Origin of the sequence: Gemmata sp., assembly GCF_051859125.1 — a bacterium.
Taxonomy (GTDB): domain Bacteria; phylum Planctomycetota; class Planctomycetia; order Gemmatales; family Gemmataceae; genus Gemmata.
Genome location: NZ_JBHYGG010000079.1, coordinates 1 through 57,671, shown reverse-complemented (window position 1 = coordinate 57,671; position 57,671 = coordinate 1). Strand labels below are relative to the sequence as shown.

Annotated in this window: 41 protein-coding genes (1 of these 41 running past the window's edge); 19 read left to right on the top strand and 22 right to left on the bottom strand. The window is 70.8% G+C overall.

Annotated elements, in window-relative coordinates; all coding sequences use genetic code 11:
- On the bottom strand, positions 1–1,059 hold the 5' portion of the coding sequence (locus ACTIGN_RS09265) for a SpoIIE family protein phosphatase (RefSeq protein WP_439623073.1). Its footprint begins 114 nt before the window's first position; only the first 1,059 of its 1,173 coding nucleotides appear in the window; its start codon is at positions 1,057–1,059; its stop codon lies off the left edge, out of view.
- A gap of 117 nt (positions 1,060–1,176) precedes the next feature.
- Here ACTIGN_RS09265 and ACTIGN_RS09260 point away from each other — a divergent pair, with 117 nt between their 5' ends.
- Positions 1,177–2,085 carry a 3-methyladenine DNA glycosylase gene (locus ACTIGN_RS09260; RefSeq protein ID WP_439623071.1) on the top strand — a complete coding sequence of 303 codons (909 nt, stop codon included), beginning with the start codon at positions 1,177–1,179 and terminating at the stop codon, positions 2,083–2,085.
- Between the two features lie 17 nt (positions 2,086–2,102).
- Here ACTIGN_RS09260 and ACTIGN_RS09255 read toward each other — a convergent pair whose 3' ends face one another.
- The 10 genes from ACTIGN_RS09255 to ACTIGN_RS09210 form a co-directional block, all read right to left on the bottom strand.
- Complete coding sequence (locus ACTIGN_RS09255; RefSeq protein WP_439623069.1) at positions 2,103–2,594, bottom strand: hypothetical protein; 492 nt, start codon at positions 2,592–2,594, stop codon at positions 2,103–2,105.
- Entirely contained in the window at positions 2,594–5,911 is a 3,318-nt protein-coding gene (locus ACTIGN_RS09250) for an efflux RND transporter permease subunit (protein ID WP_439623067.1), read from the bottom strand. The genes ACTIGN_RS09255 and ACTIGN_RS09250 overlap by 1 nt, the downstream gene beginning before the upstream one ends.
- A 9-nt stretch (positions 5,912–5,920) precedes the next feature.
- Positions 5,921–7,306, bottom strand: coding sequence for an efflux RND transporter periplasmic adaptor subunit (locus ACTIGN_RS09245; RefSeq protein WP_439623065.1), 1,386 nt, complete (start codon positions 7,304–7,306; stop codon positions 5,921–5,923).
- 123 nt (positions 7,307–7,429) lie between these two features.
- A complete protein-coding gene (locus ACTIGN_RS09240; protein WP_439623063.1) occupies positions 7,430–7,831 on the bottom strand; it encodes a hypothetical protein in 402 nt (133 codons plus the stop codon).
- Between the two features lie 72 nt (positions 7,832–7,903).
- On the bottom strand, positions 7,904–9,040 hold the full coding sequence (locus ACTIGN_RS09235) for a prenyltransferase/squalene oxidase repeat-containing protein (protein ID WP_439623061.1): 1,137 nt from the start codon (positions 9,038–9,040) through the stop codon (positions 7,904–7,906).
- A gap of 32 nt (positions 9,041–9,072) precedes the next feature.
- Positions 9,073–9,915, bottom strand: a complete 843-nt coding sequence (locus ACTIGN_RS09230; RefSeq protein ID WP_439623059.1) for a hypothetical protein — start codon at positions 9,913–9,915, stop codon at positions 9,073–9,075.
- A complete protein-coding gene (locus ACTIGN_RS09225; RefSeq protein WP_439623057.1) occupies positions 9,912–13,901 on the bottom strand; it encodes a hypothetical protein in 3,990 nt (1,329 codons plus the stop codon). Before ACTIGN_RS09225 ends, ACTIGN_RS09230 begins: the two co-directional genes overlap by 4 nt.
- A 260-nt stretch (positions 13,902–14,161) precedes the next feature.
- Positions 14,162–19,198 carry a VWA domain-containing protein gene (locus ACTIGN_RS09220; protein WP_439623055.1) on the bottom strand — a complete coding sequence of 1,679 codons (5,037 nt, stop codon included), beginning with the start codon at positions 19,196–19,198 and terminating at the stop codon, positions 14,162–14,164.
- 155 nt (positions 19,199–19,353) lie between these two features.
- A complete protein-coding gene (locus ACTIGN_RS09215; protein WP_439623053.1) occupies positions 19,354–20,442 on the bottom strand; it encodes a zinc-binding metallopeptidase family protein in 1,089 nt (362 codons plus the stop codon).
- 108 nt (positions 20,443–20,550) lie between these two features.
- Entirely contained in the window at positions 20,551–22,875 is a 2,325-nt protein-coding gene (locus ACTIGN_RS09210; RefSeq protein ID WP_439623051.1) for a serine/threonine-protein kinase, read from the bottom strand.
- Between the two features lie 100 nt (positions 22,876–22,975).
- Between ACTIGN_RS09210 and ACTIGN_RS09205 the strand changes: the two genes are divergently transcribed.
- The 6 genes from ACTIGN_RS09205 to ACTIGN_RS09180 all read left to right on the top strand — a co-directional run bounded on the left by ACTIGN_RS09205 (position 22,976) and on the right by ACTIGN_RS09180 (position 28,875).
- The gene (locus tag ACTIGN_RS09205; RefSeq protein WP_439623049.1) at positions 22,976–24,469 is read left to right on the top strand and encodes an alpha/beta hydrolase-fold protein; all 1,494 of its coding nucleotides are present in this window, start codon (positions 22,976–22,978) and stop codon (positions 24,467–24,469) included.
- Positions 24,470–24,615: 146 nt separating this feature from the next.
- Entirely contained in the window at positions 24,616–25,695 is a 1,080-nt protein-coding gene (gcvT, locus tag ACTIGN_RS09200) for a glycine cleavage system aminomethyltransferase GcvT (protein WP_439623047.1), read from the top strand.
- An 18-nt stretch (positions 25,696–25,713) separates the two neighbouring features.
- Positions 25,714–26,127 carry a glycine cleavage system protein GcvH gene (gene gcvH / locus ACTIGN_RS09195; RefSeq protein WP_439623045.1) on the top strand — a complete coding sequence of 138 codons (414 nt, stop codon included), beginning with the start codon at positions 25,714–25,716 and terminating at the stop codon, positions 26,125–26,127.
- Between the two features lie 16 nt (positions 26,128–26,143).
- Positions 26,144–26,860, top strand: a complete 717-nt coding sequence (locus ACTIGN_RS09190; RefSeq protein WP_439623043.1) for a Uma2 family endonuclease — start codon at positions 26,144–26,146, stop codon at positions 26,858–26,860.
- Positions 26,861–26,883: 23 nt separating this feature from the next.
- The gene (gene gcvPA / locus ACTIGN_RS09185) at positions 26,884–28,233 is read left to right on the top strand and encodes an aminomethyl-transferring glycine dehydrogenase subunit GcvPA (RefSeq protein WP_439623041.1); all 1,350 of its coding nucleotides are present in this window, start codon (positions 26,884–26,886) and stop codon (positions 28,231–28,233) included.
- 12 nt (positions 28,234–28,245) lie between these two features.
- Positions 28,246–28,875, top strand: coding sequence for a hypothetical protein (locus tag ACTIGN_RS09180; protein ID WP_439623039.1), 630 nt, complete (start codon positions 28,246–28,248; stop codon positions 28,873–28,875).
- 7 nt (positions 28,876–28,882) lie between these two features.
- On the opposite strand, the gene ACTIGN_RS09175 is transcribed toward ACTIGN_RS09180, so the two are convergent.
- From ACTIGN_RS09175 to ACTIGN_RS09165, 3 genes are read right to left on the bottom strand one after another with little or no spacing between them, the layout of a single operon-like run.
- Positions 28,883–29,788, bottom strand: a complete 906-nt coding sequence (locus ACTIGN_RS09175; RefSeq protein WP_439623037.1) for a Gfo/Idh/MocA family protein — start codon at positions 29,786–29,788, stop codon at positions 28,883–28,885.
- Positions 29,789–29,793: 5 nt separating this feature from the next.
- Positions 29,794–33,285: an FtsX-like permease family protein gene (locus ACTIGN_RS09170; RefSeq protein WP_439623035.1), complete on the bottom strand. Its 3,492-nt coding sequence runs from the start codon at positions 33,283–33,285 to the stop codon at positions 29,794–29,796.
- A gap of 47 nt (positions 33,286–33,332) precedes the next feature.
- A complete protein-coding gene (locus ACTIGN_RS09165) occupies positions 33,333–34,001 on the bottom strand; it encodes an ABC transporter ATP-binding protein (RefSeq protein ID WP_439623033.1) in 669 nt (222 codons plus the stop codon).
- Between the two features lie 238 nt (positions 34,002–34,239).
- Between ACTIGN_RS09165 and ACTIGN_RS09160 the strand changes: the two genes are divergently transcribed.
- Positions 34,240–36,126: a B12-binding domain-containing radical SAM protein gene (locus tag ACTIGN_RS09160; RefSeq protein WP_439623031.1), complete on the top strand. Its 1,887-nt coding sequence runs from the start codon at positions 34,240–34,242 to the stop codon at positions 36,124–36,126.
- Positions 36,127–36,347: 221 nt separating this feature from the next.
- On the top strand, positions 36,348–36,923 hold the full coding sequence (locus tag ACTIGN_RS09155) for a PEGA domain-containing protein (RefSeq protein ID WP_439623029.1): 576 nt from the start codon (positions 36,348–36,350) through the stop codon (positions 36,921–36,923).
- A 122-nt stretch (positions 36,924–37,045) separates the two neighbouring features.
- Here ACTIGN_RS09155 and ilvC read toward each other — a convergent pair whose 3' ends face one another.
- A complete protein-coding gene (gene ilvC / locus ACTIGN_RS09150) occupies positions 37,046–38,098 on the bottom strand; it encodes a ketol-acid reductoisomerase (RefSeq protein WP_439623027.1) in 1,053 nt (350 codons plus the stop codon).
- A gap of 123 nt (positions 38,099–38,221) precedes the next feature.
- Here ilvC and ACTIGN_RS09145 point away from each other — a divergent pair, with 123 nt between their 5' ends.
- Complete coding sequence (locus ACTIGN_RS09145; protein WP_439623025.1) at positions 38,222–38,734, top strand: MarR family winged helix-turn-helix transcriptional regulator; 513 nt, start codon at positions 38,222–38,224, stop codon at positions 38,732–38,734.
- Between the two features lie 184 nt (positions 38,735–38,918).
- Here ACTIGN_RS09145 and ACTIGN_RS09140 read toward each other — a convergent pair whose 3' ends face one another.
- Positions 38,919–39,182, bottom strand: coding sequence for a hypothetical protein (locus ACTIGN_RS09140; protein WP_439623023.1), 264 nt, complete (start codon positions 39,180–39,182; stop codon positions 38,919–38,921).
- Positions 39,183–39,301: 119 nt separating this feature from the next.
- Between ACTIGN_RS09140 and ACTIGN_RS09135 the strand changes: the two genes are divergently transcribed.
- From ACTIGN_RS09135 to ACTIGN_RS09100, 8 genes are all read left to right on the top strand, one after another.
- The gene (locus ACTIGN_RS09135) at positions 39,302–40,804 is read left to right on the top strand and encodes an ArnT family glycosyltransferase (RefSeq protein ID WP_439623021.1); all 1,503 of its coding nucleotides are present in this window, start codon (positions 39,302–39,304) and stop codon (positions 40,802–40,804) included.
- Between the two features lie 35 nt (positions 40,805–40,839).
- Positions 40,840–42,120: a ribonuclease D gene (locus ACTIGN_RS09130; RefSeq protein WP_439623019.1), complete on the top strand. Its 1,281-nt coding sequence runs from the start codon at positions 40,840–40,842 to the stop codon at positions 42,118–42,120.
- Between the two features lie 64 nt (positions 42,121–42,184).
- Positions 42,185–43,708 carry a BRcat domain-containing protein gene (locus ACTIGN_RS09125; RefSeq protein ID WP_439623017.1) on the top strand — a complete coding sequence of 508 codons (1,524 nt, stop codon included), beginning with the start codon at positions 42,185–42,187 and terminating at the stop codon, positions 43,706–43,708.
- A 32-nt stretch (positions 43,709–43,740) separates the two neighbouring features.
- On the top strand, positions 43,741–44,682 hold the full coding sequence (locus ACTIGN_RS09120; RefSeq protein WP_439623015.1) for a sigma-54 interaction domain-containing protein: 942 nt from the start codon (positions 43,741–43,743) through the stop codon (positions 44,680–44,682).
- A gap of 132 nt (positions 44,683–44,814) precedes the next feature.
- Complete coding sequence (locus ACTIGN_RS09115; protein WP_439623013.1) at positions 44,815–45,105, top strand: indolepyruvate ferredoxin oxidoreductase subunit alpha; 291 nt, start codon at positions 44,815–44,817, stop codon at positions 45,103–45,105.
- Positions 45,106–45,651: 546 nt separating this feature from the next.
- On the top strand, positions 45,652–46,026 hold the full coding sequence (locus tag ACTIGN_RS09110; protein WP_439623011.1) for a hypothetical protein: 375 nt from the start codon (positions 45,652–45,654) through the stop codon (positions 46,024–46,026).
- A 7-nt stretch (positions 46,027–46,033) separates the two neighbouring features.
- Positions 46,034–46,702 (top strand): class I SAM-dependent methyltransferase, encoded by a 669-nt coding sequence (locus tag ACTIGN_RS09105; protein WP_439623009.1) that lies wholly within the window; start codon positions 46,034–46,036, stop codon positions 46,700–46,702.
- A gap of 156 nt (positions 46,703–46,858) precedes the next feature.
- Complete coding sequence (locus tag ACTIGN_RS09100; RefSeq protein ID WP_439623007.1) at positions 46,859–47,002, top strand: hypothetical protein; 144 nt, start codon at positions 46,859–46,861, stop codon at positions 47,000–47,002.
- A 396-nt stretch (positions 47,003–47,398) separates the two neighbouring features.
- On the opposite strand, the gene ACTIGN_RS09095 is transcribed toward ACTIGN_RS09100, so the two are convergent.
- A complete protein-coding gene (locus ACTIGN_RS09095) occupies positions 47,399–48,628 on the bottom strand; it encodes a hypothetical protein (RefSeq protein ID WP_439623005.1) in 1,230 nt (409 codons plus the stop codon).
- A 140-nt stretch (positions 48,629–48,768) separates the two neighbouring features.
- On the opposite strand from ACTIGN_RS09095, the gene ACTIGN_RS09090 reads away from it, so the two are divergent.
- The gene (locus ACTIGN_RS09090; RefSeq protein ID WP_439623003.1) at positions 48,769–49,512 is read left to right on the top strand and encodes a class I SAM-dependent methyltransferase; all 744 of its coding nucleotides are present in this window, start codon (positions 48,769–48,771) and stop codon (positions 49,510–49,512) included.
- Positions 49,513–49,588: 76 nt separating this feature from the next.
- On the opposite strand, the gene ACTIGN_RS09085 is transcribed toward ACTIGN_RS09090, so the two are convergent.
- The 5 genes from ACTIGN_RS09085 to ACTIGN_RS09065 form a co-directional block, all read right to left on the bottom strand.
- A complete protein-coding gene (locus ACTIGN_RS09085) occupies positions 49,589–50,437 on the bottom strand; it encodes a DUF1559 family PulG-like putative transporter (RefSeq protein ID WP_439623001.1) in 849 nt (282 codons plus the stop codon).
- Between the two features lie 626 nt (positions 50,438–51,063).
- Positions 51,064–52,389, bottom strand: coding sequence for an outer membrane protein assembly factor BamB family protein (locus tag ACTIGN_RS09080; protein ID WP_439622999.1), 1,326 nt, complete (start codon positions 52,387–52,389; stop codon positions 51,064–51,066).
- Between the two features lie 352 nt (positions 52,390–52,741).
- Complete coding sequence (locus ACTIGN_RS09075; RefSeq protein ID WP_439622997.1) at positions 52,742–54,070, bottom strand: GDSL-type esterase/lipase family protein; 1,329 nt, start codon at positions 54,068–54,070, stop codon at positions 52,742–52,744.
- 146 nt (positions 54,071–54,216) lie between these two features.
- The gene (locus ACTIGN_RS09070; RefSeq protein ID WP_439622995.1) at positions 54,217–54,570 is read right to left on the bottom strand and encodes a P-II family nitrogen regulator; all 354 of its coding nucleotides are present in this window, start codon (positions 54,568–54,570) and stop codon (positions 54,217–54,219) included.
- A 125-nt stretch (positions 54,571–54,695) separates the two neighbouring features.
- Positions 54,696–57,221 (bottom strand): ammonium transporter, encoded by a 2,526-nt coding sequence (locus tag ACTIGN_RS09065; protein WP_439622993.1) that lies wholly within the window; start codon positions 57,219–57,221, stop codon positions 54,696–54,698.
- Positions 57,222–57,671 lie beyond the last annotated feature (450 nt).

Here is a 57,671-nt window from a genome sequence, read left to right as displayed (position 1 = left end):
GGTGATGTGCGCGACGAAGTCGGCGTACTGCCACATCGGGCCGCTGCCCCGCTCGATCTCGAACACGCCGTCGCTGTACACGAGCAGGGTGCCGCCCTCGGCCACGGCGACCTTGTGGGTGTCGTACGGGAGGTCCGGCACCATCCCGACCGCCGGGCCGTCCACCTCCAGTTCCGTGACCGCGCCCCCCGAGAGGAGCAGCGACGGCGGGTGGCCCGCGTTGCAGTACAGGAGCTGCCGGTCGGCCGGGCGGTACACGCCGTACCACATGGTGAAGTACTTCCCGTCCTGCCGGTCCATCTGGAACATCTCGTTGATCTTGGTCATCACCTGCCCGGGGGCGCGGAGGTCCACCCCGGGCAGGCCGCCCGTGGAGATGACGTTCGCCGCCGACACCGCGAGCAGTGCCGACCCGACCCCGTGGCCGCTCACGTCCAGCAGGTAGATCACCAGGTGCTCGGGGTCGAGCCAGTGGTAGCCGAACATGTCGCCGGCGAGGTGGGCCGACGGCACGAACTTCCACGCCGTGCGGACCGGGCCGGTCGTGAGCGGGGCCGGGAGCAGCGACTGGACGTAGCGGGCGGCGCGGTTGACCTCGGCGGCCAGCTCCCGCTGGCTCTCGGCGAGCCGCCGGTACGCCTCGTTCCGCTCCAGCAGCGCGATGTACCCCCGGGAGTGGTACTTCACCCGGGCGACGACCTCCAGCTTGTCCGGCAGCTTGACCATGTAGTCGCTCGCGCCGATCGCGAACGCCTTGGCCTTGATGGTCGGCTCCTCCTTGCTGGAGAGGACGACGAGCGGGATGTCCCGCGTCGCGGGGTTGGCCCGGAAGAACTTGACGAGCTGGAGCCCGTCGATGTCCGGCATCACGAGGTCCTGCAGGATGACGGTCGGCTGGAACTCGTTGGCCGCCTCGATCGCCTTGGTCGGGTCGGAGCAGAACCGGTACTCCAGGTTCGGCTCGTCGGCGAGCATCCGGCGGACGGACTCGCCGACGATGGCCTGGTCGTCGACGAGCAGCACCTTGATCGGGAACGACTCGGTCACGGGCTCGGGCATGGCGAAGGTCCGGGGCTGGCTGGGGCTGGCGGGTCCACTCCGATAACATGTTACCGGCGGCGGCGGACGGCCGCCCCCGCAGAAGTCGGGAATCGGGTTCCAGCGGGCGTGCGAGCGATGCGGATTGTACCTCGGGATGAGTGGGAACTAGAGCGGCGGGCGTACCTGGACCGGGTGCGGCCGTGGGCCGAGGCGCGCCTGCGGCGCGTCAGCCGCCAGGAGAAGCACCCGGTCTACGACTTCCTCTTCGAGTACTTCTCGTTCCGCCCCGCGCACTTGATGCGGTGGTCGCCCGGGTGCGGACGCGTGGTGGCCGACGCGACCCGCGACGACGTGCAGTGGGCCGAGTTCGCCGCCAGTGACGCCGGGCTGTCACTCGACGCGGCCGCGTTCCCGGCGCAGCGGCACGGCTACCTGAAGTGGGCGGCGGCCTACCTGGAAGCGGTGGGCACCCGCGAGCCGGCGTTCGGGTGCGCCGGGTTGCACGAGTGGGCGATGGTGTACCGCGAGCCGAACGTGCGGCACCCCTACGTACCGCTGCGGTTGTCGCACGCGGAGACCGACGCGGTCGTCGAGGGCCTGCCGCTGCGGTGCTCGCACTACGACGCCTACCGGTTCTTCACGCCGCCGGCCGTGCCGCGGAACCGCTGGGAGCTGACCCGCGAAGCGACCACCGACCACGACCAGGCCGGGTGCCTGCACGTGAACATGGACCTGTACCGTTTCGCGTACAAGATCGCACCGTTCTGCCCGGGGGAGGTCGTGGCGGGTGCGTTTGAGGTGGCACGGGCCGCCCGCGAGATCGACATGCGAGCGAGCCCCTACGATCTGTCGGCGTACGGCTTCGCTGCCGTCCCGATCGAGACGGCAGCGGGCCGGGCCGAGTACGCCGAGTTGCAGCGCGAGGCGTACCGACTCGGTCGGCCGGTCCGCGAGCGGCTCCTGGGCGTGTACCGGGAGTTGTTGTCGGCGAGCCACGGGGTTCACCCCCGTGGTGCCCAACTGTTCGAGGACCCACGGGGGTGAACCCCGTGACTCGACGGTCACTTCTTCTCGGCCTTCTCCTCGAAGTCGCCGCTGTACTGCTTGCCGTTGGCCGTGAACGTCACCGTGCCCTTGTACTCCATCTCCTTGCCGAACCCGGCGTGCTTGCCGGTGAAGGTGTGGGAGGTGCCGTCGGCGGCCTTGTCGGCCGGGAGCAACTCGATCTCGATCTTCGGGTCGGTGTTCGACACGACGAGCCGCACCTTCTCGGCCTTCACCGGGGCCGGGGTCTTCTCGTCGAGCCCGAGGATCCAGACCGTCGCCTCCTTCTTGTCGTGGTCCGGCTTGAACTCGCCGTGGTACTTGCCGCCGCCGAAGTCGAAGATCATCCCCTTGTGCGGGCCGGGGCCATGCGCGTGATCGTGGTCGTCGTCCTTGTCCTTCTCCTTCTTCTTTTCTTCGGCCTTGGTGGGTGCGGCGTTCTTGTCGCACCCGGTCACACCGACCAGGCCGAACACCAGGAGCGCGGCCGTCAGGAGCTTCACAGTCATCACAAACCTCCGGGAGAGTGAATCGCGGACTTCGAGGCATCAACCGCCGGGGCCACCGTGGCCCCGGCGAGTGGGTCGTCCCCCGGCCCGGTGCGGGCGAGCCGCTCGGCGTCGCGGCCGCTGAACCGCCAGAACAGGCCGGGGTGGATCAGGAACTCGCAGAACGTCGAGGTGAGCAGGCCGCCGAGGATCACCGTCGCCACCGGGTACAGGATCTCGCGGCCCGGCTTGAGCCCCTCGGCCACGAGCGGCACCAGCGCGACGCCGGCCGTCAGCGCCGTCATCAGCACCGGGGCGAGCCGCTCCAGGCTGCCGCGCAGCACGGTGTCCTTCGTGAACGGCTGGTGCTCCGCCTTCATCAGATGGACGTAGTGCGACACGAGCAGGATGCCGTTGCGGACCGCGATGCCGCCGAGGGAGATGAACCCGACGAGGCTCGCGACCGAGAGGGTCTGATTCGTCAGGACGAGCGCGAGCACGCCGCCGATGAACGCGGTCGGCAGCGCGTTGAGGACCTGGAGCACGATCCGCGCCGACGGGAACAGCACCATCAGCACCACGAACATGCCCACGACGGAGACGCCGGCCAGCACCGAGATGAGCCGCGTCGCACGCTGCTGGCTCTCGAACTGCCCGCCGTAGTCGATGGTGTACCCCGCGGGGAGCGCCGGCCGCACCTGTGCGTCCACTTCGCGCTGGATGTCCCCGACCACCGAGGCGAGGTCGCGGCCCTGCACGTTGCACCGGACGATGATCCGCCGGCGGACGTTCTCGCGGTTCACCGCGTTCGGTCCGGTCGCCTCGCCGATGTCGGCGACCTCCCCGAGCAGCACCGGCGGCCGCCCCGGGCGCTCGATGCGGAGCGTGCCGAGCCGCGGCAAGTCGGTGCGGAACTCGTCGTCGAGCCGCACCACGAGGTCGAACCGCCGCTGGCCCTCGATCACCTCAGACACCTCTTCGCCCTGGAGGGCCGTCTTCACGACCGAGGCGACCTCCTCGCGGGTCAGCCCGTAGAACGCGAGGTCGGCCGGCCGCAGGCGAACGTGGACCTCGCCCGTGGCCTGCTGCATCTCGACGACCGGCGTCGTGGCCCCGGGAACGCCCGCGACGACGCCCTTCACCCGCTCGGCCTCGCGCCGCAGGACGTCCAGGTCATCGCCGTAGATCTTGATGGCCACCTGGGCGTACACCCCGGACACCATGTGCGAGATCATGTGCGCGAGCGGCTGCTCGGCCTCGACGTCCGAACCCGGGGCCGCCTCCTTGAGGTCGGTGAGGATGAGCTTGATGGCCTCCTGCCGGGTCAGGCCCGAGGCCGGGTTCATGCTCAGGATGTACTCGGTGCGGTTGACGGGCTCGGTGTGCTCGTCCCGCTCGGCGCGGCCGCTCCGCCGCACGAAGTGCAGCACCGGGTTGGTCGGCTTCTGATCGGTCCTCTGGAGCAGCGCGAGCCGGCCGTCAATGACCCGTGCGAGGCCGTTGGTCGCGTCCAGCGACGAGCCGGTCGGCAGGCTCACGTTCACCTGCACGCTCCCCTCGTCGAACGGCGGGAGGAAGTCGGCCCCGAGCCGCGTCACCTGCCAGCCCGCGACCGCGACCCCGGCCCACGTCAGCACGAGGAGCGGCACCGGGAAGCGCATGCTGAGCCGGACGAGCGGGCGCACCAGGAACTTCAAGAGCCGCAGGAGAGGGCCGTCGCGCTCGGCGTGGACGGCCCGCGAGTGCGCCAGCAGGTAGTACGACGCAACGGGCGTGACCGTGACCGAGACGACCAGTGACGCGAGGATCGACACGATGTACGCGAGCCCGAGCGTGCTAAACAGGCGGCCCTCGACGCCGGACAGCGCGAACAGCGGGAGGAACACGAGCACGACGACGATGGTGCCGAACACGATCGCCGAGCGGATCTCGCGGCTCGCCTCGTACACGACGAGCAGCGGGTGCCGGGGCTCGGCCGCGTGGTTGTTCTCGCGGAGCCGGCGGAAGATGTTCTCCACGTCCACGATCGCGTCGTCGACCAACTCGCCCATCGCAACGGCGATGCCGCCGAGCGTCATCACGTTGATCGACAGCTCCGTGCCCGTGACCCGCCCGACGAGCTTGAAGACAATGGCGGTCACCGCCAGCGACAGCGGGATCGCGGTCAGCGAGATGAACGTGGTGCGGACGTTCATCAGGAACAGGGTGAGGACGACCAGCACGAGCCCGGCCCCGAGGACGAGTGCCTCGCCGACGTTGTACACCGCCCGGTCGATGAAGTTCTTGAGTTGGAACAGGTCGTGGTTGACGGCCACGTCTTTGGGGAACGTGGGCTCCAGCTCCCGCAGCGCGGCGTGGACCGCGGCCGTGACCTCCCGCGTGTCGGCGTGCGGCTGCTTCACCACCGTGATGACCACGCCCGGAACGCCGTCGATGCTAGCGTCGCCCCGCTTGAGTTCGGCCCCCTCGACGACGCGGGCGACCTGGCTCAGCAGGATCGGCCGCGCCGTGACCCGGGCGACGACGACCGACGGGTCGCGCCCTTCCTCGTGCTCGTGCGGTTGCGCCGGCGGGGGCTTCACGACGACGTTCAGCAGGTCGGCGATCACCTTGGCCGGGTCCGGGCCGAGTTGGGCCAGCACGCGGATCGGCCGCTCGGCGTCGCCCCGGAGGTCGTAGCCGCCGGTCGTGTTCAGGTTGCTCGCACGGAGCGCCGCCTCGACCTCAGGCACGGTCACCTCGAACTTCCGGAGCGCCTCCGGGTTCAGGAGCACCTGGTACTGCTTCCGCTCGCCGCCCAGGACGATCACCTCGGCCACGCCCGGGACGCGCAGCAGCCGCGGGCGGATGACCCACGACGCCAGCGTCCCCAGGTCCATCGCCCGCGTCGCCCCGGTCTTCGAGGAGACGCCGACCTGCATCACCTGGCCCATGACCGAACTGGTCGGCATCATCTGCGGGGCCACGCCCGCGGGGAGTTGCGGCAGCACGAGCGCGATCCGCTCCTGGACCGTCTGCCGCGCGACCCGGACATCCACCGCCCAGTCGAACTCGGCGTAGATGACCGCCAGCCCCGCCGAGCACTGCCCGCGGACCGCCTCGACACCCGTGGCCCCGAGGATGGCGGTCTCGATCGGGTGCGCGACGCGGGCCTCGACCTCCTCGGGGGCCATCCCCGGGCACTCGGCGAGGAGCACGACCCGCGGCCGGTCGAGGTTCGGGAGCACGTCAATGGGCATCGTGCTCGCCAGGAACGTGCCGTAGAGCAGCACGACGAGCGAGCCGACGACCACGAGGGCGCGGTAGCGGAGCGAGGCGCGGATGATCGCGTCGAGCATGTGCGGTCCTCAGTCGTCGGCCTCGTGGAACGACCCGTCGGCGTGCCAGTGGCCCTTCTTGCCCCCGGCCCCGCCAAACCCGCGGGCCTGGAGCGCCTTGAGCGCCCGGTTCACCGCCGCGGCCTGGTTCCTCAGCACCGCGACCCCGACCTCGATCCCGTTCCCCGGCGCGATCGCCACGTTGAGCCGGTCCTCGCCGACAATCACCACGGGCTTGCGGTCGAACACGTCGCCGTTCTGCCGGAACACGTAGGCGTCGGCCCCCTCTCGGACAACCGCACCGGCCGGCAGCACGATCACCTTTGGGACGTTGCCCACCGGGACGCGGAGCCGCACCTGGCGGCCGGGCCGGTACGTCCACGACAGGAACGTCTTCCCGCCGCGGTCGTAGGGCGTCGCCTCGTTCGCGAGGGCCGCGTAGAAGGGGAAGGTGCGGCTCGCCGGGTCGGTCCTGCCGATCGAGCGGATCACGAGCTTCACCTCGCCCTCGGTGCCGCCCCGGGGCGCGGCGTCGAGGAAGTCCACCCCGACCGGCCGCGCCCCGCCGGTCGCGTCCGCGACGTACTGTGCCTCGGTCTCGAACGCCCGGCCCTCGATGAGCAACTCGCGGTAGTCGGCGAGCCGCGCGAGAAGTTGCCCCGACGCGACCCCCTGCCCCGCGGCGACCGCCAGCGACTCGACCTCGAACACGAACACCGGCGGGGGCGGCGAGGCCGACGTGGGCGGCGCGCCGGGGTCCGCGGCCGGGGCGCCGATCACGATCTCGGTGACCGCGTCCCCGGCCTCGGCCCGCTTCACGTCCCGGGGCTCGAACCCGAACGCACCGAGCTGCCGGCGGTGCCCCTCGACCTGCGTCGTGAGCCGCCGCACCTGGTTCTCGTCCTCGACCAGTTCGACGCCGGCCTTCGTCCCCGCGGCCACGAGCTTCGCGGTCTGGTCCCGGCGGAGCGTCGCGGCGACCAGGTCCTTCGCGTACCGGGCGAGGTCGGTCTGCGTGGTCTGCACGAACTCGCTGGCGAGTTGCACCGTAAACAACGGGCTCCCGGGCTTCACGGCTTCCCCCGGCGAGGCGTGGATGCGGCTCACCACGCCAGCGACCGGCGACGACACGGCCCGCGGCGACCGACCTGGAGCGTCGATGATGACCCCGGGCACCTCGATCACCCGCGGGTAGTCTTCGAGCTTGACATCTTCGCACCGGAGGCCGAGGCCGAGGACCGCCTCGTCGCTGAGCTTCACGCTCTGAATGTCGACCGGCCCCAACGGCCCCGACTTCTCGGCAACCGGGTGATCGTGGGCGCGCTGCCAGCGGTCCCGCTGGGTCCACGCGCCGGCCGCGAGGGCGCCAAGGAGCAGCACGAACGCCGTGCCGCGGAGGAGGAAACGCCAACGCATGTGGCACCCGGCCGACGAGGGCGCGAACGAAGGTGTGGAACGGAGTATGGAACCCGCGGACGTGTCACCGGGAGCAGCACCGGGCGCGCAGTGGTGCGGCCCCGCGTGCCCCGGCGCGGCGGGTTAGTTGCGGAACGAGCAGAAGGTGAGGTAGAGCGGTTGGTGCGGCGGACCAGCCGTGGACGGCGGGAGGCCGAGGCAGTGCGGTCTTCCGAGGGGGACCGGTTGCGAGGCAACGAACGTAGGGGAAGTCAGAGAGCGGGCGTCCTCGACGGCCAGGGCGCTCGGCCCGTGGGTCACCGAGAGCGCGGCGACCTCGACCGCGTCTCCGTCGTGGTCCCCGTCCCGATGGTCGGGCTCTTCGGCGGCGTCCGTGTCGAGGAGGTCGAGCAACTGGTGCGCGTGGACGTGCGACACCTCGCGGAGGCCGGTGCCAGCGGGACAGGTGACGCCGTGCGCGCGGCCCCCCGCCACACCCGTTTGCAGGGCGACGAGAAGGACCAGGAAGCAGCGGACGACCTTCATGCGGCGAGACGCTCCGTTGCGGGTATCTTCACGGCCGATGTGCCGCGTGTCAACCTCACCCGGGCCGGGCGGTCACTTCTGCAAGATCGGCAGGTAGTTGTTCGGGAGCTGGAGCACGATGAGCGCCATCGCGGTGGCGTAGACGCTCCCGTGGTACGGGTCGTTCCAGGTGCCGCCGCCGGTGCGGGCCTTCGCGAGCAACTCGTCTCGGATCGCCGGGAGCCACGCGTTCCAGTAGTCGTCGCCGGCCGTCCACATCGCCAGCGCCGCGTAGTACTGCCCGTACCAGTAGTGCTGCGGCGGGATCTCCCGCGGGGAGAACTGGCGGCCCGGGGTGAACTGCTGGAGGTACTTCAGGCCCCGCTCGACCTCCCGGCCCTCGTAGGTGCCGGCCGAGTACAGGCCGACGATCGACGCGGCCGTGCGGGCGAACGCCGAGAACCCCTGCCCCTTCCAGTAGCTGAACCCGCCGTCGGCCAGTTGGCACCCCTTGATGTAGGCCGCGCCCCCGTCGATCACGCTCTTGCGGACGAACACCCCGGCGTTCTTCGCGGCCCGCAGCGCCATCATCTGGGCGGTCGTGACCGACACGTCGGCGTACTGGACCTGCGGCTCGTACCGCCAGCCGCCGAGCGTGTTCTGGGCGAACACCGTGAACGCCACCGCCTGTTCGAGCGCCCCGCGGAGCTTGGCGTCGCGCGCGGCGGCCGGGACCATTCCGCAGACTTCCGCGAGGAACAGCGTGCCGAACCCGTGGCTGTACATCGGGGCCGGGTTGCTGTTCAGCCGGTGCGCGGCCTGGCTCGCGGGGGCCGTGAGGAACCCCGGGTTGGGGCCGCCGGCCGTCCCCGCCACGTACTCGACCGCGCGGGCGACGTTCTTCCCGAACCGGCCCCGGCCCGGCTGGTTCCCGCCCGCCATGAGCGCCAGCGCCGCCAGCGACGCGATCCCGACGCCGGTGCCGAGGGTCGGTTCGCCGAACGAGCCGTCGGCGAGCTGATTCCGCGCGAGGAACCCAAGCCCGCGCTCGATCGCGGCCTGCGTGTCGGGGGTGATGTACTCGGCCCCGGCCTTGGACCGCGACCCGGGCACCAGCGCCGCGGGCTCGGGCTGCGGCGGCTGGGCGTGGCCCACGAGGCCGAGCGCGCCGGCCGCGGCCCCGGTCGCCCCGGCGCGGAAGAAGTTGCGGCGGTCGATGCGGACTGGCATGGTCAATCGCCCGGGGGAACGCGGCGGGGGGATCACTTCTTCTCGGAGAGCGACGAGTAGTACATCTTGAGCAGGTCGGAGTACCGGGCGGTGAACTCCTCGCGGTAGAACTGCGTGGCCTGCTGGCGGAGCTTGTCGGGCAGGTGGCCCCACACGTCCTTCACCACCTCGGCCTCGTACGGCAGCAGCGGCGCCGGGTCGGCCTTCCCGCCCTTCGGGTCGGGTGCAGCGCCGCCGGCGTTCTTGGGGTCTTTCGGCGTGCCGCCCTTGGGCGGCGCGTCCTTCGGTGTGCCCTTGGGCTCGGTCCCCATCGGCTGAGCGTCCTGCTTGTGGTCGCCGCCCGCCCGCGGCCGCCGCTCGCGGGGCCGGTCGCCGCCCATGGGCTGTTGACCCGTGCCGCCCATCCCGTCCATCGGCGCGTCCGACGTCTTCGGCGGCGTCTCGTCCATCCCCTTACCCATCGGCTGCATGTCCATCTTCTTGTCGTCGGGGTCGGACTTGTTGTCCTTGTTCTTCTCCGTGTCCTTGTTGTCGTTCTTGTCCTGCTTCTTGTCCTTGTCCATGTCCTGGCCGGACATCGGCGGCGGGTCGTCCGGGTTGAGCAGCGCGTCGATGTCCTTGAGGATCTTCTCCTGCGCCTTCTGCGTGTCGGTGCCGGTGTCGGACTGGGAGAGCTTCTCGCCCACGTCCTTCGAGTTCTTGATGATCCGCTCGACCACCTCCAGCGGGTTCTCGCGCTTCGCGGGTTCGGGGACGGGGTCGCGGGTGCCGTCGGCGCGGACCTCGCGCGGCGGCGGGGCGACCGGCAGTTGCTGCGCGCCGGCCGTCGAGGCGAGCCCCAGCGCGAGTGTCGCGAACGCGAGCGTGCGGGTCATGGCTTCTCCGTCTCGGGGCCGGCGGGCGGCTCGGGCTTCGCCGGCGGCTCGGCGTCGGGCTGCTTCGCGTCCTGGAACAGCTTGGCGATCTGCTCGAACAGCGCCGCCATCTCGCGCTGCGCGTCCTCGAGTTGCTTGAGTTCCGCGCGCTCGTCCTCGGTCAACTTCGCGGCGTCGGGGTGCGCCTTCGCGAACTCCGCGGTGCGCTCGTTCAACTCGGCCTGGAGCGACCGGAGAACCTTGAGCTGCGCCTGCGGGGGGACGAGGTCGCGGTCCCCGCCCCCACCGGCCGGCGGCTGCGGCTGGTTCATCGGGTTCGCGGTCGGCGGCCCGTCCGCCTTCGGCGTCGGCTTGGGGTCGTCCTGCTTGAGCGCCTCAATGAGTTGCTCCAGGCGGCGCTGGGCGAGCCGCATCGGGCGGAGCACCTTGCGGTCGTTCTCCGCTTCGAGGACCGGGTCGAAGGCGAGGGTCGGGTCGGCGTCTTCGAGCCGGCCGGTGATCTGCTTCGCGGCCCGGCCCATGGCGCCGGTCGCCTCGGCGACCACGCGGGCGAGCACGGGCAGCGGTGCGAAGTCCTTCTCGACCGGCCGGAGTTCGTCGGCGATGGGCTGCTGCCGTTTCTCGGCGAGGTCGCCGTAGGCCGTGAGTGCGTCGCGGGTCCACTCCTTGCCGCCGGCGACGAGCTTGTGGACGCGCTCGGCCTCGGCGACGGCCGCCTTCTGGCGGTCGAGGATCGCCTGGAGCCGCTCGGCCATCTTCCGCCGCTTCTCGTCCGAGAGTTGCTGCGGGGCGGACGCCGCGGCCGCGTCGAGGCGGTCGCGGGCGCTGTCGAGCCGGTCGACGGCATCGTTCTGCGGGCGGATGCCGGAGTTGCCGCTTTCCAGGTCGCCGCGGGCCGCTTCCATGCTGTCGAGGGCGGCGCGCACGTCACGCGCCGGCCGTTCGGCGCGGTCGAGCGTGAGTCTCTGAAGAAGGTCCTTGCCGCGCTCGATGAGCTTGTCCTGTTCGGCCGCGAGCCGCTTGAGTTCCGCGGACCGGGCGACCGGGTCGGCGATCCGGGCGGCCTCGGCGGACCGCCGGCGGATGTCGTCCTGCGCCGCGGCGAGCGCGTCGAGGCTGTCTGCCGCCCGCTTCCGCTTGGCGAGGTCCGGTGCGGCCTCGGGGGCGCGTTCGGACAGCGCCTCAATCATGCGGTCGAGGCGACCGACGGCCGTGCGGAGTTGGTCGGCCGCGAGCGAGCGGTTGTCCTTGCGGAGCTTCCCGGCCGCGTCGCGGAGCCCCTCGGGGAGCCCCTGCCCGTCGGCCGCGGCGACCGCTTTACGCAGCGCGCCCGCCTCGGCCCCGGCCTTGTCCGCGGCGGCCTTGAGTTCCTCGGCCTCGGTCTCGATCAGCGTCGCGCGTGCGGCCTGCGCCGACTTTTCGGGCGTGCCGGGTGGCAACTCGGCGGCGCTCTCGCGGAGCCCGGCCGCTTCCTGGTTCTTCTCCCCGCTCGCCCGGCGGTGCCGCGCGGCCTCGCGGTCCTTCTCCGTTGCGAGCCGCCCGGCGCGCGTCAGGAGTTGATTGGCCTGCTCCGACGCCTGCTCGGCGCGGGTGCCGGCGCGGTCGAGGTCGCTGGCGGCCGGGGCCGGCCCGAGCTTCTCGACCTCCTCGGCCTGCCGCTGAACGAAGTCGCGGAGGACGCGCGCCTCGCCGCGGATCTCGACCGCCCCGCCCCACACCGCGAGGAGGTCGAGCAGGTCGGTCAGTCCGTCCTCGACGGCCTTCTGGTGGCGGCCGGCCTTCCGCAGCAACTCCGGGACGACGCCGGCCTGACCGGCGCGCGCCGGTTGGCCGCCGATCTGCCGGGCCTCGGTGAGCGTCGGCTCGATCACGGGCAGGTCGCGGTCCGAGAGGCGGCCGAGCGCCTCGGCGACGACGGCGACGCGGTCGGTCGTGTTCGACCGCGGGAGCGCGTTGACCCGGACCGTTTCGAGCAGCACGTCGGCCTTCGCACGCATCCCGTCGGACGGGTCACTGATCTTCCCGCGGAGGAGCCGCTGGGTCTGCTCCGCGGCGAGCAGCCGGTCGCGGTCCGCGGGCACCAGCGCCCCGTCGGCCTGGGGCACCGTTTCGCCGGCCTTCTGGCGCGCCTCGCGCTGCTGGTTGCGGACGCGGATGAGGTCCGGCCGCATGGCCGCGAGTTCGCGCTCGAGCCACGCCTCGACGGTCTCCGGGGTCGCGATGCGGATCTCGAACTCCGGGCTCCGGCCCGGTTCCTTGACGGGTGAGACGTCGTCCCAGTCGTCGGCGGCCCCGCGGACGAAGACGCTGTCGCCGTCGCGCAGCGGGTTCGTGCCGTCGCGCGTCAGTGCCGCCAGGGGAACGGAGTGCGTTGCCTCGGTCGCAGTCGGCCGCACGCGGGCGAGTACCCCGGTGCCGCCGACCACCGCCGCAAGCCCGTCGCCGACCGACCCGGCATCAAGGAGTGGCACGACCCTCACGGGACCGTCGCGGCCGACGCGGTACTCCAGGAACGTCCGCCGCACCGCGTACACCTTGTCGTCGGCGGCGACGTGGACCGCGAGCATCGCGGTGTGCGTCAGCACCTGCGGGTCCTTTCCGGGGCTCGGCCGCAGCAGCGTGACGGTCGGGGCCGGGTCCGGGAGCAAGCGGATTTCGACCAGGCGCGTTCCCGTCAGGCCGGTCTCGTCGGTCAGCCGGAAGGCGTACATGCCCGACATCGAGGGGGCGAACAGCGCGCTCAGCCCGCGGCCCGTGGAGTCGATCGTCAACGGGACATCGGCCCCGATCTCGTTGGCGAGGTCCTCGGCCCCGGCCGCGGCGAGCGGGTTCAGGTGCCCCACCGGCGCGAGCCCCGCGGCCTGCCCCACGATCGAGCGGTCGCCGGTGAAGGCCAGTGCGGCCGCCGCGAGCCGCACGTCCGACGTTGCGGCCACGGTCACGACCGTGCCGACGGGGATCTCGAGGACCGACGCGCCATCAGGGAGGTCGAGTTCGGGCAGGCCGGTGTACGCCGGCGGGCGCAGGCGGAACCGCGGGCTGGGCCGGCCGCCCCCGGGGCCGGGGAGCGGGACCAGCCGCGGTGGCGGGACCACGTCCACCCGCAGCCACTCGGATTCGTAGTCGTTCGACGCGACCTTGAACGCGAACGGCCCCTGTACCCGGGCGGCCTCGACGCGGGCCGTCACGACCGCCGCACCGGGGAACTTCGGGTCGTTCCCGACGGCGAGCGGGTACTGCTCCTCGAACTCCTCGCCGCCGGTCACCCGGAACGCGACGACCGCCCGGTCCTTGATGGCGCCGCGGACGACGAGCTTCAGGTCGAACGCCTCGCCCTTCGGCATCCGGGCGGGCAGTTCGGCGGGCACGAGAACCTGTACCCGCGTCCGCGTGGGCCACGGGTGGTTCCCGAACGGGTCGGCGAGGCGCGTGATCGCGACCGTCGCGCGCTCGGGGCCGGCGATCGCGAGGGGCACGGCGGCCGCGCCCACGGCGGCGCACGTCCACACCGCCCGCCAGCACTTCCCGGACGGGACCAAGCGGTCGAGGTTGTACCGGTTCGCGGCGCGGTGGGCCGACCGCACGGCCGCCTGTTCGAGGTGCGGCGACACCCCGCGGCCGACCGGGTCTTCCGCCTCCAGGAACGACACGGCCGACGCGAGGGCGTCGTTCAGTTCGGGGTACTTCTCTTCGAGTTCGAGCGCGATCGAGAGCGCGTCGGACCGCAGGCCGAGCGACCGGGAGACGCCGCGGAGCCACACCACGCCGCCGAGTGCGAGCGTGCCGGCGAGGGCCAGGGCGCGTGCGAGCGGGGGGAGCGAGACGGCCGCATCGAGTACGCACGCGACGAGGGCAACGCCGACCGTCGCGGCGGCGAACCCGAGCACCCCCGCGGCGAGGGCGACCAGCTTCCGGGTCCGCCCGAGGTCGCCGAGCGTGTCGGTCAGCGACTCGCGGCTGGTCGGGGGACGAAGGACGAGGGCCATGCGTGGTTCCCGTTCGCGCAGTCGAAGCAGAGAGCAGCACGATTGAGGTCAGAGAGAAGACGTTCCAGACCGCGGATGAGATTCGATCCCGGTAGGAGTGACGCTGTTGGGCTCGGATCGGCTTGGTTCGGGTGGGGCAGACATTCGAGTCTGCCTCCAACCGCCCCACGGGGCAGACACGAATGTCTGCCCCACCAAGTCAACAGCGTAACTCCTACCCGGATTTCCGCCTCGCTCGTGCGGCGACTTCTCAGGCCACATCATAACAGCCGCTCGCGCTTCCGCAAAAGCCACTCGGCCGAGAGGAGCAGCGCCACCAGCAAGTACACCCACGGGCTGTTCCACAGTTCGACCGGCGGGCACGGCTGGTTCAGCGGCACCCGCTGGAGGTTCTTCAGGTCGTCGAACACCTGGTCGGCGGTCGCGAGCGTGTAGAACCCGCCGTTCGAGGCGGCCGCGGCCGCGACGAGGTCGGACTTGTTGAGTTGCACGCGGTCGCGCTCGTTGAGCGGCGGCAGCACTCGGGCGACAGCCGCCGGCGGCGACGAGCCGGGCTGCGGTTCCGGGTCGAGGAGCGTGAACCGGTACTCGCCCTCGGGCGTGCGGGTGACGACCGTCTCGTACTGGACCCCCGGGCCGGGGACGCGGGCGAGGGTCAGCGTCGAGGTGTCGGCCGGTCCGGCCCCGGGGGTGCCGTCGGGGTTCGCGAGCGGGCCGCGCACCAGCCCGACCCGCACCGGTTGCCCGGCCGGCGGCGCGGGTGCTTCGACCGGGAACCGCACCACGACCGTCATCTTCTCGTCGCGGCGGAAGTCCACCTTGGGCGCGACCTTCAGCTCGATCCGCCGCGCCCGCGACCGCGACAGCACCTTCATCGCCTGCACCCAGAACCGGTCGAAGTGCTCCTCGTCGTTGCGGTACCGCCACCGCCAGGTGTCGTCGAACCCGATGAACAGCACCGGCCCCGCCCCCGCGAACGACTGCACCACGAGCGGGTGGCTCTCGTTCGCCGCGCCCTCGGCCGGGCGGTCCGGGTGGACCGCAAGGACGACCGTGTTGGGCTTCCGGCGGTAACCTCTCGCGGACCAGAACAGCGGCTGGAGGCGGTTCCAGATGTTGGACGCCTCGGCGTCGTCGGGCGAGAACCGGAACAACGGGTGCTGCCGGCCGGCGGGGGTGATCCGCGGGCGGAACCCCTCGGCCAGCGGCGGCTCCTCGCCGGGGCGGCCCGCGGCCGGGGAGACCGCGACGGGCAGCACGTCGGCCAGCGGCGTGTCCGCGAAGGCGGCCGGGGTGCCGTGCTCGCCCGACAGGAACAGGAGCCCGCCGCCCTTCACCTTCACGAAGTCCGCGACGCTCTGGAGGACGCCGTTGGCCCGCGGGAGCTGCTTCGGGTCCACGTCGCCGAGCACGATGACGTCGTAGGCGAAGAGCTGGTCGCGGGTCGGGAAGTCGCCGCGGAACGCGGACCGGTCGGTCTCGGCCCAGCCCTTCGAGGCGTTGAGCAGCAGCACCTCGACCGAGAACCCCTTCCCGCCCACGGACCGCTCGGACTCGCGCTCCAGCAGCACCTTCACGAACCGGAAGTCGTACCGCGGGTAGCCCTCGATGTAGAGCACCCGCACCCGCTTGGAGTCGGTCACCAGGACCGTGCGCTCGATCCGGTTGTTGGTCAGGTCGGTCTCGCCGGCGACCGACTGGACCTCCAGGATGAACGTCTTCTCGCCGGCCTCGTTCGGCGTGTGCGCGATGGTGACGGGGACGCGGTTGCCGTTCGGGTCGGGGGTGACGGTGACGCGCTTCCCGGTGTCGGGCGACTTCCCCTTCTCGTAGAGGGTGACCGTGACCGGGGCCGCCGGCACCTGGCCGCGGGCCACGAGCCGCGCGTCGAACACGATCCGGTCGCCGACGGTAACGGTGTCGTCGGCCTGGAGGTCGGTCAGTTCGAGGTCGGGAACCTCCCACGAGTCGCCGACGCCGACGAGGTACAGCGGCACCCCGGCACGGGCCGCCTCGCGCGCGGCCTTGGGCAGGTCGTCGCCCGACGTCGTGACGCCGTCGGTCAGCATGATGACGGCCGCGAGAGAGCCGCCCCGGAACGACTTCAGAACGGCCTCGGCCCCGTCGCCGAGCCGCGACTCGGTCCCCAGATCGCGGTACCCCTTCTTGCGGTCGTCCCAGACGAGATCGCGAAGCGCCTTCGTCCCCGCGGCGAGGTCACCCGGTTCGGAGAGTTGTGCGACCTCGCGCGGCGCGGCCGCGTCGACGGCGTAGACGTGGACCTTGACCTCCTTTTCCCTCAGGAGGCGTTCGAGCCACGGGCCGTCCTTGTGCGTGAGGAGCAGGCGTGCGAGCGCGAGCCGGTGCGGGGGCTCGGGGAGGTCGTTGAGCCTCGCGAGTTCTTCCGCCTTGGCCCGCACCGCCGGGTCCTTGAACTCGTCGATCGTCCCCATGCTCCCCGACGTGTCGATCAGGATGACGACCTCCGGCCACCCCTCGCGGTCGAACGCGAGCCGCAGTTGCGGGAGCAGGACGAACAGCGCGAGCAGGAACACCGACAGCCGCAAGAGGCCGGGCACGACGAGCCGGTACAGGCCCGACACGGCGCGGCGCTCCGCGCGGTACACCGCCGCCGTCAGGACCAGCGCCGCGACCCCGACCGCGAACAAAACCCGCCGGTCGGAGACCGAGCTGCGGAGGAACGCGGTGAACCCTTCGAGCCGCCACTTCGTGCCCTCGCCGGGCTGCGCCGCCGGCACGCCCGCGGCCGCTTCCACACCGTGCCGCAGGTCGGGGGGCAGGAACCCGAGCAGGTTGTTCGTTCGCTCGTAGTGAATCAACGTCCCGAGCACCGCGACCGCCGCCGCGAGCGGCACCAGCGCGCCGGCGGTGCTGACGACCCGCAGGTACCATTTCCGCTGGACCGGCCGCACCGACCCGGCCGCGGTCCCCGCACCCGCGGCACGCGCCGGCCCCCACCGCCACGCGACGACCAACTCGGCGACCAGCACGGCGAGCGCGATCATGACCGCGACCCGGGCGATCGCCGGGCCGTGCGGCTTCGGCGACGACACGACGACCGCCCCCGTGTCGGTCGTGGGCCGCACGTCGGCGACGTCCGGAACGGTCTGGATCGCGCCGACCGAGCGGAGTTCCGCCGGATCGACGCGCCGGAGGTCGGACTCGTACCCGCCGCCGCTCGCGGCCGCCTCGGGGACGTTCACGGCGAACACCCGCTCCCCGGCCCCGTCGAGCCGCACCCGGTACAGGCCGCTCAGCCGCGTCCCCGGGAACCGCGCGACCCCGGCCTCGTCCTGGAGCGCGAGCGGCAGCGCCGCGGTGATCCCCTCGGGGCCGCTCAGCGTCGCGGTCTGGCCCGCGGCGGCCGGGGGGTAGAACTCCTCGACCGGCTCGCCCACCAGGACCGTGTGCCGGTCCGGGCTCGCGGCCATGAACCGCAGGAACTCCTGCTGAAACATCAGGTACGACGGGAGCGGCGGCCAGTCGTTCCAGTCCTCGTTGAACGTGCTGGTGTACACGACGACCCGGCCGCGGTGCCGGGTCCACTCGGCGAGGGCCGCGTCGGGCTTCTTGGTCCCGGTCGAGTTCGCGGGCACCGCCTGCGGGCCGCCGGCCGGGGTGAACGAGAGGACGCGGCGGGCGCGGGCGTCGGCCGGCGCGTCGAGCCGGAGGTAGGTGCGGAACGGGGCCATGACGAGGCCGCCGCGGACCTTCTCGTTCTGGAAGAACTGGAGCGGGGGCTTCGCGTAGTCCTCCTCGTCGGCCGCGAGGCGGAACCCGGCGTCGGTCGGGCCGGTCCTCACCTCGTCGCCGATCGGGCCGGGGAGGACGCCGTTGCCGTCGTTGAACAGGTGCTGGTTGTAGAGCGCGCGGCCGAGGACCGCGTTGGGGCCGAGGCCGATCACCACCCCGCCCCCCCGCTTCAGGACCGCGTCGAGCTTGAGCGCGAGGTCGGCGGTGGGCGACGGGACGTCGCACAGGTACACGCAGTCGACGCCGGTGAGGTCGCCGGCCGAGGGGTCGAGGAACTCGGCGGGGGTGACCGTCCGCGGGCGGGCCGGCGTGTCGGCGGGCTTGGCACTGGGGGGGAACAGGGCACGAGCCAGGTAGCCCGCGGCGCGGCGGAACGGGGCCGGGTCCGGCTTGCCGTCGACCAGAATGGCGCTGATGCCGTCGCGGACCGGGAACGCGATCGCGCGTGCGTCGTCGGCCGGCAGGTCGTCGGGCTCCAGCAACCGCACCTGGAGGACGTGCAGCCCCTTCTCGCGGAACCGCACCTGCCCCTCCAGCCCGAACGCGACCGTGGCGCGGCTGCCCGGCGGGATGAGTTTGAGGGTCTGCTGCTCGACCGGGACGAGCGCATCGGCCCCTCCGGGCCGGCCGACGAGGAGCTGAACGCGGACGTCCCGCTTCTCGGTGCGGCCGAAGTTGGCGACGACCGCGGTGACCTCGCCCGGGGAGTCGAGGAACGGCAGCGGGTCCTTGAGTTCGACCGCCGCGACGGCGAGGTTCTCCAGGTCGGTGCGGGCGAGGTCGAGCGCCACGACGTCGGCCCGGCCCAGGATCCGCTGCCACACGTCCGGGGCGGGCGTGTCGGCCCGGGGCAGCGCGTTGGCCCACGCCGACCGCTGGAGGTCGGTGACGAACGTGACCTGGCGCCGCGGGTACGCCCGGGGCGAGCGAGCGAGGGCGTCGGCGACGGTCCCCAGGGCGGCGGCCACGTCGGCCGGGGCGTGGGTCGGCTTCACGCCGCGCAACTCGGCGACGACCCGCTCGACGTCGTTGGCCGGGCCGGGGACGACCACCTCGGTCCCGCCCGCGAGGACGATCAGCGTGAACCCGTCGCCGGGGCCGGCCGAGCGGACCAGCGCCTCGGCCTGGGCCACGCCCCGCTCGAACCGCGTCTGCCCGTCGTCGGTCCGGGCCGTCATGCTGAGCGAGGCGTCGAGGACGACGACGTGGTGCGTCCGCGGGACGTTGGCGACGGTCTCGGTCGCGCCCGGCCGCACGGCCTGCCACAGCGGCTCGGCCCACCTCGTGGCGGCGACCATCGCGAACAGCGGCAGCAGCAGCGCCAGGAGGCGGAGGGCGAGGAGCACCCAGTGGTCGATGCGGCGGCGGTGCCGGCGCTCGGCGACCACGAGGAACCGCACCGCGGCCCACGGGACGATCTGGTACCGCTTGCGGAACAGGAGGTGGATGAGGACCGGCAGACCGACCGCGGCGGCGGCGGCCCCGGTCGCGAGCAGCGGGCTGAAGACGGCGAACGGCGTCACGGGTGGTGTTTGCCCGGGTGGTGGTCGGGGCCTCAAGAACCGGGCGAGTGGCCTGGCGGTGCCCTACCCAGTATCACCGGTGCCGAAAGCCGCGGCAACACAACCTCGGCCGCCGCCGGCGATTTTCCCGCCACCGCCCGGGTCCACCGGTCGCCTCAGGCGTGTGCCGGGGCCGCGGCGTGGCGGGCGATCACCTCGTGGACGAACCGGAGCTTCTCGACCACGGGCGCGGACAGCACGAAGGGGTACCCGTCGGGGTGGCCCATCCCGCGGTTCAGGTTGTTCAAGACGTAGGTGAGCGCGTACCAGCTCTCGATCATGGCGTCGAACGCCGAGGACGTGATCGACACCAGGCTCGGGCTGGGCGTCATCGCGAGGTGGCCGGGCCGCTTGGGCCGCAGCGTCAGCCCGGCGTCGACGGTCGTCTCCAGCAGGTCCGTCATGTGCAGGTAGTGCGCCCACGTCTCGGCCCAGTCCTCCCAGGCGTGCGAGGTCGCGTAGGTCGAGATGTAACTGTCCCGCCACGCCGCGGGCGGGCCGTCCTTGTAGTGCCGCTTCAGCGCCTCACCGTAGTCGGCCTGCTCGTCGCCGAACACCGCCCGGAACCCGTCGAGGAGCGCCGAGTCCTTGATGAGTCGGTCCCAGTAGTAGTGCCCGATCTCGTGCCGGAAGTGGCCCAGCAGGGTGCGGTACTTCTCGTGCATCTGGTGCCGGCGGCGCTCCCGCTCGGCGTCGTCGGCCTCGGAGATGTTCATGGTGATCAGGCCGTTGTCGTGCCCGGTGAGCACCCGCGGGGCCTTCGGGTCCGCGGGATCCTCGAGGAACTCGAACGCGAGGCCGGCCGCCGGGTCGTCCGCCTTCGACACGACCGGGAGCCGGAGCGCCACCAGGCTGTACACGAGGCGCCGCTTGGCGACCTCCATCTTGTACCACGCCGTGCGGTTGATCGGCTTGGTCAGGTTGGGGATCACCTTGTTGAGCCGGCACGACAGGCAGAACGGGTTCGGGTCGTTCGCCGGTACGGCCCAGTTGCAGACGTCGTGCGCAGTGTAGTTCTCGCAGAGGCGGTACGTCCGGTCCCCGGCCCGCGGGAGCGGCGACCGCCACAGGCGGTCCTTCCCCTTGTCGAGTGACCCGTTCACCCCCAGGTCGGGGAGGTACGCGAGGGTGTGGGCGCAGCGAACGCAGACGCTGTTCTCGAAGAAGATGAGGTTGTCGCAGTGGTCACAGTGAAAGACCTTCATTGCACGTTCCGGGTGATGCGTGGTGCCGGGCGGTGCGACCTCACAGGTCGCCGTCGGCAGCGACGCGGCCTCATGCGAATCGCGTGCCGCTTGGAGCCGCCGGCCGCCTCAGTTCTTCGGCTGGCGTTCGGGGAGTTTCGCCAAGAGCCCCGTGACCTGCTCGTGAAGGTATTTGTACGCCCCGTTGCCCGGGTGCTTGTGGACGAGCCCCTTGGTGATCTTCGCGGCAGCTTCGAGGTGCCCGCGGGCGGACCACTGGTCCTCGACGCCGCCCCGGGCTGAAGTCGCGGCCGCGAGCCCGCGGAGGCTCTCGGCCTGCTGGTACAAGTGGGTCGGGGTGTCCTGAAAGTCGCGACCGAGCACACCGTAATCGCGGACCGCTGCGGTGTACGCGACCTGCGCGGCCGGGTACGCGGCGCGGCGGAAGAAGTAGTCGCCGAGCGTCGCGGCGGTCGCGGCGCGGAGGACCCGGGCCTTCACCGATGTTGCGTCCGGGAGCGCCGCGACGCCGCGGAGCGCGTCCCGGAGAACCGGGGCCGCGTCGTCGTACTTGCCCAGGTCGGTGAGCAGCGCCGCGAGTTCGCGGTCGGCGTCGATCACGGCCAGGTGCTTCGCGGGGTTGGTGCTGTGGGTCGCGGCGTGCCGGCGGGCCATCGCGCACACCTTCCGCATCTGCGCCTCGACCCCGTCCCACCGGCCGGCCCGTGCTTCGCGGGCGACGAGTTGCTGCCGCGCGAGCGGCTCCAGCTGCGCGACGCTCGGGTTGTCCGGGTGGGCGGCGACGAGCGCCTCCATTTCCGGGGCGAGGGCGTCGAGCAGCGCGTCGGCCCCGTTCGCGTCGCCGCGGCGGAGCTTCATCGAGGCGATCTTCGCGGTCGCCAGAACCCGGTCGCTCGTCACGTCCGGGTCGCCCGGGACCAGCCCGAGGATGCGGGCGGCGACGTCGCGGGCGTGCCCGTAGTCGGCCTCCGCGTCGGCGTAGAGCCCGACCTGCGACTCGATGTTCCCGAGCCGGTCGTACCCCTCCATGCGGAACCGCAGGAGCTTCACGTCGCTGCCCTGGAACTGGCACAGGCCGTCGAGCGTTGAGCGGGCGCTCGCCAGCACGTCGCGGCGCACGTTCTCGGAGTGGGGCAGGTCCACGAGCCGGTCGGCGAACTCGAAGTAGTGCCGCTTGAGGGCCGACAGCGCGAGGCCCAGGGTCATCTCGGCCCGGGCTTTCTCGGCGAGCGCGGCGTTCCGCGCCTCGGTAAGCGCGGCGTTGGACCGTTCCAGTCCGTCGTTGGCGGCTTCGAGCTGGGCGTTGGTCGCTTCCAGTTGATCGTTGGCGGCGCGGACCTGGCGGTTCTTTTCGGCCGCGACGCTGACCCCGACGACGAGCGCCGCGACCAGCCCCGCGCCGAGGGCCGCGGCCGCGGCCTGCCACGGCTTCCGCCGCGCCCACTTTAGCGTGCGCTCCCACCGGCCGACGGGCCGCGCGGTGATCGGCTCGCGGTTCAGGAACCGTCGCAGGTCGTCGGCCAGCGCCCCGGCCGAGGCGTACCGGCGGTGCGGCTCCTTCGCGAGGCACTTGAGGCAGATCGTTTCCAGGTCGCGGGGCACGTCGGGCTGGAGGACGCGGGGCGACACCGGGTCCATCTCGCGGACCATGATGACCGTGCGGAGCGCGTCCGGTCCCTGGAACGGCGGGCGGCCCGTGAGCCCCTCGTAGAGGATCGCGCCGAGGCCGTACACGTCGGCCGGCGGCCCGAGGAGCGAGAGCACGCCGGACGCCTGCTCGGGCGGCATGTACGCGGGGGTGCCGAGCACCTCGCCCGTGTGCGTCAGGCCGGCACCGTGCGGCGGCGTCTCACCGGGGGCGTCCAGCGTGGCGAAGGTCTTGGCGAGGCCGAAGTCGGTGACCTTCGGCGTACCGTCGGCGGCGAGGAGGATGTTCGCGGGCTTCAGGTCGCGGTGGAGGATGCCCTGGTCGTGACTGTGCTGGAGCGCCCGCGCGAGCGTTTCGACCACACGGGCCGCCGCCCGGGGCTCCTGCGGCTTGCGGTCGAACTTCTGGGCGAGCGAGCCGCCGTCGAGGAACTCTTGCGTGAAGAACGGCTGGCCGTCGGCGACGCCCGTTTCGAAGAGCTGCGCGATGTTCGGGTGCTGGAGCTGCGCGACGGCGCGCACCTCCTCGTTGAACCGCGCCAGCGACCGCTCGTCGGGCTCGTGCGACAGGAGCTTGATGGCGACGACGCGGCCGAGCGTCAGGTGCCGCGCCCGGTACACCCGACCCATCCCGCCGCGGCCGACCAGCGCGAGCACCTCGTACCCCGGGACGACCGGAACCTGCGCCCCGCCCACGACCGGCGGCTGGCCGCTGAAGCGGATCGTCGGCTCGGGCAGTGTCCGCGTCGGGTCGAGGGACGGGTCCGGGAGGTCGGTGGTTTCCATGATGGAAGCCTACCACCCCTCCCCGGCCGGGTCCAACCGCCGCGGGTCTTACAATGCCCCGGACTGCACTCGCTCGCACCCCGCGAACCCGGGACGCACCATGCTCCGCTCCGCAGCCGCCGGGCTGGCCCTCTGCCTCGGCGCGCTCGTGTCCGCACAGCCCGCGGCGAAGCCTGTCGGCGTGACGTTCCGGGTGAAGATCGCCGCGGACCAGGTCGGGAAGACGCCAGAGTCCGGCCGCGTCCTCGTCGGCATCGGTCCGGCGAACAGCGAACCGGACTTCATCAACTACCGCCCGCCCGTGCTGCCGATCCTCGGGGCGGACGTCGAAGCGTTCGCGGCCGACACGACGGTCACGCTCGACGCGACTTCGGACGCGTTCCCGCTCGGCGGGCTCGAGAAGTTCCCGGCCGGTGAGTACACCGTGCAGGCGCGGTTCCTCACGAACCGCGACATCAACCTGCCGGACGCGCCCGGGAACCGGTACAGCAAGACGCAGAAGGTGAAGCTGGACCCGGCCGCCGGCACGACCGTCACCCTCACGCTCGACGCGGGCCTCGGTCAGTCGGAAGTGCTCCCCAGGGAGACCGCGGCGCACAAGTACCACAGCGTCCCATCGAAGCTGCTCTCGGTCTTCCACGGCCGGCCGATGGTGTACCGCGTCGGGGTCGTGCTGCCGCCGAACTTCGACAAGGAACCCGAGAAGCGTTACGGCCTCGTGGTCGCGATCGGCGGGTTCGGCACGCGGTACACCTCCGCCAAGGGGACCGAGCCGGACCCGCGGTTCGTGCAGATCGTCCCCGACGGGGCGGGGCCGTTCGGCGACCCGTACCAGGTCGATTCCGCGAACAACGGCCCGTACGGGGCGGCGCTCACCACCGAGGTGATCCCGTTCATCGAGAAGACGTACCGCTGCGTCGGCACCCCGAGGAGCCGCTTCACGACCGGGGGCAGCACCGGCGGCTGGGTGTCGCTGGCGCTGCAACTGTTCTACCCCGACTTCTTCAACGGCTGCTGGTCGCAGTGCCCGGACTCGCTCACCTTCGAGCGGTTCGAGCTGATCGACCTCTACGCCGACGCGAACGCCTACACGAACCGGTTCGGGATCGAGCGGCCGGCGACCCGCACGGTGGACGGCGATACCGTCGCCACGGTCCGGCACGAGTGCCAGTTGGAGCGCGTCCTCGGCCGCGGCGGGCGGTGGGAACTCGGCGGCCGCGACTGGGCGAGTTGGAACGCCACCTACGGGCCAAAGGGCAAGGACGGGCGGCCGGTGCCGGTCTGGGACGGCAGGACCGGCGCGATCGACCGGGCCGTACTCGACCACTGGAAGAAGTTCGACCTGCTGCTGGTGACGAAGAACAACTGGAAGGTACTCGGCCCGAAGCTCGCGGGCGGGAAGGTGAACGTGTGGGTGGGCGACGCCGACGAGTACTTCCTGAACGCGGCCGTGCGCCGGTTCAAGGACGCGACCGGGGCGCTGAAGAACCCGAAGTTCGACGGCACGGTGATGATCGAGGCCCGCAAGGGCCACGAGTCGGGCGGGTGGACGCGGGGCGAAATTCTCGACGCGATGGCCGCCCGGATGAAATAACTGCGGCCGGTCCCGCGTCTGCGTGTGCAACGGGGGCGGCGGGTTCGGGGAGTCTGGAATTCGCTCGCGGCCCGACTAACATATTGCACCAGGGGGGCGGTTCCGCGTCGGGGCCGCCCCCCGTGCGTTCCCAGCGGTCGCCAGCCATGTCGAACCTCCGCACCCCGCTGTACCAGTGGCACGTGGACCACAAGGCCCGCATGGTGCCGTTCGGCGGGTGGGACATGCCGGTGCAGTACGCCGGCGTGGTCGCGGAGCACAAGGCGGTCCGCACCGCCGCCGGGCTGTTCGACATCTCGCACATGGCCCGCGTCAGCGTCGGCGGGCCGGACGCGCTCGCGTTCCTGGAGTCGGTGTTCACCAACTCCGTCGCGACGATGAAGGACGACCAGGTCCGGTACGGGCTCGTGTGCAACGCGGGCGGCGGCATCCTCGACGACGTGCTCGTGTACCGCTGGCCCTACGGGTACTCGGTCGTCGTCAACGCCTCGAACCGCGGCAAGATCCTCGCGTGGTTCGAGACGCAGCGGGTCGGCAAGAACGTCGAGATCGTCGACCAGACCGACCGCACCGCGATGGTCGCCGTACAGGGGCCGAGGTCGGTGGAACTGGTCGCCGGGCTGTTCGACGCCGACGTGTCGAAGCTCAAGTACTACTACGCGACGCCGACGCTGTACTGCCGGCAGCCGTGCGTGGTGAGCCGCACCGGCTACACCGGCGAGGACGGCTTCGAGGTGATCGTCGAGAACGCGTATGCGGTCTCGCTGTGGACCGAGCTCGTGTCGCGGGGGGCGGTGCCCTGCGGCCTCGGGGCGCGCGACACGCTCCGGCTCGAAGCCGCGATGCCGCTCTACGGCCACGAACTGAGCGAAGAAACGAACCCGATCCAGGCCGGCCTCGGGTGGGCCGTGAAGCTCGACAAGGGCGAGTTCATCGGCCGCTCGGCCCTCGCCGCCGCGGACGCGACGAAACCGGTGCGCGTCGGGCTGGAGATCGAGGGCAAGCGGGCGGCCCGCGAGGGGTCGCCGCTCCTCGACGCCGACGGCGCGGCCGCCGGCACCATCACGAGCGGCAGCTTCTGCCCGTGGCTCGACAAGTCGCTGGCGATGGCCTACGTCCGCCCGGACCTCGCGTCGGTCGGCACCCCGCTCGACGCCGACGTCCGCGGGTCGGTGCTGAACGCCACCGTCGTCCCGCTCCCGTTCTACAAGCGAGCCAAGGCGTAACTCTCTCAGGAGCCCCCGATGTCCAACCCGGCCGACCTGCGGTACAGCCCGACCCACGAGTGGGCCAAGCTCGACGGCGACGTCGTCACCGTCGGCGTCACCAAGTTCGCCGTCGAGCAACTCACCGAGCCGACGTTCCTCGAACTCCCCGCGGTCGGCAAGGTGCTCGCCGCCGGCAAGGCGTTCGGGATCATCGAGTCGGTGAAGTCCACCTCGGACCTCAACTCGCCGGTGACCGGCACCGTGGTCGAGCGGAACGAACTCCTGCTCGAGGACCGGGCCAAGAAGCGGGCCGCGGACCTCGCCCCGGTCAACGACGACCCGTTCGGGACCGGCTGGATGGTGAAGGTGAAGCTCGCGCCCGGCGCGACGCTCGACCACCTGCTCACCGCCGCCCAGTACGACGAGCAACTCGCCTCGGACGGCCACTAACCGCGGAGGTGCCCCGATGTCGACCGCCACCGTGCCGCCCACCGCCGCGCCCGTGCGAGTGCCCCAGGGGCCGGCACTCATCGGGCTCGCCGATTACGTTGAACCGGGGGAGCGCTTGCTCCTCACCGGTGTGCGGTACGCCGATTACGAGCGCCTCGTGGAATGGCGGGACGCGCACCGGCGCACCGTTCGCGTCGCGTACGACTCCGGGGGGCTGGAGATCATGGTCGTCTCGAACCTCCACGAGCGGTACCGGAAACGGCTCGACGTACTGATCGTGTCGTGGATCGTGGAAACCGGGGGCGAGTACTGTCCGAGCGGCCAGCTCACTCACCACCGCGGCGACATCGAGAAGGGGTTCGAGCCGGACGAGTGCTACTACATCCAGAACTGGCGCAAGGTGAGTGGCTTCCGCGAGATCGACTTCACGAAGGATCCGCCGCCCGATCTCGCCGTCGAGGTGGAAGTCAGCCGCACCGTGTTGCCCCGTCTCCCCCTCTACGCCGCGTTCAAGATTCCGGAAGTCTGGCGGTGGGACGGCGAGCACCTCACGATCCTCTTGCTCCGACCCGACGGAACGTACCGGGAGTCGTCCGTCAGCCTCGCCCTGCCGACGGTTCCCTGGCCCGAGTTCATCGCCTTCCTCAGATTGCCCGACACCGTTGCGTACGCCGAGTTCGACCGGCAGGTTCGCGCCTGGGTGCGCTCCCTGCCGCCGGCCCCGACCGCTTGACTTCTTTCGCCCCAGAGGTGCCTGTGTCCTACGTCCCGAACACCGCCGACGACCGGGCCGCAATGCTCGCCAAGGTGGGCGTCGCCTCGGTCGATGACCTGTTCGCCAACATCCCGCCGGCGGTGCGGCTGAACCGCCCGCTCGACATCCCCCCCGCCCTCGGCGAGATGGACCTCCAGCGGCACATCTCGCACCTGGCGCACAAGAACCAGGCCGCCAGCAGCGCCGTGTGCTTCCTCGGCGGCGGCGCGTACGACCACTTCATCCCGAGCGTCGTCGACGCGGTCGCCGGGCGGAGCGAGTTCTACACCGCGTACACCCCGTACCAGGCCGAGGCGAGCCAGGGCACGCTCCAGGCGGTGTTCGAGTTCCAGACGCTGATGTGCCAGCTCACCGGGCTGGAGGTGGCCAACGCCAGCCTCTACGAGGGCGGGTCGGCCGTCGCCGAGGCCGTGCTCATGGCCCTCGGCATCACCGGCCGCACCGGCGAGGTGCTCGTCGCCGAGAGCGTCCACCCCGAGTACCGGCAGGTGCTCGCGACGTTCGCCGCGAACCTGAACTGCACCGTCCGCACGCTGCCCACCCCGGACGGCGTGCTGAACCCGAGCGACGTGAAGGCCGCAATCACCGACGCGACCGTTGCGGTGGTCGCGCAGTCGCCGAACTTCTTCGGCCACCTCGAAGACATGCGGGCGATCGGCGAGGCGACGCGCAAGGTCGGCGCGGTGTTCATCGCGAGCTTCGACCCGGTCCTCGCCGGGGTGCTGAAGCGGCCCGGCGACTACGGGGCCGACATCGCGGTCGCCGAGGGCCAGGGGCTCGGCACCCCGCTCGGGTTCGGCGGCCCGTACCTCGGCATCCTCGCGTGCCGCGGCGACAGCGACTACGTCCGCAAGATCCCCGGCCGGCTCGTGGGCCAGACGACCGACCGCAACGGGAAGCGGTGCTGGGTGCTGACGCTCCAGACCCGCGAGCAGCACATCCGCCGCGAGAAGGCGACGAGCAACATCTGCACGAACCAGGGGCTCCTCGCGCTGCGGGCCGCGGTCCACCTCACCGCCCTCGGGCCGGAGGGGCTCCGCGAGACGGCCGAGCTGTGCGTGCGCAAGGCTCACTACGCCGCCGAGCAACTCGCGAAGGTACCCGGCGTGTCGCTGCGGTTCGGCGCGGCGTTCGGGAAGGAGTTCACGATCAAGGTGCCGGGCAACCCCCAGACGCTGCTCGCGAACCTGCGGGTCGCCGGGTTCCACGCCGGCCTCGCGCTCGGCCGGTGGTACCCCGGCCTCAAGGACTGCATCTCGGTCGCCGTGACGGAGCAGCGCACCAAGGCCGAGATCGACGGCCTGGCCGGCGCGCTGCGGGCGAGCGTGTGAGGAGGAGCGACGATGGCCTACGGTGACTTCGAGCTGGCAGACGTTGTCGCGAAACTGGGCGTGTCGGTGGCCGACCACCCGGACCTCTTCCCGGCGATCGCCCCCGCACCGCTCAGCCCCCCGGTGCAGGGTCTGTTGCGGCTCTACTTCCCCCTGGCGATCGCCAACGGGACCGAGAAGGCCCGGTCGGAGTTTCTCATCGCGCCGGTCCTCGCCGACACCCGCGAGCAACTCAACCGGCAGGTCAGCCTGTTCTCGGGGTGCGACTTCGTCGTCGACCGGGCAAAGGGCTTGAACGGCGTGTGCGACTACATTCTGTGCCGGTCGCCGCAGCAGGAGTTCATCACCGCACCGGTCGCCGTGATCGTCGAGGCCAAGAACGAGAACATCAAGGGCGGCCTCGGGCAGTGCGGAGCGGCAATGGTCGCGGCTCGCGTATCCAACGAGCGAGCGGGCCTCCCGGCGGAGCCGGTGTTCGGCTGCGTGACGAGTGGAAACGTCTGGCGGTTCCTGCGGCTGATCGGGAGCGACTTGCAGATCGACCAGAAGGAATACTACCTGACGACGCAACCCGACCAAATCGTCGGCATCTTGCTCGGCATCCTCGGCGGCCCCCGCGCCCCGTCCGAACGGGCCGCGTAACTCGCCGTCACACCTTCACCGTCTCGCCGGCCCCGTGGTTCGCGCCGCTCGTGTTCGCGGCCTCGATGAACGCCATGATTTCGAGCGTCGTCGCGGGGTCCACCGGCGGCTTGCCCGTCTTGAAGAACGCGACCACCTGCTTCAGCAACTCGCGGTAGATGAACGCCGTGCCGACCGCGACGGGCCGCACGCCCTTCTCCGAGAACGCGGTGAAGCCGTAGCCGCTCTGCCCCTCGCGAATGCCGCGGAGGGTCGCGACGCGGCCGTCCTTCCAGTGCCCCGTGACCGCGTCCACGCCCTTCTCGCTCACGGTGCTGACCCGCTTGCACCCCGGCCCCATCAGCGTGTAGAGGATCTCGACGGCGTGGATGCCGTAGTGGTACAGCCCGGCGTTCCGCTCGGGGACCGGCGACAGCGGGGCCGGGCCGTGGACGGCGCACCCGACGAGTTTCCCGGGCTTCGGGTCGGCGACGAACTCGACCACCTCGGGCGCGTACCGCAGCGAGGACGACGAGAACACCGGGGCCTTGTGCTTCTCGGACAGCGCCAGCAGCGCCTTCGCGTCGGCCACGGAGCAGGTGAACGGCTTGTCGATGAAGCACGGGATACCGGCTTCGAGGAACGGCCGGGCGCGTTCGAGGTGAACGGTGCCGTCCACCGCCTCGATCAGCATCCCGTCGACTTTGCCGAGCATGTCGGCGGGCTTCTCGACGAGCGGCACGCCGAACTTCTTCATCGCCGCGGTGAACCCCTCGATCCGCTCGGCCGAGAGCTTCGACTCGCCGGGGCACCCGACCACGACCGCGGCCCCCTCGACGAGTTGCTCCTTCGGGGTGCCGTCGATCCGGTTGAGCCGCTTGGTGAACTCGACGCAGTGCGACGTGTCGAAGTCGAGGACGCCGAGCTTGATCATTGTGGCTACTCGCGGCGAAGAGCGGGGATGACGGGAACCCGCAGGATACCCGCTGTCGCGGCGAACGCCACACCCAACCCGACCGCGAGGACGAGGCCGAGGATCGCGGCGAGCCGGCCCCACGGCACGTCGGCCCCACCGAGGACGTGCGGGGCCACCGAGACCAGCGCCGCGACCACGCCGATGCCGAGGCCGGCCACGAGCAGCAGCGCGTTCTCCGCGACGACGAGGAACTGGAGGTGCCGGGTGCGGTAGCCGACGGCCCGCAGCAGCGCGAGTTCGCCGACCCGCTCCCACACGCCGCGGAGCACCACGATCGCGAGGCCCAGTACGCCGAGCAGCAACCCGAGGCCGCCGAGGAGCTGGAACGTCGAGAGGTACGCGCCGATCACCGCCTGGTACGCCGCGACCTTTTCGCGGGTCGGCGTGGCGAGCAGCCCGTTCCCGCGGAACGCCCGCGACAGCAGTTGACCGACCGCGTCCTCCTTCCCGGCCGGGGTGCGGACGAGGAACACGCGGTAGCCGCCGGTCCGCGGGAAGGCGCTCGCAAACGATTCGTCGGACATCACGAGTTCGCTCTGGAACGGGCTGTCGGCGAACGTGCCGACGATGCGGAACGTGCGTTCGGCCCCGTCGTCGCCCGGCATCTTGACGTCGCCGCCGACCGCGGTCTTCAGCATCCACTGCGCCGTGTTCTGCTCGCAGAACACCGGGATCGCGCCGCCCGCGAGCGGCTTCTTCAGCAGCAGCCACGGGTTCGCCTTCTCTTCGGGCGTGCCCGCCTCGGTCGCGTAGAACTTGAACCCGCCGCGGTCGAGGAGTGCGTCGGGCACGCCGAGCGCCCGCGGCCGCGTCGCCTGGGCGAGGTTCATGCAACTCGCGTCGTCGCCGTCGCGGAGCCGCAGCGCGAACACCTCCTCCAGGTTCGCATTGAGGTCGGCGGTCGCGGCGGTCGATGCCGGCGTAACGGGCGGGTTGTCCGGGTCGGCGTCGGGCGGCGCGTGCAGGCTGCGGATCTGCTTGTCGAGGTCGGCGCGGCCGGGGCCGCTCGCGAACGACTGGTAGAGCGGGACGTCGGCCTCGGCGATCAGGTTGAACCCGCCGCTGCCACCGTTCTTGTCGAGGAACTCCGCGCCGGGCTGGCGGCGGAAGCTCTCGACGGCCACGAGCAGGAACGCGGCCGACGCCAGCAGCGCCGCCGTGAGCAGGCTCCGCCACGGGTTGCGGGCGGCGTTCCGCGACCCGAGCCGCGCCAGGGCCGACGCGCCGCGACCGCTCACCGTCGCGTGCCGCGTGCTTCGCATCCACCACCACAGCGCCGCGAGCCCCGCGGTGAGGAGCAGCCCGCCCCCAGAGAAGAACGACCCCGCCTGCGCGTCCGGGTTCGAGACGAACTTCCCCGCGACCACGAGGACGAGGCCAAGCGGCGTCGCCACGAACACGAGCAACTTCGCCCACCGCGACGGGCGCGCCGTTGCGGTCTCCGGCACCTGCGTCTCGCCGCGGAGCAGCGCCGGCGGCGGCACCCGGACGAGCCCCCGCAGGCTGAACCACAGCGCACCGAGCGCCATCACGAGCGTCAGCCCGAAGCCGAGCGCGAAGCTCAGCGGCGTCGCGTGCGGCCGCAGCACGTTCGCGACCTCGCGGTCCGGCCAGAAGTCGAGAAGCACCGACAGGAGCAGCCGGTTGTAGGCGACGCCGAGCGCGAGCCCGAGGAGGGCACCGGCGACCGCGAGCGCGAGCCCTTCCCCGAGCAGCAAGCGGCGGACCTGCCCCGTGCTGTACCCGGTCGCGAGCAGCAGCCCGACCTCCTTCGCCCGGCGGTCGAGCGCGAGCCGGAATAGCAGGCCGACGAGCATCAAAGCCGCGGCAATGAGGAAGCAACTGAACCCGAGGAACAGCCCGCCGAAGTCGGTGCCGCCCTTGCTCGCCGCGAGGAGCCGGTCGCGAATGGCGGTGAAGGTCAGCCCGGCGGCGGTCGCGTCGAGGTGCTTCGGCAGCGCCGCGAGGAGCCGCTCGCGCTCCTTGTCCTGCGCCTCGTCGGTCTCCGGGCTCCCGGCGGGCGGTGCGACCCGCACGGACGTGACCGCCCCGTACCGGCTGCCGAACAGCTTCTTCCCGGTGGCGAGGTTCACGTAGGCCATCGGCGTGGCCTTGTTCAGCGAGTTGAAGAACGTGCCGCGGGGGTGCGGCGGCTTGTCGGGCACCCGCTCCTTGACGCGGGCGTTCGGCAGCACCGGCGGGTAGTCGAGCGTGCGCAGGTCGGTCTGCCGGTCGGTGACGCCTTTGATTTCGGGCGTCAGGTTCGGGTCGCGGGCCGGCCCCGCGAGCGGGACGTAGCCGCGGAGGGTCAGCGTCGCCTCCTTCAGCTTCCCCTCGCCCTCGACCTCGGGGTCGTAGTACGTCAGCCGCAGCTTCTCGCCCGCGGGGAGCTTGTTGAGCTGCGACCCGGTCCACTCCAGCAGCACCACTTCGTCGTCGGCAAGGGACGCGACGCCGGGCGGGAGGAACGGCCCGAGCGGCAGCTTCGCCGCGGCGTCGAGCCCGGCGATCACCGGGTACGGGATCTCGTGGTCGCCGCTCGCGAGCGTGTCGGCGATGTAGACGACCGTGGGCTCGGCCCGCACGCCGAGGTCCTTCGCGGCCGCCTCGAGCCCGGCCACGGTCGCGGGGAGCATCACGAGCTGGTCGAACTCGACGCTCAGGTAGCGGCGCGCGGCCGGCGGCTCGCGCCGCTCGATGGCCCGGACCTTCAGCCCGAAGTCCTCGGCCGTGAGCTTCGGCTGGAGTGCGGCGTTCAGTGCGTCGGCGGTCGCGCCCTTCGCGAGCAGCGCGTTCGCTCGCGCGTCGGAGCCGCCCGCGACGAGCCGGCCGAGCGTGCGGATCGGCACGAACACGTTCAGCGGCGCGGCCGGGTTCGGCGTCAGGTTGAAGTCGTTCGTCGCGCTCTCGGGCTGGAGCACCCCGGCGACGGTGAACTCCTCGCTCGCCGTCACGTCGGCCGAGGTGCGCTTCGCGAGCGACGACGACCGCGGGATCTCGGTGAGCCGCTCGACGCCGATCCGCACGCGGTCGCCGGGCCTCGCGTTCAGCTTCTCGGCGACGCGGTGCGACAGCACCACCTGCTTCGCGGTGCTCGCCCAATCGACGTCCGCGACGCCGGGCTGGAACCGCGGGTCGACGCCCAGGACCGTGACCCGGCCGAGGTACGCCGGCCCGCTCCCCTGCACCGACCCGGGCAGCATGAGCACCGGTGCGACGGTCCCGGGGAGCCCGTCGGCGAGGTCGGCCCGGACGAGCCGCGGGAACTGGGCGGCCGCGTCGATCCCTTCGAGTTGCCGCTCGACGCGCGCCCGCAGGCTGCCGCGGAGCGAGTCGCCCACGAGCAGCGCGCCCGTGAGCACGGCCGAGCCGACCGCCACCCCGAGCAGCACGGCGAGGTTGCCCCGCCAGTGGAAGGCGAGGTTGCGGGCCACGAGGCGCGGGTAGGTGAGCATGGGTCTTGCACGGGTCCGGTGGGGTGAGGTTCGGGCGACGCGGCGGGTCACACCAGCGCGCCGTCGTTCACCTCGGCGACCCGCGGGAACAGCTTCGCGAGTTCGAGGCTGTGCGTCACCACAACGAGGATCGTGTTCTCCTGCCGGTGCAGTTCGAGGAGCAACTCGCCGACCGCGGCGGCGTTCGTGCGGTCCAGGTTCCCGGTCGGCTCGTCGGCCAGCAACAGCACCGGCTTCAGCACGAGCGCCCGCGCCACCGCGACCCGCTGCCGCTCGCCGCCCGAGAGTTCCGCCGGCCGATGGTCGAGGCGGCCGCCGAGCCCGACCCGTTCGAGGAGCGTGCGGGCGTAGGCTTCCGTTTCGGCCGGCTTCGTGTCGCGGCTCACGAGCGTCGGCACCAGCACGTTCTCCAGCACCGAGCACTGCGGGAGCAGGTGGTGGTCCTGGAACACGAACCCGATGCGGCGGTTGCGGAACGCGGCCAGGTCGCGCTCGCGGAGCGCGAACGGGTCGGTCCCTTCGAGGGTGATGGACCCGGCCGTCGGTCTATCCAGTGTGCCGAGCATGTGCAGGAACGTGCTCTTCCCCGAGCCGGACGGCCCCATCACCGCGAGCGCCTCGCCGCGGCTCAACTCCAGGTTCACGCCCCGCAGCACCGACAGCGGGCCGGACCGCGTCGGGTAGTCCTTCGACACGGCTGTTGCGACGAGTGGCATGGGTGCGTCGGTTCCGGGGGGTGCGGGCGGGGCGGCTCGGGCGTCCGGTCACTCTAAGCGCGCGGGTCGTTTCGGCAACGCGGGTCCTCTGCGATCCACGGTGGGTCACTCGCTCCGCGCTTGACACCCGCCGCGCTCCGAATCGAACCGTCTCCCCCGGAGCGCCGGGGTGCGACTCGCGGAGCGAGTCGCCTACCTTGAGCGCTGTATGCGGATCGTGCGCGCCGCCGCAGGTTGGATGAGCTACAATCGAACCATGGATCCCACGCAGCGCCGCACGGCCGTCCTCGTTCAGCTCCCGATCCCGCCCCTCGGCCCGGCCGCCGTGCGGGGGAACGTGCCGCTCGCCGGCGCGTACCTCAAGCTGTGGGCCGAGAAGCAGGGGCTCGGCCGCGACTACGACATCCAGGTGTTCCCCGGACGCGAAGCGAACGCGCTCGGCGACCACGCGCTCGTCGCGGCCCTGCTCGCCCGCGACCCGTGGATGCTCGGGTTCACCTGCTACGTGTGGAACATCGAGCGCACGTTGTGGGTCGCCGCCGAGTTGAAGCGGCTGCGGCCGGACCTCGTGATCGTCCTCGGCGGCCCCGAGATCACCCCCGACAACGCCTGGGTGCTCGACACGCCGCACTACGACCACGCGGTGATCGGCGAGGGCGAGCAGACCTTCGCCGCCCTGTTGGAGATGCTCCGCGACACCCCGAAGGCCGACCGCTGGTCGCTGCCGCTCGCCGCGTCGGCGGGCGCGAGTCACATCCCGGGGCTGTACACGCCCGCCCCGACCGGCCCGCGGTACGACCCGGCCCGCCGCCCCCTGCCCCGCACCCCGCTGCAAGACCTGAACCAGCTCGGCTCGCCGTACCTCGCCGGCCTCCTCGACCCGGGCGAGGAGCAGATGCTGCTGCTCGAAACGACCCGCGGGTGCGTGTTCAAGTGCAAGTTCTGCTACTACCCCAAGAGCTACGACAAGCAGTACTACATCGCGCACGACGAGATCCGGGCCGGGCTTCGGCTCGCCCGCGAGCGCGGCGTCAAGGAAGTGTTCCTCCTCGACCCGACGCTGAACCAGCGCCGCGACTTCGCCGAGTTCCTCACGCTGCTCGCCGAGGAGAACCCCGGCCACGGGTTCAGCTACTTCGGCGAGTTGCGGGGCGAGGGGGTCACGCCGCAGACCGCGAGGCTGCTCCGCGAGGCGAACTTCAGCGAGGTCGAGGTCGGGTTGCAGTCGATCGACCCCGACGCGATGCGGATGATGGACCGCAAGAACAACCTCAAGGCGTTCGAGCGGGGCGTGCGGGCGATGCGCGAGGAGGGCATCCGCGTGAAGGTCGACCTGATCGTCGGCCTGCCCGGCGACACCCGCGAATCGGTGCGCCGCTCCTTTCACTACCTCCGCGACGGCGACCTGTACAGTGACGTGCAGGTGTTCAACCTCGCGATCCTCCCCGGCACCGCGTTCCGGCAAGAGGCTCCTGAACTTGGCATCCGCTTCCAGCCGCGGCCGCCGTACTACGTCCTCGAAACGCCGACCCTCAAGCGGACCGACCTGTTCGAATTGATGCGTGAGGCGCAGGAGTCGTTCGACGTCGAGTTCGACGCCCAGACGCCGCCGGTGCTGGACTTCGACACGGCCGACGGTCCCGCCCGCGTCTGGAAGGTCGATCTCGACGCGATCAAGCCGGCCGTGCCGCCGCACCCGGCCCGCCGGGCGCAGGCGTTCACACTCTGGCTGACCGCCGCGCACCTCGCACGCCACGCGGACCTCGCGGCGCGGTGCATCAAGCAGGTGCTCGCCGAAAACCCGTACACGACGCTCCAGGTGGTCCTCGACGCGACCACTGGCGACCCGGCGGCGCTCCGCGAGTCGGTCACCCCGGCGCTGCTCGAATCGCTGCTGGCTGCCGCGCTGGAGCGGCCCACGTACCTGGACAAGTATTACGCGCTCCAGCCCGGCCGCACGAACGGCGCGAAGCGGCTCGTTTTGATCCTCCCGGGCAGCCACCGGGACGCTCTGGACACCGACTGGGTGGACGCGATCGGCGCGACCGCCTCGCTCGTGTGGCGCGGCCTCCCCGAGTGCGCCGCGGCGGAACTCGAAACCTTCGAGTACGCCTGGCCGGGGTGATCCCGCACTTCCCGGCCGCGGGCACAGTAGGCGAGTCGCACCCCGGTGCGACACAACCAGCCGGTGATGCTCCAATCGCGTTTGGTGTCACTCGCGGAGCGAGTGACCTACTTTACCCGGCCCCCGCCACTTTCAGCGCGCACGTCGCATTGACCGCGACGCCCCCGCGGGCTATCTCCGCGGTTCAGCACGGACCAATCCGGCGGGACCGAGGGGGCCACATGGCGACGGGGCGCACATTCCGGGCGGTCGCGGTTCTCGGCGTCCTCGCCTCGGCGGGGTGCGTGGACCGCCGGTTCATCATCGAGTCGAACGTCCCCAACGCGCAGGTGTACGTCGACGACCGGCCGGTCGGGGCCGCGCCCTCGCACTCGTCGTTCGAGTACTACGGCAACTACACCGTCACGCTCGTGCAACCGGGGTACGAGACGCTCACCAAGCGGGTCCACGTCCGGGCCCCGTGGTACGCGTACCCGCCGTTCGACCTGCTGGCCGAGGTCGTGTGGCCGTTCCACATCCACGACGTGCGGCGGTACTACTTCGAGATGCACGAGGCGACCAAGACGCGGACCGACGACCTGCTGAACAGCGCCGAGGCGCTGCGGCTCCGCGGGCAGAACCTGCCTTCGCCCGAGCGGCCGGCGCTCCCGAAGGTGAAGCCCGGCCCCGCCCCGGTCCCCGCCCAGCCGACCGACCCGAACGTGCCGCCGTTCCCGCAGCCGGGCAGCGGCGCGATCCTGCCGCCGCCGCGGGCCGACGAGCCGCCGCCCGGGATCGTCCCGAAGGTCGGGCCGTGAGACGGGCGTCCGGATTCGGGAATCCGGAGTCCGGAACAAAAAGCTGAGGCCGGGGGGCAGCGGTTGCACCCGCTGCCCCCCGGCCATTTTCCAACTCCCGGCCCGCGGTTCCCGTCTCCGGGTTACGACCCCGTGCGCTCGGGCCGCAGCGCCCGGACCTGCGCCCCGGCGAGCCACATCTCGCTCTCGGCGACTTCCTTCAGTTCCTTTTCGAGCTGGACCCGGTAATCCGGGCGGCTGTTGGCGTCCAGCGTCCGGCGGGCCTCCTCGCCGCTGGCGACCGACTGGTACAGCTTCTGGAACGTCGGCTTGCTCGCGTCGCGGAACGCCTTGAACCAGTCGAGCGCGCCGCGCTGGGCGGTCGTCGAGCAGTTCGCGTACATCCAGTCCATCCCCTTCTCGGCGATGAGCGGGTACAGGCTCTGGGTCGCCTCCTCGACGGTCTCGTTGAACGCCTCGCTCGGCGAGTGGCCGTTCTCGCGGAGCACCTCGTACTGCGCCAGCCACAGCCCGTAGATCGCGCCCATGAGCACGCCGCGCTCGCCGGTCAGGTCCGACACCACTTCCTTCTTGAACGTCGTCTCGAACAGGTACCCCGAGCCGATCGCGATGCCCAGCGCCAGGCACCGCTCCCGGGCGCGGCCGGTCGCGTCCTGGTGGACGGCGAACGAGCTGTTGATCCCGCGGCCCTCGAGGAACAGCCGGCGGACCGTCGTGCCCGAGCCCTTCGGGGCGCAAAGGATCACGTCGACGTCCGGCGGCGGCACGACCAGGGTCTGGTCGTTGAACACGATCGAGAAGCCGTGCGAGAAGTACAGCGCCTTGCCCTTGGTGAGCTTCGCCTTGATCTTCGGCCACATCTCCTTCTGCCCGGCGTCGGACAGCAGGTACTGGATCACGGTGCCCTTCTCGGCGGCCTCTTCCGGGTCGAACAGCGTCTCGCCCGGCTTCCAGCCGTCCTGGAGGCACAGGTCGTAGGCCTTGCCGCCCTTGCGCTGGCCGACGATGACCTTGATCCCGTTGTCGCGCATGTTGAGCGACTGGCCCCGGCCCTGGACCCCGTACCCGACGACGGCGACGGTCTCGTCCTTCAGGATCTGGCGCACCCGGTCGAGCGGGTAGTCCGCCCGCTCGACGCACTGCTCGACCGTGTCACCGATGCGAATCTCTTTCATGTCGCCCTCACTGGAGACGCGGCCCCGGCGGGCCGCGAGAAACTGCGTGGTGTGAATCTAATCGTGAGATCACTCGGCGTCAAGAATCTTGACAGCGAGATACTCCTCTTTAAACTTTCCGACATGAACACGACCGACGCCCGCGACGTGATCGACGACCTCCTCGCCGCGTGGCAGGAGACCCGCCCCGACCTCGACCCGACCCCGCTCGCGGTCGTCGGCCGGGTGATCGTACTCGCCCGGCACCTGGAGCAGAGCGTCGGCGCGGCGCTCGACAGGCACGGCCTGACCCTCGGCCAGTTCGACATCCTAGCGACGCTCCGCCGGCACGGGCCGAAGGGCCGGCTGACGCCGAGCGAGTTGCTCGGCAGCGTGATGCTCTCGAGCGGCGGGATGACGGCGCGGCTCGACAAGCTCGAAGAGGCGGCGCTCATCACCCGCGGCCCGGACGCCGACGACCGCCGCAAGGTCGTCATCGAGCTGACCGCAAAGGGGAAGCGGCTCATCGACACCGCGACCGTGACCCGCTTCGACGAGGCGAAGGGGTCGCTCCCGAAGCTGCCGCCATCGGAACTGGAGACGCTGGAGGTGCTACTGCGAAAGTGGCTCGCCTCGCTGGAGGAGCCGGGCGCTTGAGGTTGGGATTAGTCCTCGCTCAACGTCTTGCGCTGCTCGGCGACGAATGCCCGGCACACCAGGACCGTGAGCCACACACCCAGAATCAGGAACGCCCAAAAGCAGCACGCACAGCCCGGCGGTCCGTCCTCAACAAACGCCGGGTCCGGGGGGCTCCCGTCGGTGCCGGTTGGTTCCCCTTCTCTCACTCGTCCACCACGTCCTCGATCTTCGAGATCGCCACGACCTCCGTGCGGCGGATCAGGACGCGCTTGCGGTTCCGCTTGATGCCGGTCGCGACCGACTCGGCGACGTACAACTCCCGCGTCGTGTCGGTGTCCCGCAGGTCGTGGAAGTCGGCGTTCTTCAGCTCCAGGTAGTGCTCGTCGTACCGCGTCAGCTTGCCGAGGCAGACGTAGGGGCTGACGAGGTCGACCACGACCTTCGATTCCAGGTACTCGTCGAGCACGTTGTCACCTCCCGCGGGTCGGGCACCGGGGGAATTGTAGAGGGAAAATCGGCCTCGCGGCGACCGGGGCGGCCGGGTATACCGCCGCGGCTTGCCCATCCGCCCCGGAGCCCCCGCCCGTGAGCTTCCCCCGATTCGCGCTGTGGTCGCTCTGCCTCGTACCGGCGTACCTCGTCCTCGCGGCGGTCGTCCCGCCGTTCGACGACGAGTTCTACTACTGGTGCTGGTCCCGCGACCTCCAGTGGAGCTACTACGACCACCCGGCGATGGTCGCGTACATGATCCGGGCGGCGACCGAGGTGTTCGGGCACAGCGTGCTGGCGATCCGCCTCCCGGCGGTCCTGAGTTCATGGGTCGTGGTGCTCGTCATCGGCTGGCTGTCGCGGCCGCGGAACCTGCTGCCGCTCGTGCTGCTCTCGCCGATGCTCACGTTCACGGCCGTGATGGTGACGCCCGACACGCCGCTGCTGATGTTCTGGGCGCTATACCTCGCGTGGCTCGTGAAGACGCACGAGCGGCTCACCCCGAGCGCAGCGGTCGCGACCCCAAGGCTTTCCCTGAGGTGGTGGGCCCTGGGCGGGTTCGTCCTCGGGTGCGGGGTGCTCGGCAAGTACACGACGGGCCTCGCCGCGCTCGCGGGCACCGTGAGCTTCCTCGCCGCCGGGAGCCCGCGGCGGTGGTTCGCGGGGTACGCGCTGCACGCCGCGGTCGCGCTCCTCACGGCGTCGCCGATCCTCGTTTACAACGTCCAGCGCGGCTTCGCCCCCCTGCTCTACCAGTGGGGCCACTCGATGAGCAGCCCCGAGCCGGGGGTGGCGAAGTTCGCCGAGTTCGTCGGGTGCCAGGCTCTCCTGCTCGGAACGGTGCCGTTCGTGGTGTTCGTGTGGGCGCTGCGGAACCACCGCGAACTCCTCGCCGACCCGCGGTTGCGGCCGCTGGCGTGCCTGTTCGTGCTCCCGTTCGCGTTCTTCCTGTTCAAGGCGACCCGCGGGCACCTCGAGGGGAACTGGGCGTTCCCGTGCTACCTCGCGTGCTGGCCGCTCGCCGCGGTGTGGTACGACCGGGTGAAGGAATCGGCGTGGTGGCGGTGGGGCGTGCGGGCCGGGTTCGCGCTGCCGGTCGGGGCGACCGCGTTCCTGGCCGCCCACGTGATCGAGCCGCTGCCGGTGGTGCCGCCGGCGGCCGACCGGCCGGCCCGACAGGTCGCAAAGGTGGAAATCGCGCGCGAAGTTGCGGACGACCTGCGGGCCGCCGGTTACACTGGGCCGGTCCACGCCGCCAGTTACCAGTGGGTCGCGCTGCTGCGGTGGCACGGGGTCGACGCCCGCCAGATCCCCGGCGCGACCCGCCCGAGCCACTTCACGGAGCAGCCGACGCCGCCGGGCGACCCGGACCGGTCGGTCGTGTTCCTGGAGGCCGCGGCCCCTCAGCCGGGGGTCGCCGAACTGCCCGGGTTCGGGCGGACCCGGGCCGCGACCAGCTTCGTCATGCAGGTCCGCGGGTGGAACTGCACCGTGTGCTGGCTGGTGGACTGTTCCGAGCGCGGCGTCGGGCTGGGCCGGCACCGCCGCGGCGAGGTCGCGGGCCGGGCGGCCCCGTGCACCGGCGGCCCAGCCCGATAGAACGATTGCTTCGCCAACCCCCGCAGCCGTGCCCCATGCGCCGCCGATACGTCAAACCCACGCAGCTCCCGGACCTCCCGGAGCACTTCGTCTCGGACCCGGCCCAGCTCCCGGCGTGCCTGGAGCACCTCGCGGCCGCCCCGGTCGTCGGGTTCGACACCGAGTTCGTCGGCGAGGACGCCTACCGGCCCGAGCTGTGCCTCGTGCAGGTCTCGACCGCCGAGCACCTGTTCGTCATCGACCCGTTCGGCGTCGGCCCGCTCGACGAGTTCTGGAACCTGCTCCTCGACCCGAAGCGGAAGACGGTGCTGCACGCGGGCCGCGAAGACGTCCGCATGTGCTTCTTCAAGGCCGGGAAGCCGCCGGCCGACGTGTTCGACGTGCAGATCGCCGCGGGGCTCGTCGGCATGACGTACCCGATCGGGTACGCCGGGCTGGTCAGCGACGTCCTCGGCCAGCGGATGACCAAGGGCGAGACGCTCACGGACTGGCGGCGGCGGCCGCTGCACCCGGCCCAGGTGCGGTACGCCTTCGACGACGTGCGGTTCCTGCTGCCGGCCTGGAAGAAGCTCACCGACAAGCTCAAGCGGCTGAAGCGGCTCGACTGGGCGACCGAGGAGTTCGCCACGAGCGTCCGCCGGGCCATCGGCGACGAGGAGACCGCGGCCGAGAAGTGGCGGAAGGTCAAGGGGATCGGCGGCCTCGACCGCCGCGGGCTGGCCGTGGCCCGCGAGGTGTTCGGGTGGCGCGAGCAGTTCGCCGAGCGGGTGAACCGGCCCCCCCGGCAGCTCCTCCGCGACGACATCCTCGCCGAGATCGCCAAGCGCGGCCCGACGCGGACCGAGGACCTGTCGTCGTACCGCGGGATGCCGCAGAAGGAAACCGAGCGGATCCTGGAGGCCGTCCGGCGGGCGCGGGAGCTGCCGCTGGAGGACTGCCCGGAGCCCGAACTCCGCGACAACGACCCGCCCCACGTCACGCTCCTCGGGAGCCTGCTCGGGGTCGTCCTGAACGACTGGTGCACGCGGAACAAGCTCGCGGCGAACCTCGTGGCCTCGGGGTCGGACCTGCGGGCGGTGGTCCGGAGCCGCGTGTTCGGCGAGCCGGTGCCCGACGTGCCCCTGACCCGCGGGTGGCGGGAAACGGCCGTCCTCAGCGAGCTCCAACGGATCCTCAACGGCGAGACCGCGATCCGCGTGGAGAACCCGCGCGCCGCGGCCCCGCTCGCGTTCCTCCCGGTCGCCCCGGACCCGCCGAAGGTGGCGAAGTCGGAACCGAAGTTGGCACTCCCCATTGCCCCGCCCGATCCGGTATGATGTGCTGGACCGAGCCAGCAGCCCGCGCGCCCTGCCGAACCGATCCGGAGTGACCGGGGGAATCATGTCCACCGCGCTGAAGTGCCCGAACCCGAGCTGCCCGTACCTGTTCGACCCGTCGTCGGTCCCCCCGGGGGTCGTCCTGGCGTGCCCGCGGTGCGGGATGCGGTTCACCCTCGGCACCCCGGCCGCCGCGGCCCCGCCCCCCGGCCCCTATGGGTCGGCCCCCACGGCGACCTTCGGCGGCTACCCCGGCACCGCCCCGGGGTACGGCGCGCCCCCCGGGTACCCGCCCGCCCCCCAGCCCGGCTACCCGCCGCACGGGGCACCGCCCGCGCCGGCCTACGCCCAGGCCAACCGCGCCCCGCAGAAGCCGCTCAACCCGACCTTCGGCGACATGACCCCGGAGACCGCCCGGGCCGACGGCGAGGAGGGGCCGCGGCTCCCGGTCCGCTCCTCGAAGCTCCAGACGTACCTGCTAATCGGCGTCGGCATCGTCTCGCTCTGTTCCGCCGGCGTCGCGATCTGGTACAAGGTCACGCACCGCAACCCGTCGGGCTACGGCTCCGGGAGCGTGGTCCTCAAGGACAAGGAGAAGAACTTCTCCCTGGAGCCGCCGCCCAAGCCGTGGACCCGCGACGAGGACATGCGGACCAAACTCACCGCCCCCTACATCCACGTGTTTCGCCGCGAGGACCCCGAGGCGTACATCGCCATCGGCGCGCGGGACTACCCCAACACCTCCCCGCGGCCGAGCGACCTCGATGCCGTGTTGAACCAGGCACTCGACAAGATCCTGGAGCGGGACACCCGCAAGCAGTACGACCTGACGGGGGGCGACAAGACCTGGATGGGCCAGGAGTGCCGCGGGTACAAGTTCGAGGGCGTCCTGAAGGGCGGCGGCAAGGTCGAGGGCGACGCCCGCGCGTTCGGGCACAAGGGGGTGGGCTACTGGTTCGTCTCGTGGACCGGGGCGGGCGACATCTACGAGGAGCAGAAGGCCATGTTCGCCGAGGCCCGGCGGCGCTGCACCCTCCTCGAACTCCGCAAGGACTGGAAGGAGAAGCAGTCCCCGGTGGTGCCGTTCAAGAACACCGAGGTCCCGTACACGATCCTCGACGCCGAGGGGATGTGGGAGGAGGTGGCCGACGAGCGGCGGATCAAGGACGAGGACCCCAAGGCCGACAAGTACCTCGTCACCAAGAAGAACCGCAAGAAGGAGATCAACGACGAGGCGGAACTGGTCGTCCTGCTCCTCGACGGGGGCGGGAGCCCGCTGGCCGACGCCCGGGCCTACGTCGAGGCCCAGGCGAACCTGATGCCCGACGTCCGCGGGAAGAACACGTTCGTCGACCACGCCGGCTCGCTGGAGGGCGACCCGACGCCCAACACGGTCGACGGCAGCGCCGAGTTCGTCCTGCTCAAGAGCGAGAACAGCCTCGACCGCCAGCACGCCTGGTTGTACGCCATCTCGGCCATCAAGGTCGGGGCCAAGACCGTGGCGGTCGTCGCCAAGTGCCGGTGGAGCGACCGGGCCGCGTTCGACACCAAGTTCGTGCAGATCGTGAAGTCGCTCCGCGAGAACTGAGCGACCCGCACGCACGCCAGGAGCAGACCCCGATGCCGCCCGCCGAGTCGTTGCTCGGGTCCGGCCCCGCGATCGGGGCCGTGCGCTCCGCCGTCGCACGGGTCGGCCCCACCGACGCCACCGTGCTCGTCCACGGCGAGACCGGCACCGGCAAGGAACTCGTCGCGCGGGCCGTCCACGCCGCGAGCCGCCGCGCCGGCGGTGCGTTCGTCGCCGCGAACTGCGGGGCGTTCGTCCCGGGGCTGGCGGCGAGCGAACTCTTCGGCCACGCGGCCGGTGCGTTCACCGGGGCGCTCAAGGCCCGCCGCGGGAAGTTCGAGGCCGCGCACGGCGGCACCCTCTTTCTGGACGAGGTCGGCGAACTCCCGCCCGACCTCCAGCCCCTGCTCCTCCGCGTGCTGCAAGAGCGGGTCGTCGAGCCGGTCGGCGGCGACCCGGTCCCGGTGAACGTCCGCGTGGTGGCCGCCACGAACCGCGACCTTGCCGCCGACGTCGCGAGGGGGCGGTTCCGGGCCGACCTCTTCTACCGCCTGAACGTCTTCCCGGTCCGCGTGCCGCCGCTCCGCGAGCGCGCCGGCGACGTCGCCGAACTGGCGGCCCAGTTTCTGCGCGAGTTCGCGGGAGCACACGACCGCCCGGCCCGCGAGCTTTCGATCACTACGCTGCGGCTCCTGGCCGCGCATACTTGGCCGGGGAACGTCCGCGAGCTCCGCAACGTGATCGAGCGGGCCGTGATCCTCTCCACCGGGCCGGAAGTGGCGGTGCCGCAAGAGTGGCTCGGCGGGAGCCCCGTCGCGACGGGCCGAACGTGGGCGGCCGAGGAGAAGGCCCGCATCCTCGACGCGCTCCGGGCGGCGGGCGGGCGCGTCTACGGGCCGGGCGGTGCGGCGCAGCGGCTCGGGCTCCGGCCGACCACCCTCTACGGCAAGATGCGGAAGCACGGCCTCAGCAAGGACGCGGCCTCCTGGCAGTGACCGCCGCGCGTCACCCGACCACATTTCGTCGCCGCTCCCCCGCTCCGGGCCTTCATTTCCAGGCGTTTTTCACCGGCACGGCGCGTGCCTTGGGGGCCACCGGTTCCACACTCACAACCGGAGGTTCCTGCAATGGCCCACGTCGTGACCGAGCCGTGCCGCGGGTGCAAGTACACCGACTGCGTCGCGGTGTGCCCGTGCGAGTGCTTCTACGGCGACGCCGACCAGCTCTACATCGACCCCGGCGACTGCATCGACTGCGGCGCGTGCACGGCCGAGTGCCCCGTGAGCGCGATCTTCATCGAGGACAGCGTGCCCGAGCGGTGGCGGCACTTCGTGCCGCTCAACGCCGAGCGCGTGCGGGCCCTCAAGAAGGTGCCCGGTGCGCACGTCACGGAGAAGGTCGGGCGCGGCGCGGGGTGAGCCCCGAAGGGGTGGTGAGCCGAGCGAGTGACAACGGGCTGTCACTGCCAGTGACAGCCCGTTGTCACTGTTCCCCGGGAGCGGGCGCGGCACGGGGCCGCACTTTCCTCTGACATTTCTAGTGTTTTCCGTGAATACGCGACACACCGAAGCCACTTACGATAATTATTACGACAAAGATTATCAACAAGGTAAACATTAAGTTATTTCGCTGCGGCCCGGGATTTTTTTTCGCCCACATCCGGACGGGGGGTCGGTCGTAACTGCTTACCGGGGCGCGGTGTCCAGAAACCGGCCCCGACGCTGCGACGCGGGGACGAGTTTCGGCCGCCCGCCGGCACCTTGACACCCCTTTTGGCCCCTTTCTATGATGCCCACGTCAAACCGGGCCGCCGCCACCGATCGGGCGGTTGTAACACCACCTGCGTTCCGGTTCCCGCGCCGCGACTGACCCCTCATCGCGGCCGACATTCGCCAGATTGACGAACTATTCCGTGGCCCTACCGGGCGAGTCCGGCCCTGCCGTTCGCCGTGTGAGGAGTGCCCATGCTCTCCGCCGACCCCGTCACCGAGTTCCGGCACGCGTGGCTCCCGCACATCACGTGCGAGGGGCTGACCCGACTCGTGGACCTGTTGGAGAAGAGCAGCCCGTTGTTGATCCACGGGTCGTTCACGCGGGCCATGCCGATGGGGTGCCTCGCGTCCCACATCGCCTGGAACCACCCGAACACCCGGCACCTCAACCACGAGGCGGGGGTCGTGTGGCTCACGAAGGTGGCCGGCCTGAACCCCGCCACCTCGAGCGTGATCCTCGCGTGGGACGCCGCCGGCCGCGGCGACTTCGAACTGCGGTCCCGGCTCCTCGACGCCTGCCGCGAGGGCCGGCACGCGGCCCCGGAACCCGAACCCGTTGCCTGCTGAGCCGCCCATGCTGCAACGAGTGCTCGAACCCGAGGTGATGGACACCGCCGAGGACGCCCGCGACTACGACGCGATGGACCACTCGGCCGTCAACCGCCTGTTCGCGACCGACTTCCTCGCCCTCTGGACCGGCACCTCACCGGTCCTCGACGTCGGCACCGGGACCGCCCAGATCCCCATTCAAATCTGCCACCAGATCAACGGCCGCACCGTCCGCATCGTCGCCATCGACCTCGCCGACCACATGCTCGCCCTGGCCCGCGGGAACGTCGCCCGGGCCGGTGTCGCCGACCGCGTCGCGCTGGAGAAGGCCGACGCCAAGGGCTTCGCGTACCCCGACGGCCACTTCGGGGCCGTCATCTCGAACAGCATCGTCCACCACATCCCCGACCCGGCCGCCTGCTTCGCCGAGATGCACCGGGTGTGCGCCCCGGGGGGCACCCTCTTCGTCCGCGACCTGCTCCGGCCGGCCGACGAGGGGACGCTGCGGAAGCTCGTGGACACCTACGCCGCCGGTGCGAACGCGCACCAGCGCAAACTGTTCGCCGAGTCGCTGCACGCGGCCCTCACCCTCGACGAGGTCCGCGCCCTCATCGGCCGCCTCGGCTACGCCCCCGAGACGGTGCGGGCGACGTCCGACCGGCACTGGACCTGGGCGGCTGTTCGTTCTGGGTGAAGTCTCACGATGGGGCAATCTGGGAGCGCCTGCGAACTTGTAGGGGCGCGGTAAGTCGTTCCCGCAAAACACTTCCGGCGAGCGGCACGCGGCGTGCTTAGTACCTTTCCACCGGGCCAACGAACTCTTGAACGCCCGGCTCCCGAGGACATAACGATGCTGACGAGCGCTGGCCTGTCCGACCACGGCACCCTGCTCGCCCCCGTTGAGGAGTTCCGCACCGTCACCCGGGATGACCACCGCGACGCCGTTCCCGCCGACTTCGGCGACCTGTGGATCGACCTCGGCGGCGGCGACTGACCCCTACACGTTCCGAAAACTCGCGGCCCCGGCGGAACCACCTGGTTTCGCCGGGGCCGCTGTGCTTTGTGGGGGACACACGTCCCGGAACGCAACTCCCCGTTCTCGCCAAGATGTGATACCGGATCGCGTGGATTCTAATCCGTTCTGTAGCCGGCCTCTGTGAGGCCGGGCGTGTGCGAGTCCCACAGGCCCGGCCTCACAGAGGCCGGCTACAGTTAGCAATCAACAAGACTTGGTATGAGTTCCCTTGCTGTGGGCGAAACCCGCCACGGGCCAATCAGGACTGCCCAGCCCGCCCACTCGCCGCCGCCTGCGGTTGTAATCCCTTCGCGACTTTCTTCCCGACGGCTGGAGTTCTTACCGGTCGCGTTGCAGAAACTCCAGCCGCGGGCGTCAGACCGCGTCGAGGGTGATGCCGCCGAGCGCGAGGTTCAGGCCGAACCCGCCCGTGATGGTGTCCCCGATGATCGGGTCCAGGAACTGCACCGCGAACGCGCCGCCGGTCCCCTGGGTGAGCAGCGCGAGGTTCACGAACCCGCCGCCGTCGCTCGTGTCGATGTGCGTGGTCGCGTGGTCGGCGACCTGACTCCCGGTCAGGAACGTCGTGAAGGTGCCCGTCGGCCCCGTGCTCGCGAGCGTGGCGAGCCCCGTGGCGGTGTTGATCGCGTAGACGCCGATGCGGACCTGGGGGTTGCTCGGGTCCGTCACCCGGTCGACCGCGGTGAACACCAGCTCCTTGAACCCGTCGGCGTCGGTGTCCACGACCGCGATCCGGGCGTCGCGCTCGATCGTCTTCCCGCCCGCCCCGGTGACCGACCCGAACGGCGCGAACGGGGTCCCGTCGCCGGTCAGATCCAGCTCGGCGAGCGCGCTGCCGGCGAGCGTGAACACCTTGAGCTTCACCGACTTGTTCGGGTTCGACGCCCCGACCGGGCCGCCCCGGGTCACCGCCACCTCGGCCCGGTTGTCCTTGTTGAAGTCGCCGGCCTCGACCACCACCCCCTTCTGGTACGTCGCCCCGAACGGCGTCAGCAGCGAGCCGATCCGGGTGTCGCCCGAGCCGCCCGGGTCGGCCCCCGCCGACACCACGACGAGCCGCCCGTACTCGGGTAGCCCGCCGGCCGCGCCGCCCCCGCGGGTGCCGGCGACGAGGTCGATCGTGGCGTCGCCGTTGACGTCGCCCACCGCGATGTTCAGCCCGTTCCGGTACGGGTCCGGCGAACCGCCCGGGCCGTCCGACTGCGCGAACGGCGTGAAGGTGTGGAGCACCGTCGCCGTGCCGCTCTGGAGCGCCTCGCCGTCGAACACGAACACCTTCCCGGCCTTCGAGGCGTCGAGGCCCTTCACCCCGCCGGGCTGCGCGGCCGCCACGAACACGTCGGCCGTGCCGTCCTTGTCGAAGTCCCCGAGCGCGACCGAGACGAGCCCGGTGTACTGGCCCGCGTCGGTGTCGAACGGGCGGAAGTCCTCGACCACCGCCGCGCCGGTCGCGGAGTCGAGCAGGCTCACGGACCCGTCGGCCGCGCCGACCGCGAACGTCGCGGGCGTCAGGCGGGAGTCGAGCGGTTCGACGCACAGGTGGGAGCGGAGAGAAGCAGCGGGGCGATTGACGAGCTGTCGCATCAGAGGGGTACTCGGCGCTGGGGAGAGGGTGGGCGAAGGCGCGCGTGGTTCGGATCGTGCCGCAAGTATAGACTGCGAGGGCGCTCGAAGGGAACAACGGCGCGGATTGTCGCCGAGCCCCCTTCCCCGCGGGAGTTGTGATGCCCACCGACTACGACCCGATCGCCGAGCTGTACCAACTGTCCAAGCGCCAGCCGTGGCGAACACACGTCGAGGCGCACACGTTCCTGGGACGCGTCGGCGACGTGACGGGGCGGGCGGTGCTGGACGTGGCGTGCGGCGAGGGGTTCTACACGCGACTGCTGAAGCAGCGCGGGGCGGCGCGCGTCGCCGGCGTCGACCTGTCGGCGGGAATGGTCGAACTCGCCCGCACGCAGGAGGCCGAGCACCGACTCGGCATCACCTATCAGGTCGGCGACGCCCGCAATCTGGCGTTCGACGGCGAGTTCGATCTCGTGGTGGCCGCGTACCTGTTGAACTACGCCCGCAACCGTAGCGAGCTTGCGGCGATGTGTGCGGGCATCGCACGGTGCCTGAAGCCGGGCGGCCGGTTCGTGACCGTGAACAGCAACCCCGCCACGCACTTCCCGACGCTGCCGTCGTTCCGCAAGTACGGCTTCGAGGTCTCGCACTCGGCTAGTGACGAGTGGCGCGAGGGCTCGCCGATCCGCTGGAAGTTCTACCTCGACGGGCAGGCGTTCGAGATCGAGAACTACTACCTCGGTGTCGCGGCCCACGAGGAGGCGCTGGCGGGCGCCGGCTTCCGCGACGTGCGCTGGCACGCCCCGCAACTCGCACCACAGGGCGAAGTCGAGTTCGGGGCCGACTTCTGGTCGCTCCTGCTCACGCAGTGCCCCGTGGCCTTCCTCGAATGCATGCGGTGACCATTCGCGAGCCCCAAACGAGAACCGCCCGGCCATGAGGCCGGGCGGCGGAGGACGTCACGTCACGGAGCGAGGATTAGTTCCAGTCGGCATCGAGGAGATCGCCGCCGGCCGGCGTGCAAGCCTTGCCGAAGGTGAACTGCGACACGCCGCTGCTGACACCGCGAACGCTCGCATCAGCCAGCGACACGAGGATCGAGCCGGCCTGCTGGGATTCCGCACGGCCAGCCGAGCAAAGCGGGGTACCGGTCGGCTTCACGCCGATGGCATACACGGTGCCCACATTGGTCGTCAAGACAGCGGTCGTAGCTGCCGTGGCCCAAGGGCAAGCGAAGCTCGCTTGCGTACCCGGTGCCGCGTACACCCCAGGAGCAGTTCCGACAGCCGTGGAGGAAGTGTTCGTGCTGCTGCAGGTTGCAACTCGCTGAGCTTCCATCACGGTGTTGCTCGCACCGTCCGAAATCGAGTTCAGGTTGGTGAAGCTCACACCCGAGGCGAACAGCAGCGGGTTCCAGGCATAGCTCGTGATTCCCGCGGTCGTGCCAATCGTTGTATCCGTCGGATCAGCATACGTCTTTACAAAGTTCGTTGCGAGCGAGTTGGCGGTGTAGATATTATTTTGCTCAATGTATGGGAGAATCAAGAAGTGAACACTCGCGACGACGGGTGCCGCCGGAGTCGCACCGGTAACCCCAGATGTGATTGGGAAACCCATGATCGGAAACTTCATGAAGCTGTCGTGGTAGTTGTGACAGCCGAGACCCATCTGCTTGAGGTTGTTGCTGCTCGTCATACGAGCGGCAGCCTCGCGGACCTTCTGCACGGCCGGCAGAAGGAGGCCGATGAGGATGGCGATGATCGCGATCACCACCAGCAACTCGATCAGCGTGAACCCTGCCCGTTTGCGGGCGAACTGCGACTTCATACGTGACTCCTGCTTCGAACTGGGGACGAGAATGGGTAAAAGGCCAACCCCGATAACGGGGAAGTTCAAGGACTCAACACCCGGGGCCGCGAGCGTTCCGCGGCCGCACTTGGCGGAGTGAAGGAGATTCGAGGTAGCGGAGGAGCGGGCTGTTTGCGAGCATGATTGCTTCAAAACGAGAGACAGGTGCTCACGTTTAAGTTGTGGGCGATTACCCGCGTTGTCCTGATCTGTGTCTAGCATTACAACGCCGGTCATGGGGTCCATCAAGCACGAAATTCTGAAAAAAGGTTCCGAAAACCGACACCGTCGCGTTTCTCGGAGCCAAGGTCCGACACTGTACGAGAACCCGGCACCGGACTCCCACCGGTGCAAACTCGGCCGACACGCTGTGGGGAATCCCGCACCAGTTCCGGGCAGACACAATTCCCGCAGTTCGGCAGTGCATCGCTCGATCACGCTTCGCGCTGAAGCGCGTTACGTGTTCTCCACCACTTCGCCGAGCCGCTCGACCCTTCTGCTGACTCAAGACCCCAACAGGAACTTGGGGGGACATACGTAAGCGGCCGGCGGAAGCGGACACGTTATCGCGAGATTCTCATCGCATCGCCCAGGGCACGCGCCCGTCACCGTTCCTCGATGCAGAACAGCGCGCGCTCGCCGCGCAGGAACAACTGCTTGCCGACCAACACGGGCGAGGCATCGACCGGCTCGCCGAGCTTGTTCACCGATAAGACGTCCAGCGTGTCGCCCGCTTTCAGCACCACCGTGACTCCGGAGCGGTCCGTGAAGTACACGCGGCCCGCGGCGGTGGCCGGGGAGCCGTAGAAGCTCTTCGCCTGCGGCAGGCGCTCCTGCTCGATGACAGGCTTCCCGGTCTTCGCGTCGAGAACCGTCAGCACCTCGCCGTTGCCGCCCGTGAAGTACAAACGCGAGCCGACCACCGCCGGAGACGGGACGTAGGGCGTTCCGGTGCCGTACCGCCAGTTCACCTTGCCGTCGGTGCCCAGGTCGCCCGTCGAGCCGAGCGGCACCGACACGACCGCCGAGCCCTTGTACCCGCTCATGCACACGACCGCGTCGCCGACCCGCACCGGCGACGGGATCGGGTTCACCGTCATGCCGCCGCACTGCCAGATCAGGTCGCCGGTCGCGAGGTCGTAGCTCCGGATCCGCGTAGTGCCGGACGTGACGACCTGTGTCTTCCCGCCGAACTCGACCACGAGCGGCACGTTCCAGGTGGTCTTCTCGTCCCGCTTCGCGACCCACCGGTCCTTGCCGGTCGCGGCGTCGAGACAGTACAGCGCCGAGTCCACTTCTTGATCGTAGTTCACGAGCAGCGCGCCGCCGGCGACCACGGGCGTGACGGCCTCGCCCCAGCCGAGGCGCGTGTGCATGATCCCGAGGTCGCGCGCCCACTTCAGGTTGCCGTCGAAGTCGTAGCAGAAGGTGCCGGCCGAGCCGAACGAGAGGTACAGGTGCTTGCCGTCGGTGGTGGGCGAGCCGCCCGCGTAGGAGTGCGTCTCGTGCGTCCCCTCGTGGGGGAGCCGCTCGGCCGCGACCTTCTCCCAGAGCACCTTGCCGGTGTTCCGGTCGAAGCAGAGCACGAGGAACTTGTAGAAGTTCGTCGGCGGCGGCGGAACGAGCTTGAACTTCGGGTCGGCCGCTGGGAGTTCGTCGGGCTTCGCGACGCGGTCCATCTTCACGGCGGTGGTCACGAACACGCGGTCGCCCCACACCACCGGCGTGCTGCTGCCCTTCCCCGGCACCTCGGCCTTCCAGCGGACGTTGGTGGTCGCGTCCCACTTCACCGGTGGGTTCGCACTGGGGGCGGAACCGTCGGCGTGTGGGCCGCGCCACTGGTGCCAGTTGGCGAGCTTGTCGGTTTCGTGGTCGGCCGCCCCGGCCGCTCCGCAGGCCGTGAAGAGCAAGACGAGTGCGATCCGCCGCATGTGATACTGCTCAGCGATAGTGGCGGAGAGAGCGTTACCGATCATACGCTCCTCGCATCGTTCCCGCTCGCAGAATTTCAGTTTCTGTGGGCACTCCGGCGGGTCGGGGGGATTCTTCTCGGAACCCCAACCCGAACCACGCTTCCGACGGGCCGCGAGCCACCAGCGGGCGGCGTTTGCCACGCCCATCGGCCGCAGGAAGCGGCGTGGTGCGGTGGGGTGCGGGAGGCAGCCGGACCGGCCCGCGGTCGAGAAGCCCAGCCGCACGGCGAGCCGGGAGCGTCAGCGACCGGAGGCACGCGCTGAGCAAGAACTCCGGTCGCTGACGCTCCCGGCTCGCCACGATCACGCCCTACTTCCCCGCGACCGGCACGATCTCGAAGTGGATGGTCTGCGGCTTCGCGGCGTCGCGGATCTTCGCGTCGGCGTCCTCGATCCGCGCCCCGAGGGTGACGAGCGCCTCGCGGGCCTTCTTGTCGTTCTTGTTGTTGTGGGCCTTCTGCGAGTTCATCCGCCACTGGCTCACGAGCTTCTCCTTGTCGTCAACCGCGTCGAGGACCGCTCGCATCTGGGCCGTGATCGGGTTGGCCTTCTTCCCCTCGCCCGTGACGGTCGTGAGGTTCAGCCCCTCGGCGAGTTGCTTCGCGGTGAACCGGCCCGACGGGACGCCGCCGACCTTCAGCGCGTAGTCCCCGTCCTTCAGCCCGGTCACCTTCAGCGTGTACTGGCTGAGCGCGAGCACGTCTTGGGCGATCGCGATTGCAGGCCGAGCGTCGTCGGCGATCGGGAACGGGAGGCACTCGTCGAGGCGGTCGAACGACACGCCCCCGTCGGCGGCCTTGAGGCTGGAGATCAGGCACCCCTTCGCCTCGACCCGGTCGGCCCCGGCGTCGATCGCCGCGCTGCTCACGAACCCGTCGGCCCCGAGCTGCTTGAGGAGCGCCGCGGCCATCATGAGCTGGCCCGGCGCACCGGGGTGGACCGGGTCGCCCAGGAGGTTCGCGCCCGCGGCCGGGTCCTTCTCCTGCGCCGCGAGGAACGCCCGCAGGTGCTCGACGCCGGCGACGGAGTCGTCGGCCGCGGCCGGCTTCAGGTCGGCGACGGCCGTCAGGAGCTTCTCCCGCGGCTTGTTCCTGGCCCAGACATCCACGAGGGCGTGGAACTGGTCGGCATACGGCACCCGCTCCTTCTCGCAGAACTCCTTGAGCCCGTCGGCGTACTCGGCGAGCCGCTGGTTCCGGGTGCCGGCCCTGGCGAGCGGCAAGCCGTCGTTCACCGGGCTGGCGGAGAGCACCACGGGGCGGGCCTCGGCCTTGCGGATCCGCTCGACCATGGCCCCCATGCTCTTGATGAAGGCATCGGGTGCCGTGTTGCCGGCATCGTTCATCCCGAGCTCGACCGAGACGATGGTGGGCTTCCACGCGGCGACGTCGTACTCGAACCGCGCGAGCGTGGACGGGACCGTGTGCCCGCCGACGCCCGAGTTGCGGAACGCGAACTTCGCCTTGGGGTACCGGGCGAAGCAGAACGCCTCGAAGTAGTTCGAGTGCAGGTGCTGGGCGGTGATGCTGTCGCCCGCCATGACCCAGAGGTCCCCGTCGCGGAGCGGGAACACGGGCTCGGCCGCGGTTCCCGCGGCGGCGAGCCCCAACAGCAGGGCCATCGAACACAGGCATCGCATGGGCGGACTCGGCGGTGGTTGGAGGGCGACGACCGGGCAGCACCTGTGATGGTAGGCGGGCGGGACCCGTTCCGCAACGCGCCGGCAACGCAACGGCCCACCCGGTGGAGCGGGTGGGCCGTTGGGGTCCGACGTGCGAGCCGGGGTCACGGCCCGATGGCGTTGCCGCCGCGCTCGCCGGTCCGGATGCGGACCGCGTCTTCGAGCGGCAGGACGAAGATCTTGCCGTCGCCGATGGTGCCGGTCTCGCCGGTGCGGGCCGAGTGCACGATGGCCTCGATGGCCGCCTCGACGAACGGCTCGTTGACGGCGATTTCGAGCTTCAACTTGGGCACGAGGCGGATCTGGACCTCGGTGCCGCGGTACACCTCGGTGTACCCCCGCTGGCGGCCGCACCCGCGGACGTCGCTGACGGTCATGAGGTAGACGTCGCGCTCGGCCAGCGCCTTCTGAACGTCCTCCAGTTTCTCCGGGCGGATGATCGCAACAACAAGTTTCATGGAATCAGGAGTGTGGGTTGTGGGGTGGTTGTGGGTTTAAGGTGCGCCCGCTCCCGCGGGGGCGGGCACGGGGAGGGGCCGCCCCCGCGTCGGGTGACGCGGGCGGCGACCCACGGGCTAGCGGCTCACACCTTCACCGCCTTCACGGGCTTGCCGAGGTGCTTCGTCAGCAGGGCCGACATCCGCTTGGCGACCTCCGCCTGGTCGCCGCCGCGGCACCGAAACGTGGTCCCGCGGACCGTGGTGACGTACGGGTACACGGCCAGGAAGTTCGGGTCGATCGGGCCGTCGGTCGGCTGGCACAGGTCGGTCCACACCTTCATCAGCTCGGACGGCTCGGTGCCGTCCACCTGCAGGTCGAACCGGCCGTTCCCCTTGGGCACGCTCGCGGCCCGCGGCTCGGCCGAGACGACCGCCACCGACTCGGTCGCCCCGCTGAAGTCGAACCCGACCTCGCCGTGCTCGGTCCGGTCCAGGCCGTCCGACTCGCCCTTGTCGCTGGCCTTGAAGTTCCCCAGCGTGATCGCCTGCGTCAGGACGCACAGGCCGAGGCTCAGCACGAAGGCGTAGACCACCGAGAACACCGACGCCTTGATCTGGATCATGAGCTGGGTCATGGACCCGGACTGGGCCGCGTCCTGCTTGTCGACGAGCGCCACCAGGGCCGCGAGCTCGGCGTTGAGCTTGTCCACGGTGCCCGTGGCGACGCCCGCCTCGTCCTGGGCCGCGACGAGTTCGGACTCGACCTTCTTGAGCGCGTCCTTGGCGTCCGCGAGCGCCTTGGCCTCGGCCTCGCGCTTGCCGGGGGTGCCGTCGGCGAACTTCTTCTCCGCCTCGTCCTTCGCCTTGGTCAGCTCCTCGATCTTCGGGGACAGTTCCTTCTCTTTGGCCTTGGCCTTCTCGTCCGCGGCGGCCGCCTTGTCCATCGCCTCCTTGACGACCTTGCTGGGGATGTCCTTCCCGTCCGCGTCCTTCCCGGTCGGCTTGAGCGTCTCGAACTTCGCGCGGTGGTCGCCGTAGGCCAGGAGGCCGTCGGTGCTGGCCGACTGGACGAGGGCCGAGCAGAACACGCCGGTGAGGATCGCACCCACGAACCCGCCGACCCCGTGGACGCCGAAGGCGTCGAGCGAGTCGTCGTAGCCCAGCACGTTCTTGAGGGCCACCGCGAGGTAGCACACCACGGACGCGGCGATGCCGATGCACACGGCCCCGCCGATGTACACGAACCCGCTGGCCGGGGTGACCGCGACGAGCCCCGCCACGATCCCCGACGCCAGGCCGAGGCCGGTCGGCTTGCCCTTGTGGACCCACTCGATCAGCATCCACGCGAGGCCCGCGGCCGCCGCGGCGGCCTGGGTCGCGGCGAACGCCGACCCGGCCAGGGCGCTACCGTTGAGGGAGCTCCCGCCGTTGAACCCGAACCAGCCGAACCACAGGAGCCCGGCCCCGAGGACCGTGAGCACCATGCTGTTCGGGTGGGCGATCATCTTCGGGTACCCGTGCCGCTTGCCCAGCACGAGGCAGCACGCCAGGCCCGCCATGCCCGCGGCGATGTGAACCACCGTGCCGCCGGCGAAGTCGAGGGCGCCCAGCTTCCCGAAGAACCCGATCGCCGCCCCGCCCCGCTTACCGGGCGGCACGCTCGGGTCGAACCAGTCCCACGCCCACACCATGTGCGCGAGCGGGCAGTACACGAACGTGACCCACAGGAGCATGAAGATGCAGAACGGCCAGAACCGGATCCGCTCGGCGATCGCACCCGAGATCAGGGCCGGGGTGATGATCGCGAACATCCCCTGGAAGATGACGTGGACGTAGACCGGGATGTCGTACGCCGGCAGCTTGTCGGTCGCCTCGACCCCCTTCAGGAACACGAGGTCCCAACTGAACCCGACGAACCCGCCGCCCTCGACCCCCATCATGTCCGGCAGCTTGATCACGCTCGGCCCGAACGCGAGCGCGTACCCGACGGCCAGCCAGTACACGCCGACGACCGCGAGGGCCGCCATGCTCTGCATCATCGTGGCCAGGACGTTCTTCCGGCGCACCATGCCGCCGTAGAAGAGTGCCAGGCCCGGGACCATGAGCAGGACGAACGCGCTGGAGGTCAGCATCCAGGCGCTGTCGCCGCGCTCCTTCCCGGTGACGAGGGCGGTGCCCGCGTCGGCGGCGGCCTTCTCGATGGCCTTCTTCCCCTCCTCCGAGCCCTTCTCGAGGGCGGTCATCTTGTCGCCGCCCCCGGCCTTGGCCTCGGTCGCGGCCTTCTCGGCGGCCTCGGCCTTGGTCAGCGCCTCCTTAACCGACTTCTCCGACGCCGCGAACCCGTCCTTCGCGGCCTTCTCGGCGGCCTCGGCCTTGGTCAGTGCCTCCTTGGCCGACTTCTCCGACGCGGCCAGACCGTCCTTCGCTTCCTTCGCGGTCTTCAGCGCCGAATCCACCTTCGTTGCCGCTGCTTTCGCGTCGTCCGCGGCCTTCGTCTTCAGTTCAGCGAGAGCAGTTTTGAGATCCTCAATGTCCTTGGGGTTGACCACAGCTTTCTTCGGCGGGTCGTCCTGCCCAGACTTCGGGCTTTGTGAATGTGCCCGGTTCGTGGGCATTGTCGCGCACACGAGGAAGAGGCTCGCGGCGATCAGCATCCGACGGGAACGCATCAGGTCACCTTTCGGGGGAAGAGTTAGGCGGCAACACCCAGGAAAGCGGCATTCGGTGAATGCTGGGATCTCGTGTTTCGGAACTTGCCGCGCAATGCATGGGCAGTGCCGATCTTGAGCAATATGCGAAGAAACGCATATCCCTTTACCTTGAAGCGAGATGCGACAACTCAGCGATCTGCAAAAACGTGAGGTGAAATGGGTAATGCCTAATTGTGCGGCTTAGCAGTGCAACGATTCGAGGCAGTCCTGCACTGTTTCGTATCGCATCGAAAGTGCGCGCTCGTCGGGCACCTGTTACAACCCCTACCGTCAACCGCCCAAATTCCGCGGAATACCCCGACGGGTCCGATTGTCGTGGTGAGGGACATCCGATGGAAGGTGTGCGGGGCAACGACTGCCCCGAGCGGCCGGCGGGTGCCTCCCCCGGTCGCGATCACCGTCCCGCCG

Excerpts from the sequence above, each read along its gene's own strand:
- ACTIGN_RS09260 (WP_439623071.1), top strand. The coding sequence starts at position 1,177 with ATGCGGATTGTACCTCGGGATGAGTGGGAACTAGAGCGGCGGGCGTAC.
- ACTIGN_RS09255 (WP_439623069.1), bottom strand. The coding sequence starts at position 2,594 with ATGACTGTGAAGCTCCTGACGGCCGCGCTCCTGGTGTTCGGCCTGGTC.
- ACTIGN_RS09250 (WP_439623067.1), bottom strand. The coding sequence starts at position 5,911 with ATGCTCGACGCGATCATCCGCGCCTCGCTCCGCTACCGCGCCCTCGTG.
- ACTIGN_RS09245 (WP_439623065.1), bottom strand. The coding sequence starts at position 7,306 with ATGCGTTGGCGTTTCCTCCTCCGCGGCACGGCGTTCGTGCTGCTCCTT.
- ACTIGN_RS09240 (WP_439623063.1), bottom strand. The coding sequence starts at position 7,831 with ATGAAGGTCGTCCGCTGCTTCCTGGTCCTTCTCGTCGCCCTGCAAACG.
- ACTIGN_RS09235 (WP_439623061.1), bottom strand. The coding sequence starts at position 9,040 with ATGCCAGTCCGCATCGACCGCCGCAACTTCTTCCGCGCCGGGGCGACC.
- ACTIGN_RS09230 (WP_439623059.1), bottom strand. The coding sequence starts at position 9,915 with ATGACCCGCACGCTCGCGTTCGCGACACTCGCGCTGGGGCTCGCCTCG.
- ACTIGN_RS09225 (WP_439623057.1), bottom strand. The coding sequence starts at position 13,901 with ATGGCCCTCGTCCTTCGTCCCCCGACCAGCCGCGAGTCGCTGACCGAC.
- ACTIGN_RS09215 (WP_439623053.1), bottom strand. The coding sequence starts at position 20,442 with ATGAAGGTCTTTCACTGTGACCACTGCGACAACCTCATCTTCTTCGAG.
- ACTIGN_RS09210 (WP_439623051.1), bottom strand. The coding sequence starts at position 22,875 with ATGGAAACCACCGACCTCCCGGACCCGTCCCTCGACCCGACGCGGACA.
- ACTIGN_RS09205 (WP_439623049.1), top strand. The coding sequence starts at position 22,976 with ATGCTCCGCTCCGCAGCCGCCGGGCTGGCCCTCTGCCTCGGCGCGCTC.
- gcvT (WP_439623047.1), top strand. The coding sequence starts at position 24,616 with ATGTCGAACCTCCGCACCCCGCTGTACCAGTGGCACGTGGACCACAAG.
- gcvH (WP_439623045.1), top strand. The coding sequence starts at position 25,714 with ATGTCCAACCCGGCCGACCTGCGGTACAGCCCGACCCACGAGTGGGCC.
- ACTIGN_RS09190 (WP_439623043.1), top strand. The coding sequence starts at position 26,144 with ATGTCGACCGCCACCGTGCCGCCCACCGCCGCGCCCGTGCGAGTGCCC.
- ACTIGN_RS09180 (WP_439623039.1), top strand. The coding sequence starts at position 28,246 with ATGGCCTACGGTGACTTCGAGCTGGCAGACGTTGTCGCGAAACTGGGC.
- ACTIGN_RS09175 (WP_439623037.1), bottom strand. The coding sequence starts at position 29,788 with ATGATCAAGCTCGGCGTCCTCGACTTCGACACGTCGCACTGCGTCGAG.
- ACTIGN_RS09170 (WP_439623035.1), bottom strand. The coding sequence starts at position 33,285 with ATGCTCACCTACCCGCGCCTCGTGGCCCGCAACCTCGCCTTCCACTGG.
- ACTIGN_RS09165 (WP_439623033.1), bottom strand. The coding sequence starts at position 34,001 with ATGCCACTCGTCGCAACAGCCGTGTCGAAGGACTACCCGACGCGGTCC.
- ACTIGN_RS09160 (WP_439623031.1), top strand. The coding sequence starts at position 34,240 with ATGAGCTACAATCGAACCATGGATCCCACGCAGCGCCGCACGGCCGTC.
- ACTIGN_RS09155 (WP_439623029.1), top strand. The coding sequence starts at position 36,348 with ATGGCGACGGGGCGCACATTCCGGGCGGTCGCGGTTCTCGGCGTCCTC.
- ilvC (WP_439623027.1), bottom strand. The coding sequence starts at position 38,098 with ATGAAAGAGATTCGCATCGGTGACACGGTCGAGCAGTGCGTCGAGCGG.
- ACTIGN_RS09145 (WP_439623025.1), top strand. The coding sequence starts at position 38,222 with ATGAACACGACCGACGCCCGCGACGTGATCGACGACCTCCTCGCCGCG.
- ACTIGN_RS09130 (WP_439623019.1), top strand. The coding sequence starts at position 40,840 with ATGCGCCGCCGATACGTCAAACCCACGCAGCTCCCGGACCTCCCGGAG.
- ACTIGN_RS09125 (WP_439623017.1), top strand. The coding sequence starts at position 42,185 with ATGTCCACCGCGCTGAAGTGCCCGAACCCGAGCTGCCCGTACCTGTTC.
- ACTIGN_RS09120 (WP_439623015.1), top strand. The coding sequence starts at position 43,741 with ATGCCGCCCGCCGAGTCGTTGCTCGGGTCCGGCCCCGCGATCGGGGCC.
- ACTIGN_RS09115 (WP_439623013.1), top strand. The coding sequence starts at position 44,815 with ATGGCCCACGTCGTGACCGAGCCGTGCCGCGGGTGCAAGTACACCGAC.
- ACTIGN_RS09110 (WP_439623011.1), top strand. The coding sequence starts at position 45,652 with ATGCTCTCCGCCGACCCCGTCACCGAGTTCCGGCACGCGTGGCTCCCG.
- ACTIGN_RS09105 (WP_439623009.1), top strand. The coding sequence starts at position 46,034 with ATGCTGCAACGAGTGCTCGAACCCGAGGTGATGGACACCGCCGAGGAC.
- ACTIGN_RS09100 (WP_439623007.1), top strand. The coding sequence starts at position 46,859 with ATGCTGACGAGCGCTGGCCTGTCCGACCACGGCACCCTGCTCGCCCCC.
- ACTIGN_RS09095 (WP_439623005.1), bottom strand. The coding sequence starts at position 48,628 with ATGCGACAGCTCGTCAATCGCCCCGCTGCTTCTCTCCGCTCCCACCTG.
- ACTIGN_RS09090 (WP_439623003.1), top strand. The coding sequence starts at position 48,769 with ATGCCCACCGACTACGACCCGATCGCCGAGCTGTACCAACTGTCCAAG.
- ACTIGN_RS09085 (WP_439623001.1), bottom strand. The coding sequence starts at position 50,437 with ATGAAGTCGCAGTTCGCCCGCAAACGGGCAGGGTTCACGCTGATCGAG.
- ACTIGN_RS09080 (WP_439622999.1), bottom strand. The coding sequence starts at position 52,389 with ATGCGGCGGATCGCACTCGTCTTGCTCTTCACGGCCTGCGGAGCGGCC.
- ACTIGN_RS09075 (WP_439622997.1), bottom strand. The coding sequence starts at position 54,070 with ATGCGATGCCTGTGTTCGATGGCCCTGCTGTTGGGGCTCGCCGCCGCG.
- ACTIGN_RS09070 (WP_439622995.1), bottom strand. The coding sequence starts at position 54,570 with ATGAAACTTGTTGTTGCGATCATCCGCCCGGAGAAACTGGAGGACGTT.
- ACTIGN_RS09065 (WP_439622993.1), bottom strand. The coding sequence starts at position 57,221 with ATGCGTTCCCGTCGGATGCTGATCGCCGCGAGCCTCTTCCTCGTGTGC.